This window comes from Tritonibacter scottomollicae, assembly GCF_032924845.1.
Taxonomy (GTDB): Bacteria; Pseudomonadota; Alphaproteobacteria; order Rhodobacterales; family Rhodobacteraceae; genus Epibacterium; species Epibacterium scottomollicae.
In genome coordinates, this window is sequence record NZ_CP136702.1 from 1 (window position 1) to 57,671 (window position 57,671).

38 protein-coding genes (1 of these 38 running past the window's edge) are annotated in these 57,671 nt (G+C 60.5%); 8 read left to right on the plus strand and 30 right to left on the minus strand.

The window, feature by feature from the left end; genetic code table 11:
- Positions 1 to 21: 21 nt before the first annotated feature.
- The 9 genes from R1T40_RS00005 to R1T40_RS00045 all read right to left on the minus strand — a co-directional run bounded on the left by R1T40_RS00005 (position 22) and on the right by R1T40_RS00045 (position 7,456).
- The gene (locus R1T40_RS00005) at positions 22 to 612 is read right to left on the minus strand and encodes an energy-coupling factor transporter transmembrane component T family protein (protein WP_106164623.1); all 591 of its coding nucleotides are present in this window, start codon (positions 610 to 612) and stop codon (positions 22 to 24) included.
- The gene (locus tag R1T40_RS00010; protein ID WP_317384035.1) at positions 605 to 1,285 is read right to left on the minus strand and encodes an energy-coupling factor ABC transporter ATP-binding protein; all 681 of its coding nucleotides are present in this window, start codon (positions 1,283 to 1,285) and stop codon (positions 605 to 607) included. The genes R1T40_RS00005 and R1T40_RS00010 overlap by 8 nt, the downstream gene beginning before the upstream one ends.
- Positions 1,286 to 1,374: 89 nt before the next feature.
- Positions 1,375 to 2,487 carry a molybdenum ABC transporter ATP-binding protein gene (modC, locus tag R1T40_RS00015; protein WP_317384036.1) on the minus strand — a complete coding sequence of 371 codons (1,113 nt, stop codon included), beginning with the start codon at positions 2,485 to 2,487 and terminating at the stop codon, positions 1,375 to 1,377.
- Positions 2,484 to 3,191 (minus strand): molybdate ABC transporter permease subunit, encoded by a 708-nt coding sequence (gene modB, locus R1T40_RS00020; protein ID WP_106164626.1) that lies wholly within the window; start codon positions 3,189 to 3,191, stop codon positions 2,484 to 2,486. Before modB ends, modC begins: the two co-directional genes overlap by 4 nt.
- Positions 3,188 to 3,964: a molybdate ABC transporter substrate-binding protein gene (gene modA, locus R1T40_RS00025; protein WP_317384037.1), complete on the minus strand. Its 777-nt coding sequence runs from the start codon at positions 3,962 to 3,964 to the stop codon at positions 3,188 to 3,190. Before modA ends, modB begins: the two co-directional genes overlap by 4 nt.
- A 531-nt stretch (positions 3,965 to 4,495) precedes the next feature.
- On the minus strand, positions 4,496 to 5,911 hold the full coding sequence (locus tag R1T40_RS00030; protein WP_317384038.1) for a hypothetical protein: 1,416 nt from the start codon (positions 5,909 to 5,911) through the stop codon (positions 4,496 to 4,498).
- Positions 5,908 to 6,327 (minus strand): ExbD/TolR family protein, encoded by a 420-nt coding sequence (locus R1T40_RS00035; RefSeq protein WP_317384039.1) that lies wholly within the window; start codon positions 6,325 to 6,327, stop codon positions 5,908 to 5,910. The genes R1T40_RS00030 and R1T40_RS00035 overlap by 4 nt, the downstream gene beginning before the upstream one ends.
- Positions 6,328 to 6,783, minus strand: a complete 456-nt coding sequence (locus R1T40_RS00040; protein ID WP_317384040.1) for an ExbD/TolR family protein — start codon at positions 6,781 to 6,783, stop codon at positions 6,328 to 6,330.
- A 13-nt stretch (positions 6,784 to 6,796) separates the two neighbouring features.
- Positions 6,797 to 7,456 carry a MotA/TolQ/ExbB proton channel family protein gene (locus tag R1T40_RS00045; RefSeq protein WP_317384041.1) on the minus strand — a complete coding sequence of 220 codons (660 nt, stop codon included), beginning with the start codon at positions 7,454 to 7,456 and terminating at the stop codon, positions 6,797 to 6,799.
- Between the two features lie 897 nt (positions 7,457 to 8,353).
- Between R1T40_RS00045 and R1T40_RS00050 the strand changes: the two genes are divergently transcribed.
- From R1T40_RS00050 to R1T40_RS00060, 3 genes are all read left to right on the plus strand, one after another.
- A complete protein-coding gene (locus R1T40_RS00050) occupies positions 8,354 to 8,821 on the plus strand; it encodes a DUF1036 domain-containing protein (protein WP_317384042.1) in 468 nt (155 codons plus the stop codon).
- Positions 8,811 to 10,106: a hypothetical protein gene (locus R1T40_RS00055; protein ID WP_317384043.1), complete on the plus strand. Its 1,296-nt coding sequence runs from the start codon at positions 8,811 to 8,813 to the stop codon at positions 10,104 to 10,106. Before R1T40_RS00050 ends, R1T40_RS00055 begins: the two co-directional genes overlap by 11 nt.
- Before the next feature lie 188 nt (positions 10,107 to 10,294).
- Positions 10,295 to 11,923, plus strand: coding sequence for a hypothetical protein (locus R1T40_RS00060; RefSeq protein WP_317384044.1), 1,629 nt, complete (start codon positions 10,295 to 10,297; stop codon positions 11,921 to 11,923).
- 41 nt (positions 11,924 to 11,964) lie between these two features.
- Here R1T40_RS00060 and R1T40_RS00065 read toward each other — a convergent pair whose 3' ends face one another.
- The 11 genes from R1T40_RS00065 to R1T40_RS00115 form a co-directional block, all read right to left on the minus strand.
- Complete coding sequence (locus tag R1T40_RS00065; RefSeq protein WP_317384045.1) at positions 11,965 to 13,035, minus strand: hypothetical protein; 1,071 nt, start codon at positions 13,033 to 13,035, stop codon at positions 11,965 to 11,967.
- Positions 13,032 to 15,689 carry a type VI secretion system ATPase TssH gene (gene tssH / locus R1T40_RS00070; protein ID WP_317384046.1) on the minus strand — a complete coding sequence of 886 codons (2,658 nt, stop codon included), beginning with the start codon at positions 15,687 to 15,689 and terminating at the stop codon, positions 13,032 to 13,034. Before tssH ends, R1T40_RS00065 begins: the two co-directional genes overlap by 4 nt.
- Before the next feature lie 27 nt (positions 15,690 to 15,716).
- A complete protein-coding gene (gene tssG / locus R1T40_RS00075) occupies positions 15,717 to 16,811 on the minus strand; it encodes a type VI secretion system baseplate subunit TssG (protein WP_317384047.1) in 1,095 nt (364 codons plus the stop codon).
- Positions 16,808 to 18,733 (minus strand): type VI secretion system baseplate subunit TssF, encoded by a 1,926-nt coding sequence (tssF, locus tag R1T40_RS00080; RefSeq protein WP_317384048.1) that lies wholly within the window; start codon positions 18,731 to 18,733, stop codon positions 16,808 to 16,810. The genes tssG and tssF overlap by 4 nt, the downstream gene beginning before the upstream one ends.
- A complete protein-coding gene (gene tssE / locus R1T40_RS00085) occupies positions 18,730 to 19,326 on the minus strand; it encodes a type VI secretion system baseplate subunit TssE (protein WP_317384049.1) in 597 nt (198 codons plus the stop codon). The genes tssF and tssE overlap by 4 nt, the downstream gene beginning before the upstream one ends.
- A gap of 116 nt (positions 19,327 to 19,442) precedes the next feature.
- Positions 19,443 to 19,940 carry an Hcp family type VI secretion system effector gene (locus R1T40_RS00090; protein WP_106164639.1) on the minus strand — a complete coding sequence of 166 codons (498 nt, stop codon included), beginning with the start codon at positions 19,938 to 19,940 and terminating at the stop codon, positions 19,443 to 19,445.
- A gap of 56 nt (positions 19,941 to 19,996) precedes the next feature.
- The gene (tssC, locus tag R1T40_RS00095) at positions 19,997 to 21,490 is read right to left on the minus strand and encodes a type VI secretion system contractile sheath large subunit (RefSeq protein ID WP_317384050.1); all 1,494 of its coding nucleotides are present in this window, start codon (positions 21,488 to 21,490) and stop codon (positions 19,997 to 19,999) included.
- A gap of 15 nt (positions 21,491 to 21,505) precedes the next feature.
- Complete coding sequence (gene tssB, locus R1T40_RS00100; RefSeq protein WP_106164641.1) at positions 21,506 to 22,030, minus strand: type VI secretion system contractile sheath small subunit; 525 nt, start codon at positions 22,028 to 22,030, stop codon at positions 21,506 to 21,508.
- A gap of 118 nt (positions 22,031 to 22,148) precedes the next feature.
- On the minus strand, positions 22,149 to 23,495 hold the full coding sequence (locus R1T40_RS00105) for a type VI secretion system protein TssA (protein ID WP_317384051.1): 1,347 nt from the start codon (positions 23,493 to 23,495) through the stop codon (positions 22,149 to 22,151).
- A gap of 18 nt (positions 23,496 to 23,513) precedes the next feature.
- Positions 23,514 to 24,848 carry a type VI secretion system-associated FHA domain protein TagH gene (gene tagH, locus R1T40_RS00110; RefSeq protein WP_317384052.1) on the minus strand — a complete coding sequence of 445 codons (1,335 nt, stop codon included), beginning with the start codon at positions 24,846 to 24,848 and terminating at the stop codon, positions 23,514 to 23,516.
- Between the two features lie 44 nt (positions 24,849 to 24,892).
- Positions 24,893 to 25,516: a DUF6931 family protein gene (locus tag R1T40_RS00115; protein ID WP_317384053.1), complete on the minus strand. Its 624-nt coding sequence runs from the start codon at positions 25,514 to 25,516 to the stop codon at positions 24,893 to 24,895.
- 229 nt (positions 25,517 to 25,745) lie between these two features.
- On the opposite strand from R1T40_RS00115, the gene R1T40_RS00120 reads away from it, so the two are divergent.
- Positions 25,746 to 26,318 carry an invasion associated locus B family protein gene (locus R1T40_RS00120; RefSeq protein ID WP_317384074.1) on the plus strand — a complete coding sequence of 191 codons (573 nt, stop codon included), beginning with the start codon at positions 25,746 to 25,748 and terminating at the stop codon, positions 26,316 to 26,318.
- 121 nt (positions 26,319 to 26,439) lie between these two features.
- Here the strand turns inward: R1T40_RS00120 and R1T40_RS00125 are convergent, their stop codons facing one another.
- The 8 genes from R1T40_RS00125 to R1T40_RS00160 all read right to left on the minus strand — a co-directional run bounded on the left by R1T40_RS00125 (position 26,440) and on the right by R1T40_RS00160 (position 50,779).
- The gene (locus R1T40_RS00125) at positions 26,440 to 28,341 is read right to left on the minus strand and encodes a serine/threonine protein kinase (protein ID WP_317384054.1); all 1,902 of its coding nucleotides are present in this window, start codon (positions 28,339 to 28,341) and stop codon (positions 26,440 to 26,442) included.
- Positions 28,338 to 29,123, minus strand: coding sequence for a PP2C family protein-serine/threonine phosphatase (locus tag R1T40_RS00130; RefSeq protein ID WP_317384055.1), 786 nt, complete (start codon positions 29,121 to 29,123; stop codon positions 28,338 to 28,340). Before R1T40_RS00130 ends, R1T40_RS00125 begins: the two co-directional genes overlap by 4 nt.
- Positions 29,120 to 29,848 (minus strand): type VI secretion system-associated protein TagF, encoded by a 729-nt coding sequence (tagF, locus tag R1T40_RS00135; RefSeq protein WP_317384056.1) that lies wholly within the window; start codon positions 29,846 to 29,848, stop codon positions 29,120 to 29,122. The genes R1T40_RS00130 and tagF overlap by 4 nt, the downstream gene beginning before the upstream one ends.
- 3 nt (positions 29,849 to 29,851) lie before the next feature.
- Positions 29,852 to 33,451: a type VI secretion system membrane subunit TssM gene (tssM, locus tag R1T40_RS00140; protein WP_317384057.1), complete on the minus strand. Its 3,600-nt coding sequence runs from the start codon at positions 33,449 to 33,451 to the stop codon at positions 29,852 to 29,854.
- 64 nt (positions 33,452 to 33,515) lie between these two features.
- Complete coding sequence (gene icmH / locus R1T40_RS00145; RefSeq protein ID WP_317384058.1) at positions 33,516 to 35,195, minus strand: type IVB secretion system protein IcmH/DotU; 1,680 nt, start codon at positions 35,193 to 35,195, stop codon at positions 33,516 to 33,518.
- Positions 35,195 to 36,526: a type VI secretion system baseplate subunit TssK gene (gene tssK, locus R1T40_RS00150; protein WP_106164650.1), complete on the minus strand. Its 1,332-nt coding sequence runs from the start codon at positions 36,524 to 36,526 to the stop codon at positions 35,195 to 35,197. The genes icmH and tssK overlap by 1 nt, the downstream gene beginning before the upstream one ends.
- Before the next feature lie 152 nt (positions 36,527 to 36,678).
- On the minus strand, positions 36,679 to 48,999 hold the full coding sequence (locus tag R1T40_RS00155) for a hypothetical protein (protein WP_317384059.1): 12,321 nt from the start codon (positions 48,997 to 48,999) through the stop codon (positions 36,679 to 36,681).
- A 718-nt stretch (positions 49,000 to 49,717) separates the two neighbouring features.
- On the minus strand, positions 49,718 to 50,779 hold the full coding sequence (locus R1T40_RS00160; RefSeq protein ID WP_317384060.1) for a zinc ABC transporter substrate-binding protein: 1,062 nt from the start codon (positions 50,777 to 50,779) through the stop codon (positions 49,718 to 49,720).
- 103 nt (positions 50,780 to 50,882) lie between these two features.
- Between R1T40_RS00160 and R1T40_RS00165 the strand changes: the two genes are divergently transcribed.
- Genes R1T40_RS00165 through R1T40_RS00175 form a run of 3 tightly spaced genes read left to right on the plus strand, consistent with a single transcriptional unit; the run spans position 50,883 to position 52,917 of the window.
- Entirely contained in the window at positions 50,883 to 51,353 is a 471-nt protein-coding gene (locus R1T40_RS00165; RefSeq protein WP_106164652.1) for a transcriptional repressor, read from the plus strand.
- Positions 51,354 to 51,358: 5 nt separating this feature from the next.
- Positions 51,359 to 52,105 carry a metal ABC transporter ATP-binding protein gene (locus R1T40_RS00170; protein WP_317384075.1) on the plus strand — a complete coding sequence of 249 codons (747 nt, stop codon included), beginning with the start codon at positions 51,359 to 51,361 and terminating at the stop codon, positions 52,103 to 52,105.
- A gap of 5 nt (positions 52,106 to 52,110) precedes the next feature.
- A complete protein-coding gene (locus R1T40_RS00175) occupies positions 52,111 to 52,917 on the plus strand; it encodes a metal ABC transporter permease (protein ID WP_317384061.1) in 807 nt (268 codons plus the stop codon).
- A 15-nt stretch (positions 52,918 to 52,932) separates the two neighbouring features.
- Here R1T40_RS00175 and R1T40_RS00180 read toward each other — a convergent pair whose 3' ends face one another.
- Together R1T40_RS00180 and R1T40_RS00185 are read right to left on the minus strand one after the other, a co-directional pair.
- Positions 52,933 to 55,251, minus strand: a complete 2,319-nt coding sequence (locus tag R1T40_RS00180) for a response regulator (protein WP_317384062.1) — start codon at positions 55,249 to 55,251, stop codon at positions 52,933 to 52,935.
- Positions 55,248 to 56,069, minus strand: coding sequence for a PhnD/SsuA/transferrin family substrate-binding protein (locus R1T40_RS00185; protein ID WP_317384076.1), 822 nt, complete (start codon positions 56,067 to 56,069; stop codon positions 55,248 to 55,250). The genes R1T40_RS00180 and R1T40_RS00185 overlap by 4 nt, the downstream gene beginning before the upstream one ends.
- 245 nt (positions 56,070 to 56,314) lie before the next feature.
- Between R1T40_RS00185 and R1T40_RS00190 the strand changes: the two genes are divergently transcribed.
- A protein-coding gene (locus tag R1T40_RS00190; protein WP_317384063.1) for a PEP/pyruvate-binding domain-containing protein crosses the window boundary here: on the plus strand, positions 56,315 to 57,671 show its 5' portion. Its footprint extends 2,702 nt past the window's final position; 1,357 of the gene's 4,059 nt are visible here — the first part of the coding sequence; it begins with the start codon at positions 56,315 to 56,317; its stop codon lies beyond the right edge, outside the window.

Below are 57,671 nucleotides of genomic sequence, written 5' to 3' on the forward strand. Positions count from 1 at the left end.
CATGATTAGACGTGTTTTTCGTCAGAACCCGCGCGCGTCGATGGCATCCGAAATGTCTTCGGACATCTTCAAAGTACGCACGATAGCGGGAATTGTGAGGGCGAGGATATTGCGCTCAAGGCCGCGTGCGTATTGCGCTTCGCGTACCTCTCGCACGACAGATGCTAGGACTGGAATAAACCGCAACGTCAGCGAAATCGCCAAGCTGATCCCGCGCGTCCGCAGGCCGAGGCGGCTGAGTGGACGCAGGCCAGCCTCTATGCCGTCTATCATCTCGCTGGATCGCGTCGTGAGCGTGAGCAGACCTGCCAACATCAGCAAGACTGCAAATCGTATGATGACGAACAGGCCCACCCACCAGCTGTTGAACAAGGCCTGCGCGATCATGATCAGCACAAAAATCCAAATCACAGGTCGGATTTGCGCCCACGCGCGTCTGAGCGGCAGGCCTGCGGCGGCGAAAAGGGCAAGTGTGACGGCAAGAAATGCTATCGAGAACAGTATGTTATCTACCGCAAAAAGAAGACTTCCGGATATGGCCAGGCCAAGAATTTTCCATCCAGGCTTCATGGTATGCAGGCGCGAGTTCCCCTCCGAATACAGGTCAAGCATCCAGCATTGCCTCGACATAGCGGTTCAGCGCCGCATTCGGGACGTCGTCTGCCAACACCCGACCGTTCTCGAATACAAGCACGCGATCAAAATCTTTCACGAGATCAAGGTCGTGCGTGACAACGATGGCGGCTTGCTCAAGCGCGTCGATGGCATTGCTGATGCGCAGCTTGTTGCGCAGGTCAAGCAATGTGGTCGGCTCGTCCAAGACAACATAGTCCGGGTTCATCACCAATACGCCAGCAATGGCGAGAAGCTGCTTCTGCCCTCCACTTAGATTATGCGCCGGGTGTTTGGAGTGCGCGCTCAACCCGTATCGCTGCAGAATATCACGCGCCATCTCGGTGCGTGTATCCAGCGGAATTCCGAGGTTCTTCAGGCCAAAGGCCACGTCTTCTTCAACGATCGGAAAGACGATCTGGTTGTCGGGGTTCTGAAAGACGAACCCAACCTTGCGGCGAATGTCTCGCGCCCGCTTTCGGGTGTCGAGCCCGTCGACGCGGACGCTCCCCTCTGTGGGTGTGCGCAGCCCATTCAGCAGGCGTGCAAAGCTGCTCTTGCCGCTGCCATTGCTACCGACGATCGCGATACGCTGTTCTGACAGCGACAGCGAAATATTCCGCAGCACCGGACGGTCATCCAAAGTCAGGCTAACGTTCTGAATTTCGATCATGTGGCGCGCGTCCCATTTGTCCCGGCACGATGCTCGGCTGCTGATCTGCGCTATACGGGATGGAGGCGGACTTGAAAAGTATAGATTATCTATGAAATATCATCTGGCGTGCGCTGTTGAGCTCCGCCGATATCCTGCTGGGCGATCGCGACAGACTTCATAATCGCATAGGCCTCTACGCCCGGTTGCAGGCCAAGCGCCGAGACGGAGCGCTGGGTGACACGTGCCAAAATCGGACCGGCGGCGGTTGCAAGCGTGACCAGTGCGCCGGGCCCGTCCCCAGCCCGGATTGCCGATATCGTTCCGGACAAGACGTTGAGCGCCGAAAGCCCGACTGGTGGCGTGACAGAAAGAATGATCTCATGCGCAGAGATCCGCAGCCGCAATGACGCACCAATTGGCTTATTCACTTTTGGCACGAACAGCTGAATTCCGTTGGACTGCAACTCGCTCAACCCGTCGGCGTGATGACTGACCAACTTGGCCACGATGATTGAGCCGACGCTGCGAACGCCTGTCGGGACCACGCGGGGGTCAGACAGAACCTCGGCGGCGGAACCAAGGTGGGTGACCTGACCGCTATCGAGAACCACAACGGTTGTCGCAAGCCGCGCGACCTCGGCTGCAGAGTGGCTGACATACAGGACAGGAAGTTTCAATTCATCTCGGATGCGCTCAAAATATGGGAGTATTTCGAGCTTTCGGGTCTGATCCAGGGCGGTGAGTGGTTCATCCGCAAGCAGAAGTTCAGGGGCTGCCAAGAGCGCGCGGCCAATGGACACACGCTGCTTCTCGCCACCGGATAGATATGCCGGCATGCGGTGCAGAAGCTTCTCCAGCCCGAGAAGATCGACGATCTGTTCGACCTCCCTGCCCTTGCGCAGCTTTGGCGCAAACCGTTGACCGTAAAGTAAATTCTTTTGCACGCTCATATGCGGAAAAAGGCGGGCGTCCTGAAATATATACCCCAGCCGCCGCTTGCGTGGCGGGAGCGCAATCTTGCGGTCAGAGTCAAACAGGACACGCTCGCCAATCTTGATACGTCCATGGTCTGGCCGGATCAGACCCGCCACGGCGTTGATGAGGGTTGATTTTCCAGAACCGGACCGCCCGAACAGCACTGTTAGCCCGTTTGGCGCCGCAAAGTTCGCATGTAGCTGGAATGCCCCCTGCCGGACAGAGAGATCAATTTCAAAACTCATGCATGTCTCAGTTTCTGTGCCAATCGGCGACTTAAGACTTCTGACACGATCAGGGCGGCGAAGGAAATCACGATGGAGATCACCACCAGCCGCAGGGCAGAGGCTTCACCGCCCGGCACCTGCAGGAAAGCATAGATGGCGGATGGCAGGGTCTGCGTCTCACCGGGAATATTGGCGACGAAGGTGATCGTGGCGCCGAACTCTCCCATCGCCTTGGCAAAGGCCAAGACGGCTCCGGCGATGACGCCAGGCAGGGCCAGCGGCAGCGTTACCGTAAGAAATACCATCACCGGATGGGCGCCGAGTGTCGCTGCCGCATGCTCTAGCCCGGGGTCGACAAGCTCGAAGGAAAGGCGCAGCGCGCGCACCATGAGCGGAAACCCCATAAGCCCTGCGGCAAGGGACGCGCCGGTCCAACGGAAGGCGACACTGAGACCGACAGGGTCCAGCAAGCGACCGATCGGCCCATACGGTCCAAAGGCCAAGAGCAGCAGATAGCCTGTAACCACTGGCGGTAGAATGAGCGGCAGATGCACAAGCCCATTCAGGAGGTGTTTGCCGGGAAATTGCCACCGCGCAAGGGCGTAAGCAACTGCGATGCCAAACGGCAAGCTGATCACCATCGCCCAAAACGCCACTTTGAGTGACAGGCGCACGGCCAGCCACTCCTCTGGCCCGAGCCAATAGGGGACGGTTCCACTCAACGGTATTCCACCGGGGTGAACCCTTGCGCCTCAAACACCTGGTCTGCGGTTTGGGATGTCAGAAACTCGATGAACGCACGGCTTCTATCATTGGTGTTGATTGCGGCAACGGGATAGATAATCGGCGGATGCATGCTGTCTGGTATGGGAAATGCGACGGTCACGCGGGTCTCGGCGCGGGCATCTGTTTGATAAACGATCCCGTATGGGGCGGCACCGCTGGCGACAAGTGCAAGTGCGGAACGCACATTGTCCGTTTGGGCGACTTGAGCTTGTAGATCTTGCCAAATATTGGCGGAATTCAGTGCAGCCTTGCCGTAAATTCCCGCGGGTACGGCGTTGGTCTGAGCCATCGCCAGTTTGCCGGTGCCGAGGGCCGTTTGCAGATCAGCCAAGCTGCTCAGCGCCGGTTTGCCCCGCGCCGCGATCACACTCAAACTGTTGCGTAGCAAATCCAGACGTGTCGTCTCGTCGATACGCCCTTGCCGCGCCAAGTCATCCATCCACCCGACGTTTGCCGAAATGAAGACGTCAGCCGGCGCGCCGGCGCCAATTTGGCGCGCAAGGAGCGATGAACCTCCATAAGAAATTGAAACTTCGGTCGCGGTGTCCGTTTCGTACGTCGCCGAGATCTCATCCAGTGCGGTCTTCAAACTCGCAGCCGCAAACACTCTTAGCGGTTCAGCTGTCGCGACACTGGGCAAAACAATCATCGGGATGAGGCATAAAACCCGCATCCAGCGCACCAAGTTTTTGGGTTTGAAAGGTGTCATACGCGCGACCGTTTAGTGTTTGCTCGCGAGACTCTAGGGAGAGGTTCCAGTCGGCGCAACACCCAGGCAGCACGCATTGTCCTGCCCCCCACTGATCCCGCATTCATAACGAGCACGGCCCATGAATACGTTAGTGGTAAGGCCAATGGAATGTGCGGAGGTCCAGCAGATTGCCACCGGTCGGCTGTGGTTCTATGAAGACTAACGCTCGGGAATGGGCAGCGGCGGGAGGACACCCGATCAAAAACTGAAGCGGGGTCCGTTAGAGTCTAAGACTAGGCACCGCAAGAACGGAACGATTACCCTTTGATCGCCTCGGGTGCAGCAAACACATAGATGCAATGGGATTTTCCGATGCCGATCTCAAGAGCACTACGCCTCTCATCATGGGGCAACTGTCAGCTTGTCTTCTGAGCGGTGAACTGGTGCCGAGGAGGCCTTGCGACATCATTCTGCGCTTCTGAGCTCCGCAGAAGATCGGGGCTTTTCCCAGTGGCCTAACCTGATTGGGCTGCATTGGAACGATGTCGCTCATTGCAGTACGAAACCTGTCAAGGCCATCGCAATATCCGGTCCGAGCTGGTCCTGGGCGCGCTGGAGTGTCTCATGGGCAAGTCCGCCGATGCCACTGCGCAGATCGTCAAAGGGGGTCGATGAGGCGAGCGCCAGAATCAACTGTGAAGTATCGCGCCTTGGGCCAGCACGGGTGACCGGCACTGCGAAATCCACGCGATTGTCGCCAAACCGGCTGAATCGCTGAAGGTCCTGAACAACGCCATTGTTATCAATGACCAGCAGCATGACATAACGCCCACCGGTGCCGCGCACACCTCCGCGCAGCCAGCCACTGGAGGCGGGCGCCGGGTTCTCAAGCCCCAGTCCGAGCCGGGTTGCAGGATAATTCGGCCCCTTGGCCACGAGATCAAGCCCGGCACATTGGCGTGGATCAATCAACTGGCGCGTCTGCACGAGATCCGCGTCTTCGGGTCCGAGAAGCGCTTTGGCGTAATCTTGCATCACCCGCTCAGACGCGCCGATCATCTCAAGCCCCAGGCCACCCGTGGACGTTCGGCGTGGCAAGGCCACGAGGCAGTCAGGATGAGCCTGCTCACGAATACGCCTGATCAAGTCGCCTGCTGCCAGATCAACCGCACGGGCCACGGTGGCGCGCGTCTCTGTGTCGTTGCCTTCGCCCTCGGGGAGGCTGGCTGTGTCACCTGCCTTTGATGTGTCGGTCGACGCATGGTCGCTTTCGCCGGCATTCGGTGTCGTGTCCCCGTCAAGGGAAGGGGCTTCGGGCGGTGGGGACGGCCAGTCAGGGCTTTGGTCTTCTGCCGCAGCACCTGGCGGTTGCAATATGGCGAGCTGTGGTCCGCTGCGTGGTGCGCCGCCTGTGCTTTGCCCTCGATCAAGCGGAATGATGGGGGAGCTCGCCTCTGGTGTTTGAGTGGACGCAAGCGGGGGCGGCGCCACACTCACCGGAGGTTGGGCAAGATCAAGGGAAGCGGGTGCGTCGGGAACAACCGGGGCGTCTGGAGGTGTTATCTCTGCAACGTCCCGTCCCAGCTGCGGAACCGACGCCAGGCGCGCGGGCCGCCTGTCCGGAGCGGGAAGCAATGGGGCCTGTTGGTCTGTATCCGATGGAAGGTCGGGCACTTCAGGGGATGAGGCCGACACCCCTTCGGGCTGGTCATCTGGCGCGTCGTTGCCGGGGGTGTCTGCCGCATTTGCGATGCCCTCTGACACTTGCGTCCCCGCGAGGCTATCGGTGTCAAGGCGCTGCAACGACACGGTAAAGCTGATTTCTGGCGGTGTGGGGGCTGGATCTGGATGCCAGACCATAACGCCAATGCCTGCCGCTGCGACCACGACGTGCGCAGAAAACGCAATGAGGGCAACGCCCCACCAATCTCGCGCAGACTCTTGGGCAAATGGAAGCGCGCTCATGGCATCGCATCCTGCGTATCGCGCTGACGGATCGTGACAAGCACAACTTCGATATCCTGGAACACCGGATCTGCCAGAAGCGACGTCAGCTGCCGTCCCGGCGCGGTGCGATCCATCAGGAGATACACCCGGTCAAGCTCTGCAAGTCGGACGCCAAGCTCTGCCTCTGGGAAGGGGTCCCCATCAAGGGACATCTTATCATCCAGATCAATTTGCAACATTGGCGTCGGCAGTTGGGATATCGGCAAATCTCGCGTTTGCGACAACCTGATTTCCGTCGGTGCAGACTGGTTCCACAATGCGTTCGTGGCCAGAAAGAACATGATCAGCAACAGGACGACATTGACGATGGCCAATGCCATATCGGGCCTGACGCGCTTTGGCGAAGGGGGCAGCAAAGAGTGTTGTTTGGTCACTCATCCCTCCTGCGGCGAAATGCCAAGCTGTACGGTCTCAACCCCGGCGGCATTCAGGGCGGCCATAACAGAGACAATGTCCTGAATGCGCGCAGCCGCTTCGGGTATCAGAACCACCGAGACCGGGTCCGCGCGGCTCGAAAGCCCCGCACTCAGTGCCTCAAGTTCTGAGAACTCAAAGTGCTGTGCGTTGAAACTCAACCCGCCTGCGGTGATCCGCCAGAGCACGCGATCTTCAAGTGACCCGGCAGCACTTGCGGGCTCTGAACCGTTCCCCGCGCCATGCGCTTCGGGGCCAGCCGGCACCTGTCCGAAGCCGAGAAGCGAATAGGGGGTCAATCCCGACGACAGCATGAAGAAGATCAGCAACTGAAACATCGTATCGGCGAGCGGGATTAACGAAAATCGCCGGGTTCGCCGAGCGGGCGGCAGAAGCGTGGCGCGATGGCGCGGCATTTCAAAGCTCCCGTTACGCCGCGTCTGCGATGCTGCCCGCGCGCCCGAAGATTGCCGCGGAAATCATGGTCTCGGCCAGGACACGTTCGCGTTCGATGCGCGCTTCGAACCAGGAGGTAATGAAATCGGCAACAAGCGCCAGGACAAGGCCGGCCGCTGTGGTTGTCAGGGCCGTCCAGATCCCTTGCGCGAGGCTGGCCGGATCAGCGGCGCCCTGTACGGCAGAGAGTTCGGCGAACGCGTCGATCATCCCCAAAACCGTGCCAAGAAGGCCGAGCATCGGGGCGGAGGAAACACAGATTTCAAGGAACCGCATATAGCGCCCCATCTGTGCAAGCTCGACGAGCGCGGTCTGCCGGCCCAACTCCTCTGCATATTCGCTTTCTCCGGGACGGGCCTGCACGCCTGACATCACGGCCGTGAGAATGCGTCCAAGAACGGAATTTTGCGCGCGGGCCCGTTCCATCGCGTCCTGCGAGTGTCCCGCTAGCCAAAGTTTGAGCGCAGCTTCGGCGCCATTCCGCCCCCCGGTGCGCAGTTTTCGAAACTGGCCGATCTTGCGCAAGGTCACTGCAATCATGGCAATCGACAGAAGGCCCAGAGAGATAAAGATTGGCAGCGAAATAGGAGAAATAATATCCGACATTGCAAAGTCACCGATCAGAAAATTCATAAAATCACCGTCCTGAAGTCCCTTGGACGATAAGGGCAACATATGCACCAATTCATGTATGGCGCATCGACTTTTTTACAGGAAATGCGTGCAAAGATGCATCTGCAGATCGCTCTACCGATAGACCCCGATCAGATAGTCCGTGGCATGTGTCTTGGGCTCTGCGTCGCCCACGACCCATTGCGGTTGAGCCGTGCTGGATGCATGAGAACCGGTCTCCAACGGCACAACCGGAAGCCTATCGCGCGCAATCGGACGCGGGTAAGTCATCGAGGCCGTGTGGTCGTCCGGTAACGGCACTGATAGCGGCACTGAGTCGCTGCGCACTGACATGGTGCCCGTGGGCAAGAGATCTTTGGTCGCCGGAGCCGGCGCAGTGTCTTGAACGGGGGCGATGCTGCTACGTGTGCTGCGCCTGAAGAGTGGTTTTGCCCCTTCAGAAACGGTTGCATCCGCTGGCTGCGGCGCCAGTTTCACAACGGAAGATCCATGGTAGGCAGCAAAACCCACCCCCCCTGCAACACAGAGGACGCAAAGACTGGCTGTGATAGCGAGGACCTTAAACATACCGCCAAGTATATCGCCTATGACGTGTAGGAGACAGGGGAAATCGCCTCTGTGAGCATCACCCGCGATTATTCGCGCAATGCTCACGCTATGCTTGGCATGCCGCCCGGCGTTCCGCTTTCGATGTTCTGAAACACCATCGCCTGCTGCATCCTTAGGTTTAACTCCCGTCCGGCATCACGACGTCTTTATTTTTGGTGGCGTCAGTATCTCAAACCTCTTATTTCATCAGGATATAAGGTCTTTGCGCCGCGTAGTTTGTTACTTTTGGCAAAAACAGGCGGTCACACTGAGATTTCAAACGCGCATTGTCCGAAGGAGGTGCCTGACATGTTCTCTGCCTTCGCAGCCCGGTTCGTTCTGGCCACCAGGGCCTTGTGTCTGGGCGCAATGGTTGTCTTCGCCGACGCGCAAGTAGTGGTTGCAGAGGAGAGCCCTGGGTTTCATCTGTGCAACAAGACGCCGGATGTGATCAACGTTGCCCTTGGCCGGTACAAAGATGGCACCTTTGTCAGCAACGGGTGGTGGGTTATCGCGCCCGAGCAATGCGCGGACCTGATCAACCGTGCGCTGAGTGCGCGATTCCTCTATGTGTTGGCGACGGACCCCTTTGGGCAGGTTATCCTTGATGGCGCCACTCCGATCTGCGTCAAGCCGGAGTATTTTGAGATCAGGGGCGATAGTGAGTGTCTGACCCGCGGCTACCTCCAAGGGAACTCCCGTGAAATTGACACCGGCACTGCCGATGGTTTCACGCTCTCAGTCTATCCCGACGGTGCTGTTCCCGATGAGATGTAGTCCTTTGCTTCAGGTGCTGACTTTTCTGCGTGCGCGGGGGGCGTCACCCTGTGGCGCGCTGCTTCTTCTGGCCTGCACTTTCTGGGCGGCACCCGCAGATGCGCAATGGAGCGGGCTTATCTATACGACAGAAGAGGGGACCGACACCCCAGAGAGCGCAGAAAGCGCCGCTGAAGACGTCGCACGCTTGGGGCTCTTGGAGGTGCGCTATGTGCAAGACATTGCGCCATCCGCACGTCGCCAGGCGCTCGAGGAGATGGCCGTGCGGGCACCGGGCGGGCTGGTCATCCTGCGTATCGGTGCGGCATCGGGTGCCGGGGAGGGCGATCTTGAAGACCTGATCGAACAGGCCGGGGCCGCTGGGATGTCCCCTGTGGTCGTTCTTCTGGCCCATTGTGCCTCGGCAGATCCGGGGCCGTTGCGCCAACCGGTCGCCGCCCCGTATTCGCTCGTCGCCTCCATATCGCCTTCAGAAACCTGTTCGCCCGGCCCCGATCCGGTGCTTCAGGCCTTGGCACGCGGGGCGGAGCGCGTCGAAGAGGGGCAAGTGCAACCCCTCTCTGATGTGTTGGCTGGCCTATGGCACCAGGGCTTGGCTCTGCCGGATCGCGCGGTTTCATCAGCGCGGTCTGCACAGCTGACAATTTCGGCGCCATCACGCGATGAAGGGTTTGAACAGATCTTGCCTGCAGTTTTTCGCTACGTTCCTCCACCAACAGCGGACCTGAGCGAGATTCCGAGTGAGACGCTCGTTGCCATTCCGCCTGCGCCGGGCGCGCCGCAGCCTTCCGTCATTCTTGGCCTAATCGGACCAGACTACAACAGCCCCGATGCCCAAGACGCTCCAGACGATTATAGAGATCTCGCGGCCAGAACCGCGCTCAGGCGGCAAAACCCGATCACGTTTGCCAGTTTGGTGTCCGAGGGCGCCTTTGACCCGCCAGCAGAAGAGACAGCCCGCGCGATTCAGACAGAACTTGCAAGAATGGGGTGTTACCGTGCTGGCATTGACGGCATCTGGGGCAATGGATCACGCGGTGCCGTAACCGCATATTTCAGCGAGCGCTCCGATGACGCGCGGGCCGTGACGACAGAGCCAGACACCGCACTCTATCGGCAGATCATCCTGGCCGCCGATGTTGCCTGCCCTGCCCCACGCGCCCGCGTGACCTCAACGCCGTCGGCTCCGGCTCCAACCCAGCGTGCGCCGTCAAGCCAGCCCTCTGCTCCTGCATCGGAGCGCCAGATCCGGACCATCACGCCATCGCTTGGAGTATTCAGGTGAGCAACGGAACGGATCCCGACCTTCGGATTGATCCGGCGTTCAGTGCAGCAGGGCGCCGTGCCCGCGCGCGGCGTCGGCGGCGTATTTTTCTCCGTGCGGGGGCGGCTCTTGGGCTTTTCGTAGGTATTGGACTTGCCGCCGGAGTGATATGGCAATGGCGCTCGCCCCCCCATGCTGGGCCAAGTCAGGTGACGCGCGCGCCGGAGCCTGCACCTGTTTCACCCTCCCAGATCGCGCCGCCACCGGATCCGTTTCGCGCCCTCGTCAACCTGCCTCGTGATCCGCTTCGGCTGAGGTTGGCGCAACCGGAGCTTCAGGAGGATCAGAGCCTTCCGGGGCCCGCCGATTTCGCTCCGGAGCGGGCGGGCCCACTGCGCCCGGATCGGCTGAGATTGATCAATGCGGACCTGTCACATCAGTCCTCAAAACTCGCGCTTCATGCCGCGTCGCGGCTTGAGGATTTTGCTCTCTACCAGGCTCAGCGCAGCCGTGCATTAAGCGGAGCGCAGGCCGCCACCCCGGCGCGCGACCACAAGATCTACACGCGGGCGCCGGGCCAGAGCTACGCCCTTGCCGAAGATCAGATCTTGTGGCTTGCCACGCCGCGTTCAGGGGTTGAGGTCCTGACCGAAAACGGGGTGTCCCAAGAAGAGGCACAAGCGGCAATCCGGGCCCTGCAACCGCTGCTGCCAGAGCCAACGGAGGACAACGACACAGCCCCCCTGATGCTGCCGCAAAACAGCATCCTGGCCTTGCGGTTTGCGAGAGGATCAGAACACGCCTCCGCTCTTGCACAGCTCACGCTTTATACGGATGACCTGTACTGTTGCAGTCTTGCCCTCGGCGCTGCTGGGCAGTGGGTGCGCGCTGCCGACCCCTGGGGGCAAGAGGACCTTGCCGTGCGGGCGCGCGCCGCAAGGCGCGATTTGCCGCCGCCCCAAAGCTATCTTGATGCGCTATACACAAGCGCCCTTCAAAGTGGCCTTTCGGACCATGCGGCGGGTAATCTTGTGGTGATGGTCGCACAGCGTTTCGCGCTTGATCGCAAAGTTGGGGCCGGCGATCACATCACTCTGCTCTTGGCGGGACATGGCGCCACAGAGGAAGAAGATGACCTGGCACAAGTGCTTTTTGTTGGCCTTGGCGGATCCGCCGGACGAGAGCAAAGCTGCTATGTCATGGCAGGGCCAGACGGCAAGTATCTTTGCGCGGGCACGATGTTTACTCCGCGCGCTTCAGCGGATGATAGCGCCACCGACGACGAGGCGGTCCGCAACCTGGTGTCCAGGATTGTCCACGTTGAAAGTGGCGGAAGATCTGATGCGAAGAACCCGCTCTCAAGCGCGCTGGGGCCGGGTCAATTCATTATCTCCACCTGGCTGCACATGATCAAAACCTACCACCCGGAGCTGATGCAAAACCTGAGTCGGCAGGAGGTCCTGGACCTGCGCATGGACCCTGCCCTGTCGGTCGAGATGGTGTTCAACCTAACACGGCAGAACCGAGCCTATCTGGTGAAGAACGGATTTGGCGTGACCAGTGGGCGTCTGTATCTGGCGCATTTCTTGGGCCCGGAGGGTGCGGTGCGCGCATTGGGAACAGATCCCGACCTGTCGGTCGAGGCGACGCTCGGCTCCCAAGTGGTTGATGCAAATCCATTTCTAAGGGGTAAATCCGTTGCCGACCTTATCGCTTGGGCAGAAACCAAGATGACCGGCAAGGCCCCGACCCAAGCAGCGATTTCGCTGCCCGGAAGCGCGGCCTATACGCGGGACGTTGATCAGATACTCGACACTGCCGGGCTGACGGATGGCTAGGTTCAGGACCTATCCATCCTAGATCTTCAGCTGCGCGCCTTTCAGATCTGGCTCAACACATGCCGCATGATATAGGCCTCGGCTTCGTCACGCGGGCTGCGCAGGGCACCGACGGGACTGTCATTTGCCATCCCGCGGCCCGCCATTCTCACCCCACCGGCAGCCATGGCGTTTGCACGTTGCGACGCGGGAGAGACTTTGAGGCTTTCCCCCACAAGCTTGCCGCCCATCTGCGAGATCAACGGCCAGGCGCGGTTTGACATCTGCTGCCCATGACTATCGACGATGCGTATCGCACCGCGCAACCGTTGCCCCATCCAGCGTGTATTGGCCGCTGCGACATTGCCGATCCCGAAGCCCATCAACTGATTGGTCAATGCCGCGCCAAAGGCTTTGTCGAGATCGGCATCATTCACATAGACCCCTTCAAACGTCTCAGCTCCGGTGTCGATGGCAAGGCTCATTGCGGTTGTGACGGTGGTGCTTGCGCCAGCAGCGCCGGCCGCGAGCGAGATCTGTTTGGTGCCAAGGGGCAGCATGAACAGGGCGCCTTTGACGGCGGCTTTGCTGACCGACCCGGTGTCCTGATAGGTCGCTGTCGCCTGAAGCCCAACGCCGGTCCCCGAAGCCACGGCGAGCGTCAGGCCACCGGTCGAAACCGTGGCAATGACACCCAGCGTCAAGATGGATCCATCACGCACGCCCTTGGTGATCTTGATCGCGGTTTCCGCATGGTCGATCGCAGCCTGATTGATATCCTGTGCGCGGCGATAGACCGATTGGTTGGCCGTCATCAGCCGATTGACATCACGACGCAGGCCAAAAAGATAGGACTGCGCGTCATCGGCAGCACCGAGCATCAGCGTGGCAAAACGCCGGCCCGTGACGGCTTCGACCTCAGCTTTGCGTTGCAACATCCGGTTCACGTCGGTGTCGACCTGCGCCAGCTCGTTTGCCAGATATAGCTTTTGTATCAGGCTCTCGCGCGTGGTCACCACGCGGGTTGTCTCGTTCATCGCCTTGAGACGCGCGTAATGACCGATCAGCCGCAGCGCGGCGCCCTCATCATAACTCCAACGTTGCCCGGAATCGTCTGTAAATTGCTTTCTCATTGTTCGGCCTCGTCAAACCAATAGGTGAAATTACGTTCCTCGACCCCGATGCGTACGCGTGAAAACTGGTCGCCTGCGACCATGCGTGCGAGGATCTCTCGTGAAAGGCGGGGTAGAATTGTGTTGGTGATAATATTGTCGATCATGCGCCCCCCGGAATCCGGATCATGACACTGCGAGACAATATGATCGATCACCGCCTCATCATAGGTCAGCCCCGCATCATGGGCCGACGCGATACGTGTGGCCACCGCACCAAGTTTCAGCTTTGCGATGCCACCGAGCACATCCGCGGCCAGCGGCAGGTAGGGAATGGTCACGATCCGTCCCAGAAGAGCGGGCGGGAAGACGTCAAGCTGGAACGGCCGCAGCGCATGCGTCACCTCGTCAAGATCCGGCACCTGCCTGCCCTGATCCGCCATATCCATAATGACGTCGGTGCCGACGTTTGATGTCATCAGAATGAGCGTGTTGCGGAAATTGATCTCACGCCCGTTGCCGTCCTCCATGACGCCCTTGTCAAACACTTGGAAAAACAGCTCGTGCACATCCGGATGTGCCTTTTCGATCTCGTCCAGCAGTACGACCGAATAGGGCTTGCGCCGCACAGCCTCGGTCAGTCGGCCGCCCTCGCCGTAACCCACGTATCCCGGGGGCGCGCCCTTCAGCAGGCTGACCGTATGGGCTTCCTGAAACTCAGACATGTTGATGGTGATCATATTCTGAGCACCGCCATAGAGCACCTCTGCGAGCGCAAGCGCGGTCTCGGTCTTGCCCACGCCAGAGGGACCGGCGAGCATAAAGACGCCCAGCGGTTTGTCGGGGTTCGCCAGCCCGGCCCGCGCGGTCTCGATCCGTCGTGCGATCGCCGAAAGCGCATGATCCTGACCGATGACCCGCTCTGAAAGAGCCTCCGACAGACCCAGCACCGCCTCGAGCTGATCCCGCACCATCCGACCGGTCGGAATGCCCGTCCAATCGGACACCACCTGCGCCACCGTCTGCGCATCAACATGCGCAAACACCATGCGGTTTTCCGTTTCGCCGTTTTCAAGCGTGGCGAGCTTGGTGAGCATGGCCTCGCGCATCTCGTCGCGCGAGATTTCATCGTCTTCTTCCCCGTTGTCCGAGGCAAGTGATGCGCGCAAGTCTATGATCTGATCGACCAGCCCTTTTTGAACCTCATATTCACTTTGCAACGCGACGCGTTCGGCCTCGGCGGCCTCCTGCTCCGCCGTGGCTTCCTGGATGCGTGCATCCGCGTCTTCGCCGAGATCGCCCGAGGCCACTTTGGCGGCAATCTCGGTCGTCAGGGCGGCGATCTTCGCTTCAAGATTGGCAATGCGCGCCGGGAGAGAAGATTGCGATACCGCCACCCGCGCGCAGGCCGTATCCAGAAGCGACACCGCCTTGTCAGGCAATTGGCGCGACGGGATATAGCGTTGAGACAGCTCGACCGCCGCGACAAGTGCCTCGTCGGAGATACGCACAGTGTGATGGCTTTGCATCGGCCCAAGGATCCCGCGCAACATGGTGCAACAGGTCGCAACATCAGGCTCCTCGACGCTGACCGGCTGGAAACGCCGTGTCAGCGCGGGATCTTTTTCGAAGTACTGACGATATTCCGACCAAGTGGTTGCAGCGATCGTACGCAATGTGCCCCGTGCCAAGGCAGGTTTCAGCAGATTTGCGGCGTCGCCCGTCCCGGCCTGACCGCCCGCACCGATGAGCGTATGGGCCTCATCAATGAAGAGAATGATCGGGTCCGGGGAGGATTGAACCTCGTCAATCACCGATTTGAGGCGCTGTTCGAACTCACCCTTCATCGACGCCCCTGCCTGCATCGCCTGGATATCAAGCATATAGAGCACGGTTCCCTCAAGCGCGGGCGGCACGTCTCCCGCCGCAAGCGCCTGCGCAAACCCTTCGACCACAGCGGTTTTGCCAACCCCTGCCTCGCCCGTCAGGATCGGGTTGTTCTGACGCCGCCGCAAAAGCGTATCAATGATCTGGCGGATTTCCTCATCCCGCCCGACAACCGGGTCGAGCCGCCCGGCCTTTGCCTCTGCGGTCAGATCCTGAGCGAAACGGCCAAGCGCGGTTTGACCTGTTGCGCCGGGGGCCGTGCTGTCGCGCGCCGCACCAAGCCCTGCGCCATCCATCGGGCGCATATCGTCCTCATCGGACCCGGCCCAGAGGGTACGGGCATCCTGTGCAAGCTGATCGGCGCTGATTTTTCCGAAAACCGCCGAAAGGGCGCATAGTTGCCGACGCAACCCCGCGTCCGACACCAAGGCCGTCAACACATGGCCAGTGCGGATCTGCGCTTCGCCATAAAACAGCGTTGCATAGGTCCAGGCGTGATTAAGCGCATCGGCAAGATATTCCGAAATCCCGGGAATGGTGGTGACATTGCGATCCATCCCACTCACGGCCTGATCGAGATCCTTGAGAACGCGCCCGCGATCAAGATCAAGCGCCGTCAGAGTAAGCGAGACATCGCTTTTCTGCTCCGACAGCAGCGCAAACAACCAATGCGCCAAATCTACATGGCGATGGCCTTCGGAACGGGCATGACGCATGCCTTGCAAGAACGCCTCATAGCCAAGGCGATTCATCTTTCCAGCGTAGGACTCAATTGTGATCTCGGTCATAAAAAGGCTTTCGGTTAAACGTCGTATTCAGTGTGGGCGCGGTGTTTGCACCATGTCGTCGTCATCGGATAAAAGCGCGAAGCGGCAGCCCCGCACCATCTGCCCCCGCTTCTCCGCATCGGGGGCGATACAGGCCATCCAACCAAGCTGCGTTGTCTCGCCCAGCACGGCGGGTGCCAGCTTTGGCTCTGGCAACCAAAGCGCTACATCGACTTCAAATGTCCGGCCAAGATACCAAAGACAGAGATCCGACAGCTCCTGGTGGCCCTCCGCCCCTGGCAAGAAACGATGATACTGTTCCATGTCCGGCAGATGCAGGTGAATGCAGATCTTCGACGTGATCGTACGCACTTGCGCGCCCAGATGAATATCCGCGCCCAAGCGAGAACAGCCCAATCCCATCCGAGTTTGCGCGCCGTCCTCCAAGCGTAGCCAAGTCGGCACCATTTCCTCGATTTGAACGCCAATACCTGCGCCGAAGCAAAGCTCCAGCATCTGCCGCAGTTTGACCGGGCTCTTGACCCGCCCCGCCGACAGCGGCGCCAGCCACGCCCGGGTGAGCGCAGGCACGTCGCTGGTCTTGGCCCCCTCCGGGGTGCCGGTGCCACTAAAGGCCTGCAACCAGATGCTAAATCGGTCATCCCTATGGTCAAACTGCGTTATCGGGCGCGCATTCGACCAGACGCGAAAGAACAGCTCTTGAAAGCGCGCTGCAAAAATATCGGCAAAGGCGGTGAAACTGTCATCTCCACTCTCAAACCACCGGGCGACCTCTTCGGTCCAACTGAGCGGTAGCGCCCCAAAAGCCCCGAAGAACCCCATAAACTGCGCGCGCACCGAGGGGATCGACCCCGCGCCTCTGGTTTTCCGCAGGCCCACCCGCGCCAGATCTTGCAGCGGAAAGGAGAGGAACGGATCCTGCCCGAGCCGCACCAGTGATTGCGCGAGCCGGGCATTACGTCCGATGCGCGGGCTCCCGTCTGGCGCCTCACGTTCAATGCGGCGCAAAAGCGCAAGAAACCCATGCCCTTGCGCCGCTGCGGCTTCCCGCTCGCGGATGTCAGACCAGCCCGGCTCTGCAGAGGCCTTCGGGGGTGAGCGATCAGCCGTCTCGACAGTCATAACAGGGGTCCCTGCCCCGTTCGTGCCGGCCAGGTCTTGATATGGCCGCGCTGGCGGGTTTCGATCACCACCTGCGTAAAGCTGTTTACGGCCGCATATTCGGACAGGAACCGATCTAGGACCGCGCCGATGACAATCACGCCTGAGCTTTCATAATCCTCCTCGTTAAACGTCAACGTCACTTCCAGCCCGCGCGCCGCGTGAAAGCCATCTGCCATCTCGATCGTGCGGGTGATCGGACGGCTTCGGACGCCAATCAGCCCCCCAACGGCTGCGCGGGCCATAGAATCGCTGTGATCCGCAAACAACGACAACATCTCGCGCAGCGCACCGGCGGAGTTGTCGCCGCCGCGTCCTTCAAGCCCGAGCTGATTGAGCGACAGATAAGAGATCAATCTCCAATAGGCGTGCCCCTCCTGCCCACGCGGGCCAACGGCGGTTGTGTCTTGGCCCATCGGATAGCGAGGGGGCGTCGGAGCCACCCGCACCGCAAAGCCAATACCCTGATCGTCGTTGAGGTAGAAATCATTCCTGTCTTCGGAAAGCGGCAGCTGTTCTGGCAAGTGGCGGTTTGACGCCAGCGTACGGAGGTGCAGCCGCTGGATCTCTTCCCCTCCGGGCGGCTCGTACAGCGAAAGATAGGTCTCCGTTCCGCGATATTGCGAGCGCGGCACGCCGTACCGGCGTTCGCGCGCACTCAAGCGCCGTAGCCGATGTCTTGCCGTGTAAAAATAGCTCTGGCGCGGATCGGGGCCATCCTTGGCGAGCGCATAGAGTGGACGGACTTCAGCCCGAGTCTGAAGCGAGGAAAAATGCGCCTGCACATCCAGAATATCATGGATCTCATAGTGGGTGACTGGTGTCGAATTGGGCATCACCACGAACTCGGAATGCTTGTGATCGACACGTACGGTCGCGGCGCTTTCCTCAAACAGATTGATCGCAGGCACGCAGCGCAAGGCCATGTGGTCCGACCCCAGACGCGTTGCGAGGGTCTCGTCCGCTTGCGCGAACTCAAACACAACCTGGAACTCCGAGCCGGGCATCGCCTTGATGTAGCGTTGCAGCCCTTCAAGCCGTACCGCCAGGAACTTGCGCGGAAAAATGAAAAACTCCCGCAGCAACGCGTAACCGTCAAACAGCCGCGTATGATTGGGCAAGAGCCGCTCGTCCCTGTCAAACCCGCCTTGTGTCAGTGCTGCCGGGGGCAGATGAACAAAAACGGGGTCCCCTTGCGGCGACAACCAACGCAAGGAAATGCGAGTGGTGCCCGCAATGAGTTGTTCATAGAGCGCGGTCGCCTCTGCCATTGGCCCGGTCAGATGGATATCCAGCCGGTCCAGAGCGAGGTCACGGATGCGCGCGCCATCCATCTTGCCCGACGGGCCGACGCGCGCAAAATCCACCGCCAGCCCTGCGCGCGTGCCCGGTGCCACATCCTGACCAAGCGCCCCCAAAGGACCCGGCGCGGCAAAATATTGCAGTCCTGTCAACTCAAGCGGCCAGATCGTAAGCGGACCGGCAAGCGAAAAGCGGCAAGAAATCCTCTTGTCTGCATCCCGAAAGCGCGCGTCCATATAGGCTCCGCGCGGGATCGCCAAACCGTCGACAATTGCGTCGGTATCATCTGGTATCTCCGCCTGCGCGAGCATGACCGACGGAATAGGTGCCAAGGCCTGCGGCAGGAGTTGATCAATCAACGCCTCGGTAAAGGTCGAGAATTCCTCATCAATTTTGAGCTGGACGCGCGCCGCCATAAAGGCGGTGCCCTCCAGAAGGCCGGCGACGGCAGGATCGAGATTGTCGGCCAAAAGCCCACCCAAACGGTCGGCGAGCCCGGGGTAGTCCGCCGCGAATTCCGCCGTGCGCTCTCTGAGCAAAGCAAGCTCGCGATTGTAGCTATCGCGGAAGGCGCGTTTCATGCGTTCACCCTCAGCGTTGACATGCGCATCTTGCCCGCACCGAAATCAACCTCAGCGTCGAAATCAACGGGTACATCAACCGGATCCCCTGCGATCTCGGCCTCAACTGCGATCTTGATGCGACGATGGCTATTGGCCTCAGCCTCCAGCACACTGACATGCAGTGTTTCCGGGACGATGCGCGGTTCATGTCGAAGAAGACTTTTCTGAATAGAGGAGATGAGATCTTGACGTTGGAGCTGCGTCAACGAAACGCTTGAAAGATCACGAAAGCCGTAGTTGATGACAGATCCCGCCACATGTGGCGCGTCCGAGAGATCACACACCGCATCGAGGCGGATCGTGTTCAAAAGCGCATCGAGATCAATGGCAAGATGAGCACGGAGCTGGTCAGCCGTCACGCCTTCGCGGCGCGGGCGCGAACGCCTCGTAATCGCCACTTCGTCGTTTGGATCGGAAAAGTTGCGGCGCCGCGCATCGTGTTCTTCGAACGAAGAGCGAAAGACCTGGAATATCGACACCTTCGCACGGTCATGGGCGTTAGCGTGCTGAAGCTCGGATGCGCCATTTGCCGGGGTCCTGGTCGCCATCATTCTCTTCTGGTCAATATGCTGAATTGGGGACGCGCACATCGACGCGACCAAATCATGTGAATACCGAAGCCGGGAACCGGCTTCGGTAAAATTTCATTCTGGAAAAAAGACCGAGGTCACGCAGACCATTCGATGTTTTCAGCGATTTCCCAGCCAGCGGAGCTTTCGGGACCGGCGCCACCATCTTCTTCCTGCAGCGTGTACGTCACTTGGAACGCGCGGAAGTTCAGGGTCAGGGTTTCCTGAACACGGTCGAGACCGTCTTTCATGCCGCCCGTGGTATAGCTGGAGATCATGACGTCTTTGATGTCGATTTTCAGGTAATCGACAGGTGCAACGCCACCCGATTTACGGACCACAAGCTGACCGCCGGTGATGTGCTCACCCGAGCAGCAGCGCTTGACGAGGTCGTGCGTGGCCGCATCAACATACTTGGTGATGGTGATGTCTTGAACATCTACCTTACCGCCACCACCACCATGGCCCTGATGGGTCGTGCCGGATTGGCTCAGCCCCCAGTTCCAGGAAAGGACATCAATCCAATCTTTGTGTTTATCATCATGGGATTCACCCCGGATGTTGTTTTCAAGTTTCAAAAAGCAATCAATTGCCATCGCGCGGTCTCCTGATTTTCAGCGCTTTAATACTCCTCCTGCTTTACGCAAGGAGGTTACTTACCAGTCGGCAAACGGGACACCAGTGACATACCAATATCCACACCTTCCAACTGGAAATGAGGTTGAAGGTAGAACTTACCCTGATAATATCCAGGGTTGAGTTCATCTTCAACAATCTCAACTCTAGCGGCAGCCAAAGGTTTGCGGGCTTTTTCCATTTCGCTCGCGCTTTCGGCGTTCCCGGCAACGTATTTGTTGATCCAGGTTTGCAACTGCTTTTGCAGCTGTTGCCGATCCGGGCTTTGCCCAATCTTGTCGCGAACCATTACTTTCAAATAATGGCTGAAGCGCGACACAGCAAAGATGTAGGGAATGCGCGACGAAAGATTATCCGACTGAGTCGCCTGATCATCGACGTATTTCTTTGGCCGATAGAGCGATTGAGCCCCGATAAATGCCGCTTTATCCGTATGTTGACGATGGATGAGGCCCATAAGCCCGGCCTTTGACAACTCCCCTTCGCGGCGGTCGGTAACCGACACCTCGGTGGGGCACTTCATGTCTTTCATCCCGTCTCCGGTATCAAAGAGATGCGTTGGCAGGTTGGCCACTTCGCCGCCGGACGTGACACCACGAATGCGCACCGTCCAGCCATGCTCTTTGAAGGCGCGGTTGACGTTGGTCGCCATCGCGTGGGCCGCGTTCATCCATGCATATTTCTGGCCATCATGGCCGTCGGTCTCTTCAACGAAGTTGAACTCTTCGACAACCGAATTGGAATTCGGACCATAAGGTTCACGGGCCAAAACGCGCGGCGCCACCAAACCAACAAACCGAGAGGTTTCACTGTCACGCAGGCTATTCCATTGCGCATATTCCGGCGTTTCGAAAATTTCCGACAGATCTGGCGGAATTGAGATCTCATTCCAGCTGTCGAGACCCAGAAGCTCCGGAGATGTGCCCGAAATGAAAGGCGCCAGAGCCGCTTCGGATATTTTCCCCATTCCCTTAAGCAGATTCACGTCAGGTGAGGAATGGTCAAAATAGTAATCGCCAATCAAAACGCCAAATGGCTTTCCGCCCAGCGTACCGAGATTTTGCTCGTAAACGATATTGAACAGGGGCGACTTGTCCCATTTCGCACCGGAATAGCGACGCATCATCGCCTGCAATTCGGATTTCGAAATGTTGAGAACTTTCACCTGAAGCGATGCGTCGGTTTCGGAATTATTGACGGTATGCGCCAATCCGCGCCAGCTCGCCTCAAGTTTCTGAAACTCGTCAGCATGCATGATTTCATTGACCTGATCGCTGAGCTTTTCATCAAGCTTTGCAATCATCGCATCAAGCGTATCAATTACGTCTTCAGAGACAAGATCCTGAGAAATGAGAGCTTCACGCGCGAGCGCCCCCACGGCGCTGTCCACCTCTTTGGCGGCAACATCGCTGCGTGGTTTGATTGTCTGCTTCAGGATATCGGAAAATTCAGATAATTCGTCTAGCCCCGCCGGAGCTTGATCTGTCTGAGTTTGCGCTTGATCATTCATGGGTTCAATCGCCTCTTACTCTTCATCGCTATTTTCAGATACACGCTCAGCGCGATCTGCCAGAGCAGCAAGCAGCTCTGGATCCTCAAGCAGGCGTTTAATATGTTCTTGCGCTTTGGGCTTGGTGCTCATGTAGCGCTGCAAGTTCGCCAGCTGCTCGCGCGCCTCCAAAAGCTTGCGCAACGCAGGCACTTGGCGGGCAATCGCAGCCGGTTCGAGATCGTCCATAGACCGAAGCTGGAGGTCGACCCCAATTCGCGCATCAGAACTGTCGTCGAGTTTGTTTGCAACCATAAAGGTCGTGCCAGGTTGAACCGAGGCCATATACTTGTCAAGTGTTGCGCTCGTGACATCACTGAACGTCCGGTCCTCGACTTCCGGTTTCTCAACACCCGGATTATTGCCTGAGAGATCAGACATCACACCTGCGACAAAAGGCAACTCGACCATTTTCTCGCTGTCATATGGATCTTCATATTGGATCTGCACGCGTGGCGGGCGATTTCGCTTGATGAACCCGGATCCCGAATCTGATGCCATGGAAAATCAACTCCTGATAAATCTTCATTCGCCTATAGAAGCAACGCTTTCACACGGGATATGTCAATTCATGACCGCGCACGCGAGGGGAACATTCGGTGAAATTTCCCGAATTTTTTCATAGGGCGCTCTTGTCGGCGTCGCCCAAGAGGTCCGTCAATATGGATTCGAACTCCTGGTCGACATAACGCCTTGCCCGCGAAAGCAAAAGCGGCACCGGGCTTGATTTCTCGGTATGGCGAAAATACGCCTCTACACCCAAAAGCACATCGGCGGCTTCTTGCCCACTTGGAATGGGTGAAACTTTAGGCGGGCGGGATCGTGAGTCCCGTGTTGGATCAGTTGGCTGCGTGGTGCTGAGAGTTTCCAGCCGATTGTAGTCAATGACAAAGCCGCTGGCGGGTCCAAAATCGATCTTTGCCTCTGCTGCGCGCCCCGGCAGAAGCGTTGTGATCGCCTCAACCAGAGTCTTACCGATCAAGAGCCGGGCCTGAGTAACAAGCAACAGCGCTGCCGAAGACGGCTCTTCGCGCCGATAGTAATGCTCTACTTGCTCCAACAATGCGCGCGCGTGGTCATGGCTTTCCACCTTGGGGGCATTTACGGCAGCAGGCATCATGGGCGCGCCCGCTTCCGATGGCGCTGTCGCCGAGGGGTCTGCCGCGCCTCCAGCTGCCCCGCCGCCCTGTGGGGCGTCCTTGACAAGATCGGGCCTCGCCTTCTTCACGGCGGCGATCATTTCAGTCAGCACATCGTTCAGGGGATCAAGCTTTGGGCTCTGCCCCCCAGTGCTGCGCTGCGACGCGACATGGATACGCTCAAGCCCCGCCTGAATGCGGCCAATCGCCTCGAGTACGAATGAAATCCGCGCCCCGTTGGCAGGATCACGCAAAAGCCCGTAGAGCGTGTCCGCCTCCAGATCCTGCTCCTTTTGAAGCGGCTTTAGGTGCCCCTCGGCAACCTTGATCCGGCGCAGGCTGACATCTCCCGAAGCGCTCAGCGGCAAAAAGGTCAGCGGTTGCAGCAAGGCCATCTGCGAAGCCAAGTCATTGATCGCCTCGCGCCGCTCGCGTGCGGCGCTTTCAATTTGGGGGTGCAAATCCGGGCCAAAAACTTCCAGACACCCAGCAATCATTTCGAAAGTATCGGCCAGATCACCGATCTCGCCTGCGAGCGCCTGCCATTTTGCGCGCAGCACCAGAAGGCGGAGATCCCTCGACCGCGCCAAAAGCGAATCGATCTGAGTGATCTCGGCCTGGAGATTCACATCTGCGACGGGGTCAAATACCTTGTCAGGCTGTTGTTCGCTGCCCGGAAGTTCCGTGCCGGGCGTAAAATAACGCTCGGGCAAACGCCCTTCGGCATCAAAGTAATATTCGCCGTAGGTGTCATCCCAACTTGCATCGAGGTCGGGGCCGCATGGGGCATCCGCGCTGATTGGGATCAGAATATCATCAACTATCATCGTACCGTCTTGTCCTAATCAGGTTGCGCTGTTCTCATCATCGCCATGTGCCTGCTGATAGGCCCGTGCAAAGGCCTCCAGAAAGACGCTGAGCATTCCGTTGTCGCCACGGGCCACGCGGGCGTCCCAAAGGGCGACATAGGCCTCCCAGGCGCGGCCGCGTTTGGATCCGGGCATCAGTTTTCCGGTCGGCAGTTGCTCTTCGATCTCCTCGGGCGATAGCCCTTCCAGCACCGCCGCGAGCGCAGGCTGGAGCGCGGCAAAGATCGCCTGCTGATGCTGCTGGATATCCCGCAGCGCGGCTTCGAAGCCATCTGCCCCGGTCTGGAAGCCGTCTCGGGGCTTCAGATACATGGCCTCCAACGCAGAGCTTGTATCCTGCATGAATTTCAAGGGGTTGTTCCCATCGGCGTTTCGCATCGTGCGCTCACCCGCGCGCGTGAACTGTTTCATATGCGAGCGTTCGCGCAAGATCGCCATGACGAGGTCAGCATTGACCCGACTGCTTTCCCCCAGCATCCGTGCGAGCGCCACAGGATCCACATCCGACACATTTTCAGGGTCAAGCCCCGCCCCCTCGCAAAAGGCGCGCAAGACCGCCACCCCCTGCCCGTCCTCCGCCTCCCGCGCAGGCGGCGCTTCTGGGGCAAAGGGGCGCGGTTCGGCAGGCATTGCGCTGCTGGTCAGGACGGGCTGTCCGGTGTCGGCTCCGCCTCCCGGAATGGGCAGAGGCGGTATCGCGTTGGCGCCAGCAGGCAACTGATCCTGCGGCGCCTCCTCAGGCGTCAGGTTTGGCCAGTCCACTGGCGCAGGCGCGGGCACATCCGTCACGAATTGTGGCGGGAGCGGCGCAGGCGCGGGATCTGGCATCGCGACAAAGCCATCCAAAGGTGGGGCGACATTCGATTGATATGCTGGCGGGCTCGCATTTGGTACGGCAGGCGCCACCCCGCCAAGCGCAGAAAATCCCCAAGGGTCATCCTCTTCGTCTTCGACAGGAACTGGAATGGGTTGTGCACCAGCTGATGGAGCGCTGTGCGCCGCGTCCTCAACAACAATCACATAGGGGCCAACCAGAATTCGCTCTCCTGGCTGCAACGGGTGCGGCGCGGACAAACGATGCGGAACACCCTGTAGATAGGTCCCGTTCGTTGACATGTCGATCAACCAGTAGCGCCCCTGGTCAGGACGCACCGTGAAATGATGGCCTGAAATATGCAGCGCCGGATCCGGCAGCATCCAATCCATCGTGCTGCGCCGCCCCACGGTGAACTCGCGCCCATCAAGCAACAGCGAGATCGGCCCGCCATTTTCCAGGCGATCCGTGTTTTCGATGCGCAACATCAGATGCATGAGTTAATTCGCTTCATCCCAGTCATTAAAAGACAGCCCGCCATTCATTCCGGCACGAAGAGGCGTGCAGCCAGATCAATTGTCCGCGCAAGCAACATGGGGCGCGCACTCAGGTCATGGATCGCAAGCGCCGACAGAACCGCTGTATTGAGCGCTTGCGGCATACGATGCGGAGCAACCGGAGCCGGGTCGTTTGGGGCGATCGGCCCTCCGGACCATCCCACCGCAAGCCCCAGGTAGACAGCCGGGCCACGTACCGGGGCGTACAACGCCGCTTGCATGGCCCGATAGCGGTTGGCGTTGTCAGGCGAGCGGATCCAGTCAGCCGAAAGACCAAGCATGGCGCGCGTTGTTGCATCAGCATCTACGAGCGTCAACCGCAGCACTTCATAGGCCCACCAGATTGCAACCTGGGGGACGGCAGCAAAGGCCGCGAAGGCAACGGCATCTTCAGGCGTCGTAGACCCGCGCAACCGGTGTAGAAAGGCCAGCCCTGATTCCTCATCGAGAGGACGAAGCCGGGTCAGCCGCGCCAAATACAGATCGTTTTGATACAACTCTGACGGGCTTTCATACCGCAGGCGCCGAACGGGCGGGCGGGTCTTTTCCGACAGCTGCCCTGGCTCCATCCGAATGTCCTCCATGGCAAAATTACTTTTGGCACGCATGCCTCAATCCACGATCAGAAATAGAAGCTGGCTCAAGGGGACGCAAGAGGCGCTGCGTTCCTGCGCAAGAGCGCGCCGCGGGAAAAAAGCTCTGCCAATCGGCGTTGTGGTGGGGTCGTGCGCAGTCAACACCTGCAAAATATGTGTTCTTGGGGCTGCGTCCAATTCAATTTTAGGATGCAGAGCTGCCCACAACTTTGTAAGTGAAGTCAGAGGTCCTTCCGTGCAAATGGAGGAGGCCAATTCATATAGACCGACAGGATTCGCCATGAATATTTTACATAGAACACTTCCCAGTCTGGCGCTTGTGATGGCGTTGGCAGCTCCTGCGGCCGCGCAGGACGTCGCGGCATCGGACACCAGCAACGATGGCCCGGATATGACGACTTCGGTCTATCGGGATTGGACCTTGCGCTGCCAAAAAGCGGAAACGGGTCCGGCGCCCCTTTGCGAAATCACGCAGTCGCTTCAGCAGCAGGAAAACAAACAATTTATCGCACGTCTCGTCGTGGGAACCCCTCAGGAAACCGATGAAACCCACTTGCTCGCTCAGCTTCCTGCCGGTGTCTGGTTGCAAGAGGCCCCAAAGCTGCGCCTCGAAGGCGGGTTGGACATTGATTTGACCTATACGCGATGCCAACAGGTTTGCGCGGCAACCACATCTCTGAGCGAAGCTGAACTTGACGCGTTGCGTGCATCGACCTCCCCTGCGACGCTTGTCTTCCGTATTCAGGCCGAGCAGGATCTGGAATTCCCGATTTCGCTGCAGGGTTTTGATCAGGCGCTTGCCGCGACGCATTGACCACAGCGAAAAAACACGTTCCCGCCGAAGGCCAGAGCACCGGCTGGTGCTTTTTTCGGCGGGGACGGCAACCTGGATGTGACACCTGACATTCAGGAAGACACATCTGCCATCACGGCTTCTATTCGTTGTTCTCAGGCGCGGTCTCGCTCCGGGGCGGCTGCGAGACGATACCGGCGACACGCACTGCCGCTTCGCCGCCGGTCTCGCGGATTTCTCGTTCGATCTGCTCCAGCGCCGCGCCGAGATCGCTGCCATCCTGCAAAAGCGCCGTTCCAACAAGCGCCTTGGGCGTCGCGATCGACAACACCAGCTGCGTCTGTGTTGTTGCACCGCGCGGCGACGACAGCCCGAAGGCCAGAGCGCGCTGCTGGATCTGCTCGCCAAGATTATACACGCGCCCCTCGGCGTCGATAAGAGCGGTCCAGATCTGTGCGTCGCGCGCACCCGCAAGCCGGCCCTTCACGGTTTGGCCAGAAACGATCTCCGTCGTGGCGACCATCAGATCGAGGTCCGGACCGGGTCGCGCCTGGAAAAGCTTTGCGAAATCAAGCGCGGCGCATTGTGCCGGACTGACCTGAAAATCCAATATCCCTGGCACGACACCGAACTCAGCCTCGTATGCGGAACTTAACTCTGGCATGGCGTCCGGCTCCTGGGTCATGACCGAAATCATGCCAGCCCGCGGTCCGGTTGCGATGCGGTGGGCATAGGAACACCCCGCCTCAGCATAGCGCGCCAGAAACGCCTCTCGCCCCACCTCGTGGCGCGGCGGCAAGCTGTCCACGTTCGCGCCGACAGCCGGACGTTTGGCAGACGGCGCAATCCAACCCTCCTGCCAACCATACCAGCCCGCGCCGCCAAGGATCACGACAAACACCAGAACCATTGCGAACAACAACCGGACGGGCATCGGATCTCGGGGCGCCAGGTCGGCAGGTGCGACTGGTGTCGCAGCCGCCGGGCCGGGCGGCAACACGCCGTCCAACCCCGGTGGACGCGTGAGCCCAGGCACCGCGGGCGCAGGGCGACGCGGGCGCGGCTTCTCGGCAATCATCTCTCGCAAGGCCACCATATCCGCCGGGCGATCTGCGGGATCGGGTGCCAACATTTGCGCAAGAATGGGACGCATCTTCTGCGGCAGGTCATGAAGGTCGGGCACCCTTGCCCGAGCGTCGATCGCCTCCTCGATCGATGCGCCCATGGAGAGCGGTTTTCCTCGAAGTGCCGCGATGATCAGGAGCGCAAGACCATAGATATCAGCCCGAGGTCCCGCCTCGCCACCGAACAGCCCCAATTGCTCGGGCGCCACATACTTCAACTTGCCGGCAAACTGGTTATCAATCCGCGGACTCGCGAGAATATCAGAGCGCGCGATACCGAAATCGATCAGCTGCGCATCACTTATGCGCCCTGCCGGCAACATGACATTGTCCGGCGAGAGATCCCGGTGCACCACCCCCAGATCATGCGCAGCCCCGAGACCCTCCGCCAGGCGGTACATAAGCTCATACGCGGCGCTGACACTGAGGCCACGGTCCGTACTCACGTAATCCGCCAGGGTCAGCCCGTCGATGAACTCCATCACTAGGAAATAGCGATCAAGCTGCACATCGCGCACATAATTATAATATCGCACAATGGCCGGGTGGGTCAGTTGGCGCAGGGTGCGCGCTTCGCGCTTGAACAGCAGCGAAGTCTGCGGGTCACGCATGAGATCTGGCAGCACCACCTTGATCGCAACCGGATCGCCAGTGCCGATTTCCACGCCTCGATAAACTGAGCCCATCCCCCCGGACTTGAGCACCCCCGTCACACGGTAGTTGTTGTTGATGAGCGTTCCGACGGGGAGATCGGTGTCCTCTTCTGTCGTCTTAGACGCTGCGACGGGTGCGAATTGGGTCGCCTCGTGCTCCTGGTCGGCGGAAGAGAGATCTATGCGCGTGCGGTCCTCATCCTGGGCCCCTTCAGGGTTCGCCTCTTCGGGGCTGTAGAGACGCGTTTTATCACCCTCGTCGCTCATTCCGACCGCACCGAAGGACGGGTGACTTCGTCAAAAAAGTCCGGCGAGCAGGCCACCACGATGACGGTGACGTTGTCGCGCGCGCCGCGCGCCAGAACCTCGGCGATCAAGGCGTCACAAGCGTCCTGTGGCGGGCGCTCTGCCAAAATCGCAGCAATCTCCGCATCTTCGAGATGTTCGCACAACCCGTCCGAGCACAGCAAGAACCGATCCCCCGGCAACAGCTCCCCCGACACAATATCGCATTGCGGTCGAGGCGTCACACCAATGGCTCGGGTGATAACATTCTTGCGCGGGAAGTCCTTCGCCTCATCCTCGGAAATCTGGCCCGCATCAATCAGCGCCCGCAGCTCACTATGGTCACGGCTTTGCTGCACAAGTTGGCCGCCCCGCATCAGGTAGGCCCGACTATCGCCTGACCAAACGACGGACCACTCCGCCTCCTGCGCGAGAAGCGCGACAACGGTGGACCCGATGGTCGCCCGGGAGTCCTGCGCCTCGGCGCGGCGACGTATCGCATCATTTGCGCGGATCAAGCGATCCATCAAGCGGGCCTGAAGATCCGCATGCGACACGGGCACGCCGATCGAGTCGAGTTCCTCTGCAATCGCGGCAGAGGCAAAATCCCCCGCCGCGTGGCCCCCCATGCCATCTGCGACCGCCCAAATTCCAAAATCCGGCCGCGCAATCAGGCTGTCTTCGTTGATCTCCCGGCGACACCCGCGATCTGTGGCAAGGCCGGTCTCAAACGCGAAGACTCCATTTCGGAAGTGTGCAATCATCTGCTTTCCGCCTCCGTTGCGTCGTTGCCCGCAGCACCGTCATCCTCCACGGCGTTCGCGGGCTCAGCCGCCATGCCGCCAAGGAGCCAACCCAGCGCTGCCGCATCCGGCAACCCAGGACCGGCGAGCCATTGTGCGGCATAGCCCGGCCCGCCCGCGACCCAGAAATGGCTGCGCAGCAGCGTGGCGCGATCCGCTTCGACGGGGCATGCAGCATGCAACAGCGCATCGAGCTTGCCTTCGGGGTGATGCGCTGAAACCCACGGACCTTGGCTCACTTTGGCGCTTTCGCCCGGCACGGCGACCTCAAGCCCCTCCAACAGCGCTTGCCCCCCTGCTCCCGGGGTGGCCCGGTCCAAATGGCTGGAAAACGCAACAAGAAGGTCCTGATCCTCCTGCTGCGTCGGCGGGGCGACATCTGCACCTTCGGCCAGCAACAAGAGGGGATACCGCCGCCCGACCTGATCACGTGAGGGGCGCAAGACCCCCGCGAGCGTGGCGCCGAATACGCCACGACCGATCCAGAACCGAAGCTCACGCGCCTGATCCCAGAAGGCCGGCCAGTCATTGCCTAGCTCATCGCGCAAATCAGGCAGGACCTGATCGAGCCAGCCGCTCAGCCCATCGGCAACAGCCTCACCAAGCCCGGCACGGAGAAAATCCCCATACCCAGGGTGTTTTCCAATCAAACCGATACGCGCCGCGTCAAGAGGGTCCTGATCCATGGCTCACTCCACTGAAACGGGGCAGGAGAACTGCGAAAGCTCGGGCATCAGGAAAGGCACTGTCGTGCTGTCAAATTCCATACGATAGGTGATCGAGCGCCCCCCCACCTCTTGGGTGACATTCGCAACATTCCCGTTCGTCCGAACCCGCGCCGACCGCAAGAAGCTCATGATATCCCAGCGGCCCTGCGAAAAGCGCAGTGTTGACTCGCGGTTGCGCTCCTCCGGGAACAGGCTCAGCGACACGCCAGAGGCCGGCCCCGGCCAGACCATCTGCGCCGCCGTTGAATTCGGCTGCGTGCGCAATGCGTTGCCATTGAGCGACAAGACCGCAAGTTCCACCGAGGGGGAGGAGCTTTCATGGGTCACGGATATCTCCACCTCCGGCTCCGGTGCACCCGAGGCGAAGAAGGCCAGGCGGATGGCTTCTGCCGCGCTGAAGGAGCGCAACAAGGCCGGCGACAAACGCTGCCCGATCGCGCTTTCTGGCGCCGGTTCAAGCCCGTTCGGCCCGCGCACCACATGCGGTTGCAAATAGGTGCTGAAGTAGTGATCCATACGCCCGCCCGGACCAAAGAACTGGCCAAAGATCTTGGGCGCGACCTGACGACCGTTCCGCCCGAACGGAAAGTAAGGCCCGATATTCTGCTGGCAGAAGGCGGCCACATCATCGTTCAACGCGCGTTGGATCTCGCCGAGTGTGGCATCCTGGGCCACGACCGAGAACTCACTTTGCACCTTGTTGAGCATTGCCGCCAAGGGCGTTGGAAGCCCCGAGTTATTCGACGTCAGGGTGGCCAATGTCTGCCGCAGTATCGTTTCATCCGCGGGCGTAGGCGCCATGGCAGCCGTGCGACGATTTTCACGCAGCGCCTGAAGGTTCGAGAGAATCCCATCGATCGGCCGTTTACTCACGTCGCCTTCCAGAAGCCGATGCCAAATCGCGAAATCGCTCGTGATACGGTCCACCTGCGCGCGTTGCGAGATATCGTCGGGCGCTGGTGAGCCGCCTCCTGTGGCAGCCTCGGGACGCTCCTGTTCCTTGCCCTTGGCACGCAGCTGATCCATCACGACACGTTGGAACACGCCGGATCCGGCATAGACGCGCGAGAACGCCGCATCACCAAGAGCATTGCCGATACCATCCCCGCCACCGGCAAGTGCGGCAGCGGCCGCCGAGGCATCCATATTGTCGATTTCTTCATACAGACGGCTGAGCCGGGTCTGACGATCCACCTCCTGGACGAGACGCAGCAGCGGTGAATCCACGGACGATGACGCTACGCCGAGCGTATCATAGCGCGGCGGGTCCGCAGACATGCGCGCCATGGTGAGGCGCGAAAGTACAGTGTTCCACGCGTCGGCGAACGCCTGACGGTACATCCGGTGGAGATCCCGCAGCAAAGACCCCAACTGGCGATCATAATCCACCCTGTTGGCCGCATCTCCCAGGACCCAGCGGTCCTCTTCCAGGCGGGTGCGGGCGCTGCTCAGCTCTTCAAGGAAGAAGCCCCAGTAGCCCTCAAATGTATAGAGCCCCGAAACGCCCAAATCGTTGAGATCACTGCCGTCATTTGTCGCAAGGACCTGATCCACTTGACCACCAATTGCCGAGGCCAGCTCTACCCTTGCCAGACCCGCGTTGAGTGCCCGGTCCTGGATCGCCGCCCAGGCTTGCTCATCAAGCGGGAGTGTCACAATGGCATCCCGCGCCTGACGCACGATTGCCGGGTCGATGCCGATGATATCTGTGCGCGTGTCGTCCAGCTCAAGCATCGCGCTGAGGTGTTCATTCAACTGGTCTCGAGTCGCGGTTTCACCAAGCGCACGATACTGGCGCCGCCAGAGCGCATCGAAATACCCCTCGATCGCGCCACCATCCGCCGCGCGCGCAGGCCCCTGACCGCCAAGCAGCAGATAGACCTTGAGCGCACGATAAACGCCAGCCGTATCATCATCCGCAATCAGCTGCGGAATGGTGTTTTCCATCCACAGCACCAGACGCGGGCGCAGCATGCGTTCCAACCCGTCCGAATAGGTTCGCCGCGCAGCCTGATGCAGCTCCTCATACCGCGAAAGGCCCATGTCCGCGATATATTCCGGCGCATCTGTGCCCTCAAACCCGGCAGTCACGTTCCGCAATCGCGCAAGCTCTGACAGCACGGTGGACGGGTCCGGATCCGCAATAACCGTCCGCGACAGCTCTTCCCGCGCGATGTCGGAATAGGCCGCAATGTCTTCCTCTGCGTCCTTCATCAGATCCGCGTTCTTCCAAAACGCGTAGCCAAAGCTTGTCATCAAAGAGAGCGCGACCACCGCGATCACGCTCAGACCACCCGTATGCAAAATCTGACGCCGCCGCACAGCACGCCGGTCAAACCCAACCCAGTCGCGCTCTGCAAAGATCACCTTGCGCAGGAGATCATGCAGAAAATAGCTTTTGCCCTTGCCAGACATGAAGGCGGGACGGAAGCTGGCAGCGGCATCGCTATCCCGTGCCATCGCGCCCAGAACCTGATCAATCGGCGTCCCTTCTTGGGTGCCCGACGTGAAATAGAAGCCACGCAAGATGGCATTGGACTTATAGCGGGTCGGCTCAAAGACATGCCGCAGGAACTCCGCCATGTTTTCCCGCATCAAGGCGATCTGCCCCGGAAAGCCGAAGATAGCGATCCGTGCCGCCGGGTCCGGCTCTGCCGTCATCCGGTCGACCAGCGCATCGGACAGCTGCGTCATCAGCCCGTCAAAGGCCTCGGGCACCTGCTCGTGCGTCCGCGTCTTGCGATCACGCGTGGGGAAGGTGTGTCCCCAGACCAGACGCCGCCGTGACTGGCTAAAGGCGCCAAAGTACTCCCGAAATCCCGAGATCAGATCGGCTTTGGTAAAGATGGCATAGACCGGAACGTCAATACGCAGGGTCTCGTGCAGCTCCGCCAGCCGCGCGCGCACAGTTTCGGCGTGGCGCTGGATACTTTCATCCGTGCCGCGCATGATGTCCTCGATCGAAAAGGCCAGAATGACGCCGTTCACCGGCTGATCCGGGCGGCCTTTTTTCAGAATATCAAGGAACGCCGCCCAGGACGCCTTGTCTGCGGCACCGTCGCTGTCATGGGTCGTGTACCGCCCTGCGGTATCAATCAGAACCGCGTCTTCCGCGAACCACCAATCGCAATTTCGGGTCCCGCCAAACTCGGCTGCACGATCAGTCGCGCCATCCTGACCCGGAAACTCAATGCCGGCGTTCGCCAGGGCCGTCGTCTTGCCCGCGCCGGGTGGGCCGATGATGATATACCAGGGCAAATCATAGAGAAAATTGCGTCCCCCGCTCTGGCGCAGTTTCGCCAGGGCGTCCTGCATCCCTTCCGACAGAACCTTCCCGTCGCTGACCGGCGCTGCGACCAGACTGTCCTCGAGGGCCTGCGCTTTCTTGCGACGCGCCCGCACACGCAAATACCAGATCAGCCCGATCAATGCATAAAGCACCACGATCACGGAGCCACGCAAGACCGGCCCCGAGATCGCAGCGATCCCTGTCAGCGGGAACCCGAACCAGATCAAAGGCGCCAGGACGATCAGCGCAAAGGCGATCAAAAACCAACGCATCCAGACAGAGCTGAGGGCTTTGCCAATGAGTGCAAAGAATCTTCTTAAACGGCTAAACACTGTCTTATTCCTCTCGCGGGATCAAAATTTCGACCCGACGATTTTGTGCACGCCCCTGCGCAGTGGCGTTGTCTGCCACTGGTTCTGACGCGCCTTTGCCTTCAACGTCGATCCGTTCGGGGTCTGAAATCATCTGTGACAGCCACGTCGCAACGGTTTGCGCGCGCGCTTCCGAGAGCTCCTGATTGGTTTTGAACCGCCCCGCTCCCGACATCGGCACGGTGTCCGTATGCCCCACCACGCGGACCTGCCCTTGTTCGCGATCAAGCATTTGCGCGACTGGCGTCAAAAGCTCATCCGCCGCGTCCTGTTCCGCCAATGCTTCACGCCCGGAGGAGAAGCGCAGGGCTTCGCCGACCCGCACCAAAACCCAGTCCGTGCTTTGATCGACGACCACTTGGCCGGCCTCGATCGGCAGTGCAAGAGAGGTGCGGATACGCTCCATCTGCGACGTCTCCGGCGCCTTGTAGGGCTCCAGCACGGGCTCGGTGCGTTCGATCGTGATCGCGGGCAGCTGTTGGTGCAGCGCGAGAAACAGATCGCCGATGTCTGCGGACCGGCGGGTCAGAAGCACCGAGAACGTGCCAAACAGGACCACCACCATTGATACCGCGATCAGCCCCACCACCCAGACCGGTGTCACGGTCCGGCGGCGCCGCGGGTTCATCGGCATCGCCTCCCATTGGGGCGAGACATCATCATCGGGGCGGGGGTTGACCCGGCGCAGGGTTTCATAGATCGCCCTGCGGATCCGTGCGATCTCAACTCCGCCATTGGGCAGAGTGCGATATTGCCCCTCGAACCCCAGCTCCAGGCAGCACAACATCAGCTCTAGGAGCGGATAGCTCTGTCCGGGCGCTTTCATGGCGTGATCCACCTTCTGGAAAAAGCCAACACCAGAGGAGCGCTCTCCGAAGAAACGAGCGACCATGGAATACTGCAGCCACATCCCGCGATCCGCGCCGGGCAGGTTTTGAACAATGTCATCCGCCGTGGCCGAGAGCGCATACTTCGCGTCTCTCACCTGCTCTTGCGGTAGATTCAGCGCCAATGCGCGGGCTTCAAAGTCATTGATCGCGCGCGCGACGTGGTCAAGCAGGGGACCGGACTCCATTTCCACCAGCCCCGTCCGCAGCCGCCCAAGCAGGATCAACAACCCCGTTGATTCCGCGAGCAGCGGGTTTGACGCGGCACCGCCCTTGCTCGCATCCGCGGCACGCAAGGCATCGGCAAGGGCGATCTTTGGCGCCGCCTCGCGGCCCTGCGGATCCGGCGCGGGCCGGTTCAGCTCGGGGAAGATCCCTTCCTCAGGGCTGGATGCACCGGTTTGCGGTTGATACCAGCCCGCAGGCTGACCCGACGGATACCCCTGCCCCGCGCCATGGCCCGACGGCCCCTGCTGCGGCAAGAATGGGTTCGGCCCAGGCGGATGTTGCCCCGGATAGCCCGCCGCAGACGGCGCCTGAGGTCCGGGCTGAGCGGCGGGAGGTGTGCCCTGCCCCGAAGCCGGATTAAGCGCGCCCCCGAGCCATGTATCCTCGTCATTTGGCGGATGTCGCGGCGCTTGACCTACAGGCGCAGGGCTGGCGGGCGCTTGCCCCGCCGGTTTGCCCTCGCCGCTGGACTTGCGCGGCGGAAAGGCAGGCATCGGTTGGCCAAAAACGGTCTTGTCATCATCCGACATCAAGCACTCTCCGGCACCGCCCACAGCTCAAGCTTCATATCGGGCCAATTGCCCGCAAAATGCAGCCCAATCGCGGGGGCTGAGGAAAAATCACCCCAGAGCTGCGTCGATTTATCGAGTAGGAAATAGACATTGGTCGAAACCACACGGATTTGACGTGGCGGGTTCGGCAGATGGACCAGCCCGACACCCGGTAGGTTGTTGTTGATGATCGTTTTCATCTGCGTGGAGGGGCCGACCTTGCAAAGCTGCGGAAACTGGGTTTGCACCTGGCCGAGTGGCAAGCCCGAGCTGACCTCCAACACAAAGGTCGCCTGTGAAAAGAGGGAGCGGTCATTGACAAGCGCCGCATAGGAGTTGGCGCGCACCTCCTGCAAAGGCAGACGAATGGCGCGTCCGACCTCTCGCGCCAGAAGCCGCTGAATGGTTGCGACCACCGGCTGGAAACTGGCCTGAGGGTCGCTGTGCGAATAGTCCTCATACGCGCGCGTATGGCGCTCCCCCTGGTCAAACGTCGAAAGCTCCCCGGCGAGGCCAATGAGTTTCTCATAGAGACGCTCGGGGTGCACGTTGGCCATGGATTGAAGATGACGCAACACTGGCAGTTCGCGGTTGAGCACCATTAGCATCAGGTAGTCGCTGGACTGCATCCCCCCGCCCGAACTCGGATCCGAGGCATAGCGAGAAAGCGTCTCGAGCTTGGCTTCCATCCAGCCGACCACACGGCTGAGATAGCCATCAAACGCCGGGTGAACCGGCAACCGCAACGCGGCAGGCGGGACCCGGTCGTCCAGGGTCACGATCCCGTCGCGCAGATCGAGAATGCGCCCGATCTTCAGATTCTGATATCCCGGCCGCGGCGTCTTACGCAGGCTGAGTTCGAGACGGGGGTCGGCAATTTCCACAACCTGCTCGGAGCGGCTGGCAGAGATGTTGCTGGCCACCGTGTCCGAGGCCAGCACATAGCGGGTCGCGCTGTCTTGCGCGGCAGGTGCGATGTCCTGCCCGTTTATCGTCGCATCTGGAAGCGTCAGCCAAATGTCCAAACCCGCGCCATCATCCGGGACCTCGACCGGTAGCGGCAACGGGGCCACTGACGGCGCATCGAAGGGCGTGCCATCCGGCATAATTCCGCTCACTTCGTTCAGTCCGATCTGGCCCAGCTGCGCCTTGTCGCGATCAAAGCGCAGGCTGGACAGCCCCCAGGGGTATGGGCTCAGCACCGCAGTGCGGGTGCGAGACAGATATTCATGATACCGATCGGCCTGCTGTAGGTGATGGGGCTGCAGGAAAAGCCCTTCTTTCCAGGCAACTTTACTGAAGAGTGACATGAATGGATCTTCGCTCCGAGCAATATGTGCAACTGACGCGTGCATAAATCCGACAGGCGCGCGCCCTAATTCATCCTGTTGTAAGAGGTGACCTCGTTGGGTCAACCCCTCCCCATTGTGCAACGCGCGCCCTCAAAAGAGCGCGCGTGTTTTCAGAACTGTAGCCGCATCTGCGCGGTGACACCCCAACCATCGAGTTGATCTCCAAAGCGGCCATCAACACGAATGGAGGTATCCAGCTGACGCGCGGACAAGAAGGCCGAGCCCGGGTCCAAGATACGGGTGTAGTTCAACCCAAGGCTAAGTTCGCCATACTCGCTCAGCAGGTCGTTGCTTGCATCAAGCGGCGCGCCAAGCTTGTTGCCCGCTGCATCAAGCTGATAATAGCTCGCACCGGCAACATCGGCGAAATCGCGATAATAGCTCAGCGTGCCGAAGTAATTGAGCGCGGCAAGACCCGACGGGCGCACAGTGCTCCGGGACAGGGTCAACGAGGCAAAGCCAACCTTGTTGGTGATCGGATCAAACTCCAGCACGCCGTCGTCATCAGGATCAGACTTGTCATTGGAGAAATAGACACTGTCGGCCGTTGTCCGACTATAGGCAAAGCCAAGCGTGGGGATGAAATTGATGCCCTCGCCAAGACCCGTCAGCGGGATGGCATAGCCAAGCGAGCCGGAGATCGTTGAGCCCGAGCTGTCATAGCTTTGGTCGTCGGCACCGAGGCGCTCTCCGAACGGACCTGCGGCGGCGCGGTTTTGCAGATCATAGCTGGTGCGGTCCGTCCGCGCCTGCAGATCCGCCACCCAACGCCCTTTGGACGCGCCGAGATAGACACCGCCATAGATCTGGTCGAATTCGATATCGTTGCGGCTGGTCACAATGGACTCGTTTAGCGTGGCCGTCTGAGTATCGAAGAAAAAGACGGGCTGCGTGATTTTACCGCGGTTGACGCCGCCAATCACACCGTAGCTCAGGTTCCAACCGCCGATAACGCCCTTAAAACAGCTATTGTCAAAGCCGAACTGCAAACCGCCATAGGTGGCATCCACAACGGATTCAAACTGTCCGAGCTGAGTTTCAGCCGACCCGGAGGCAGAAACCCGCCCCCCGGTCGCCCTTGCCCAAGCGCCATTGCCGCACAGATCGTCCCCTTCACCGGCGGCAGCAAGGCCCGAAATATACGGACTTGTGGGTCGGTTGATCACGGACCCCATCAAGGATTGCGCCACCGTCAGACCGCTCGCCAGACCTGCAAAGGCCGGATTGGCACCGGACACCAGAGAGACCTGCCCTCCTGACGTATCATTGGTCAACGCATATAGAATGGCGCCTGTCGACGGGAGGCCGGTGGAGCTGACACTCAGCCCTCCATTGGATCCATAGCTCAACACCGAAAGCGGCGCGTCCAGCGCTGGCTGATCCGCGCCAGAAAGGTTGTTGAACGCAAAGACCACATTCCCCGAGACCGCGCCCGAGACAGAAATCTGGTCCACACCCTGCGCCCCGGTTGTCGCCAAATCGATATCCACCGCAACCACACCTGAAAGGTCCGCGTTGCCATCAATTGTTAGCCGGGTCGAGATGTCATCATCCGCCAGGGACAGCACGCCATCGGAGGTGTTGGTGAAGTTCCCGCTGATCGAAGAGGTGCCCAGGGCCTGCATCTGGCCCATGTTGCGCAGCGTGCCAGCAGCCACACCCGCATCCGTCAAGGCGAGGGTTCCAAAATTCTCCACATCCGCGGCAGCAAACGTCCCACCAACAATGCCAAACGCGGCATCCGTTGCATTGGCACTGCCATTGCGGAACGTGTCGCCAACAGTCAAATCGCCCGCAACGCTGAATGTACCGAAGTTTGCGGTCTCACCCGCAATCCCAGCCGCAGCGCCCGAAGCCACAGCGACAACACCGCCCTCGGCATTGTTGAGACCGCCGGAAATCTGGCCAGCAAGCGCCGCATTGCCACTGTTGTCGAGATCCCCCGCAAGCGTTCCGGAGCGAAGCTCCAACATCGCTGTATTCTCCAGGTCCGCTGCAAGCGTCCCACCGTCAAACAAGAGGTTGGCAGTGTTCTCATAGAGACCCGACGCAAGCGTGAAGGTGCCGTCTTGCAAGGTGACCAACACGTCGGAGCTCTCCTGGCTGACAGCGCCGCCGAGTGAAAGATCGCCAGACACCGTCAGCGCCGCCCTATCGCCGAGTGTGAGGTTCCCCGAGATATCCCCCGATGCCGATGACACCGAAGCTCCGGCAAGAGCCAGGGTTCCAAGAGACGCGCCCTCGGCAACAAAGGTCCCATCCGTAATCGAGACCTGATCCGCCGTGCCGCTCAGGCTGAGCGTGCCAGCGCTCGTCACATCGGCCGCAGTTCCCGCGATGCCCAATGTACCGTCGCTTTCAACCGTGCTGGACCCGGTGACCGTCGCATCTTCGCCCACCACAACAACGGCGTTCGAAATCGAGAGCGCCCCAGAGACAGAGCCACCCTCCAAACTTCCGGTCCCCCCGTCGAAGGTCAGCGCAGCGCTCGCCCCCGCGGTTTGGGTGAAGCTCCCCCCGGACTGCGTGACATTGCCGAGGGTGCCGCTGTTGATTGTGCTGCCTGCGGTTTGGGTCAGGTCGGCTGTGAGGGTGCCTGTGTTCTCAAAGCTGCCCGTGTTTGCCAGACCACCGGCGACGCTCAGCGTGCCGGCGTTGGACAGGCTGCCGCTGTTGCTCAGCTCGTCCAGCCCCAGGCGCGCGCCGGAGTTGATCTCGACCGTGCCCGCGTTGCGCAGATCCGTCTGCGTGGCAGACACAACGGTCCCCGCGCCGAGGATAAACTCACCGTCTTGCAGGTTGTTGAAAACATTGGCCGAACCGTCACCGATGGTGACCGTGTCACTGCTGGCGCCTGCCGTCACGATCTGCCCGGCGTTGTTGATCGCCGTATCCGTATCGCCAAGGTTCGCCGCGATCGTGCCCGATCCGTCAAACCGGATCAGCCCACCGTCGGCATTGTTGATGGCGCCCGCATCCAGAACCGAAGCCCCGTCCGCCAGCGTGAGTGTTCCGCTGTTATCAAGCGTGTTGCCCAGCCCCTCCAGCGTCCCGCCGGCGCCAATGGCCAGCGTACCGCTGTTGTCAATGCTCTGCGCCGTCAGCTCAGCACCTGCGCCGATAATCATCGCATTGCTGTTGCGCAGCACGCCAAGCCCCGTCAACCCGGCGCCAGCCTCGATCTCAAAGCTGCCCGCGTTGGTGATATCAACGCCATTGCCCGCGATCTGAGCTGTCACCCGCGTGGTGGAACCCGCCAGAGTCGTCACGTCCTGTGCCGCCGTAAGATCACGGCCAAGCTCGAGCGTGCCTGCGTTCTCGACCTCTGCGTCAAAAATCACATCGCTCACCACCGCATCTGCTGCAAGCCGGACCACGTCAGCCCCAACGCTGAACGATCCGACGCTGCCGTCGATGGTGCCGTTGATCGTCAGCACCCCGGTGACCGAAAGCGCAGCCCCGCTCTGGGTCGCGATGATCACGCCATCATTGGTCACGTCTCCCGCAACCGAAGTGGTGCCCGAGAGCTCGAGCCGGCCCTCCTCCGCGATCAGCACATCATCGCTGAAGCTGCCGCCCTGCGAGACCAGAACCGCATCCGCGCCCACCGAGGTCACACCGCTGATCGTGCCCGAGGTCGTCACCGTGCCCCCGGTCAGTGTCACATCCCCGGTCACCGTCCCACTGTTTGTCAATGCGCCACCCGAGACCGCAACCGCCCCCGAAATCGCGCCCGTGTTCGTCACAGATCCGCCCGACAGGTCCAGACCACCGCTCAGCTGCTCTGTGTTCAGGCTGCCCCCGGTCACGGTCGCGCCCCCGGTGATGGTGCCCGTATTTGTGACAGTGCCGCCAGATAGATCCAGGCCGGCAAGGCTTCCTGCGGTGTTCAACACCCCGTCCGATACCGCGGTCTGGCCAAGCACCGCGCCGCTATTGGTCACCCAACCTTGCGCGTCTGACAGAGTCAGCGTGCCGCTGATCGCGCCGGCATTGGTCAGCGTCCCCCCCGTTACCGACACCTGGCCAATCACCCCGGTGCCCCCATTCGTGAAGGTCCCGCCGGACAGTGCCAGCGCCCCGGTCACCGTCCCGCTGTTCGATCCGGTCCCCCCGGACTGCGTGATATTGCCGAGGGTGCCGCTGTTGATTGTGCTGCCTGCGGTTTGGGTCAGGTCGGCTGTGAGGGTGCCAGTGTTCTCAAAGCTGCCCGTGTTTGCCAGACCACCGGCAACGCTCAGCGTGCCGGCGTTGGACAGGCTGCCGCTGTTGCTCAGCTCGTCCAGCCCCAGGCGCGCGCCGGAGTTGATCTCGACCGTGCCCGCGTTGCGCAGATCCGTCTGCGTGGCTGACACAACGGTCCCCGCGCCGAGGATAAACTCACCGTCTTGCAGGTTGTTGAAAACATTGGCCGAACCGTCACCGATGGTGACCGTGTCACCGCTGGCGCCTGCCGTCACGATCTGCCCGGCGTTGTTGATCGCCGTATCCGTATCGCCAAGGTTCGCCGCGATCGTGCCCGATCCGTCAAACCGGATCAGCCCGCCGTCGGCATTGTTGATGGCGCCCGCATCCAGAACCGAAGCCCCGTCCGCCAGCGTGAGTGTTCCGCTGTTATCAAGCGTGTTGCCCAGCCCCTCCAGCGTCCCGCCGGCGCCAATGGCCAGCGTACCGCTGTTGTCAATGCTCTGCGCCGTCAGTTCAGCACCCGCGCCGATGATGATCGCATTGCTGCTGCGCAGCACCCCAAGCCCCGTCAACCCGGCACCAGCCTCGATCTCAAAGCTGCCCGCGTTGGTGATATCAACGCCATTGCCCACGATCTGAGCCGTCACGCGCGTGGTGGAACCCACCAGAGTCGTCACGTCCTGTGCCGCCGTAAAATCACGGCCCAGCTCGAGCGTGCCCGCGTTCTCGACCTCCGCGTCGAAAATCACATCGCTCACCACCGCATCGGCCGCAAGCCGGACCACGTCAGCCCCAACGCTGAACGACCCGACGCTGCCGTCGATGGTGCCGTTGATCGTCAGCACCCCGGTGACCGAAAGCGCAGCCCCACTCTGGGTCGCGATGATCACGCCATCATTCGTCACGTCTCCCGCAACCGAAGTGGTGCCCGAGAGCTCGAGCCGGCCCTCCTCCGCGATCAGCACATCATCGCTAAAGCTGCCGCCCTGCGAGACCAGAACCGCATCCGCGCCCACCGAGGTCGCACCGCTGATCGTGCCCGAGGTCGTCACCGTGCCCCCGGTCAGTGTCACATCCCCGGTCACCGTCCCACTGTTTGTCAACGCACCACCCGAGACCGCCACCGCCCCCGAAATCGCGCCCGTGTTCGTCACAGATCCACCCGACAGCGTGATCGAGTCTGCCACGGTCAATGTGCCACTATTGGTCACCTCGCCATCGGACTGAAGCGACGCCAGCGTCAGCGCCGCACCCGTGCCAATGTTGACACCGCCCGAATTTGACAGATCGAGACCGGTACCAGAAAGCGTATCGCCCGCCGCAACATCCAGCACACCCTCGGCCTCGATGTTCAGACCGCTTGCGGCCGAAATCAAAACCGTGCCGCCGCCCGCCGCGGTCTGCAGCCTGCCGTCTTCGGCAATCACGAACCGGTCCGCTCCGGTCAGGGAGGCGCCGGCGGCAAGTGTGGCGGTTCCGCCAATGCTCAAGTCCGCCGCGCTAAAGGCCGCATTTTGCCCCAAGTCCAGACGACCAGCACCCGCGTACTGAGCCAGGCCAGTCAAACCCGTGTCATCTGCGAGCACGAGCGTCCCGTCATTGCTCAGGCTTTGATCTGTGCCGGAAATCTCCGCCGTAACGGTAACCTCGCCCGTATCAACGATAGTCAGGCTGTGGGTCAGATCGCTCGAAAGCTCCAGCGACCCTGCGACCCGCAGCGCCGCATCAAGGCTCACATTGCCGGTGATACTGGACCCGGTCACGACCTCGATCTCATCGGCGGTGATCACCAGCCCCGAGGTTCCGCCGACCAAATCACCGACGTTGACAAAACGCCCGCCCGTCACCGTCAATGTTGTCGCAACACTGTCGGAGGAGGCAAGACGGCCCAGGTTGGTCACGTCACCGCTGCTGGTGATTGCCCCTGACAGCGTCGCGCTGGCATTCTCGGAAATCATCAACCCCGCGAAACTGCCGCCATTTGTGGTGAGGCTGGCCGTATCAGACAGGGTGACAAGACCGCTTGTCGTCCCGTTCTGGATCAGCGAACCGTCCCCGGACATCGTCAGCGCATTGACGATTGTACCGGAGTTGGTGACACGCCCCGCACTGGTGAACGCGCCGGTCACGGTCAACGTCCCGTCATTGGTCAGGTTGCCGGCGTTCTGCAGATCGCCAGTGATCGATGTCATCCCAGAGAAATTTGCCTCCGCAGCAGCAGCAGGCAAATCTTCACCGTTGATGGTCACATCGCCGTCAAATGTCCCATTGTTGGCACTCAGCACCGTGCCCGCCTCGGCGAGGGTCATGCCTCGGATGGTCGCGGTGTTGCTGAACGTACCATCGCGCACTGTCACATCACCGGTGATCGTGCCGGCGTTGCTGAGGGTGCCGCCATCAACCGTGATGGAGGAGTTCGCATCCATCGTTGTGCTCAGCGTCAGCGTCCCGGAGGAGACCGTCACCCGCTCAAGCCCGTCAAAGGCACCGCCAAAGGTCACATCACCAGTGGTCTCAAGCGCAAGCGCCTCCTCCGTCCCATCAAAGGTTCCGTTGAATCCGCCCGCCCCGGTCGAGGCGATCACAAGATCCGTCGTGCCATCTAGCCCGTCCAGCTCAGAGGTGAAAATGCGCCCGTCACCCGACAGGGCTGAAATGGTCGTATCTTCCCCGGCCAGATCAAGCGCGGCGCCAGCCGCAATGCTAAGCGGCGCATCCGCAAGCAGCGCAACCGCCCCGCTTGACCCCAACGCCACCGTGCCCGCGTCAATCGACAGGGTCGCGCCCGCGCCGCTTGTCACATCACTCGACGCCAGCGTCAGAACTCCGGAGCTTGCCGAGAGCGACAGATCGCCGTCCAGCGACAGATCGCCGGTCAGCTGTGTCGTGCCGTCGCTACTGATCTGCGCGCTCACCCCCGTCGCAACCGAGAGATCATTGCCCAGTACGGCAACATCCGCGAGGCTCAGCACAGGTGCCGCATTCGCCACGCCTGCATCCGCCACAAAGGCAATGCCGCCAGACGACAGCGTGGTCGTCTGCGTCAGCCCAAGCGTGCCATCGGCGATCTCCAACCTGCCGCCAAAGCCGCTGAGATCCCCGCTCAGGATCAAGGCATCGCCAGAGGTTTCCGTCCGCAGCACCGACACCGCGTCGCCGGTCAGCGCACCGGAATAGGCAAAGCCCTCACCCGCCACGCCAGAGCCGACAGCCAGCGTATGGCCCGCAAGCGCAACTGTTCCGCCGCCCGCAAGCGTCGCAATCGTCTCGTCGCCCGCAAGGGTGAAGCTCCCGTCCACGTCAAGCGCCGTCGCATCCGTCAGCGCCCCGCCTGCGGTCGACAAGCTGGCCGCATTTGCAATCGTCACCGCCGCATCGCCCAGGGTCGCGCCAGATTGCAGATCCAACGCCACCGTGCCCGCGTCAATCGACAGGGTCGCGCCCGCGCCGCTTGTCACATCCCCCGATGCCAGCGTCAGAACACCCGAGCTTGCCGAGAGCGACAGATCGCCGTCCAGCGACAGATCGCCGGTCAGCTGTGTCGTGCCGTCGCTACTGATCTGCGCGCTTACCCCCGTCGCAACCGAGAGATCATTGCCCAGTACGGCAACATCCGCGAGGCTCAGCACAGGTGCCGCATTCGCCACGCCTGCATCCGCCACAAAGGCAATGCCGCCAGACGACAGCGTGGTCGTCTGCGTCAGCCCAAGCGTGCCATGGGCGATCTCCAACCTGCCGCCAAAGCCGCTGAGATCCCCGCTCAGGATCAAGGCATCGCCAGAGGTTTCCGTCCGCAGCACCGACACCGCGTCGCCGGTCAGCGCACCGGAATAGGCAAAGCCCTCACCCGCCACGCCAGAGCCGACAGCCAGCGTATGGCCCGCAAGCGCAACCGTCCCTTCGCCCGCAAGCGTCGCAATCGTCTCGTCGCCCGCAAGGGTGAAGCTCCCGTCCACGTCAAGCGCCGTCGCATCCGTCAGCGCACCGCCCGCCGTCGACAGGCTGGCCGCATTTGCAATCGTCACCGCCGCATCGCCCAGGGTCGCGCCAGATTGCAGATCCAGCGCCACCGCGCCCGCGTCAATCGACAGGGTCGCGCCCGCGCCGCTTGTCACATTACCCGACGCCAGCGTCAGAACTCCGGAGCTTGCCGAGAGCGACAAATCGCCGTCCAGCGCCAGATCACCGGTCAGCTGTGTCGTGCCGTCGCTGCTGATCTGCGCACTCACCCCCGTCGCAACCGAGAGATCATTGCCCAGCACCGCAACATCCGCGAGGCTCAGCACAGGTGCCGCATTCGCCACGCCTGCATCCGCCACAAAGGCAATGCCGCCAGACGACAGCGTGGTCGTCTGCGTCAGCCCAAGCGTGCCATGGGCGATCTCCAACCTGCCGCCAAAGCCGCTGAGGTCGCCGCTCAGGATCAAGGCATCGCCAGAGGTTTCCGTGCGCAGCACCGACACCGCGTCGCCGGTCAGCGCACCGGAATAGGCAAAGCCCTCACCGACCACGCCAGAGCCGACAGCCAGCGTATGGCCCGCAAGCGCAACTGTTCCTTCGCCCGCAAGCGTCGCAATCGTCTCGTCGCCCGCAAGGGTGAAGGTCCCGTCCACGTCAAGCGCCGTCGCATCCGTCAGCGCCCCGCCCGCAGTCGACAGGCTGGCCGCATTTGCAATCGTCACCGCCGCATCGCCCAGGGTCGCGCCAGATTGCAGATCCAGCGCCACCGCGCCCGCGTCAATCGACAGGCTCGCGCCCGCGCCGCTTGTCACATTACCCGACGCCAGCGTCAGAACACCCGAGCTTGCCGACAGCGACAGATCGCCGTCCAGCGACAGATCGCCGGTCAGCTGTGTCGTGCCGTCGCTACTGATCTGCGCGCTCACCCCCGTCGCAACCGAGAGGTCATTGTCCAGCACCGCAACATCCGCGAGGCTCAGCACAGGTGCCGCATTCGCCACGCTTGCATCCGCCACAAAGGCAATGCCGCCAGACGACAGCGTGGTCGTCTGCGTCAGCCCAAGCGTGCCATGGGCGATCTCCAACCTGCCGCCAAAGCCGCTGAGATCACCGCTCAGGATCAAGGCATCGCCAGAGGTTTCCGTGCGCAGCACCGACACCGCGTCGCCGGTCAGCGCACCGGAATAGGCAAAGCCCTCACCGGCCACGCCAGAGCCAACAGCCAGCGTATGGCCCGCAAGCGCAACCGTCCCTTCGCCCGCAAGCGTCGCAATCGTCTCGTCGCCCGCAAGGGTGAAGGTCCCGTCCACATCAAGCGCCGTCGCATCCGTCAGCGCACCGCCCGCAGTCGACAGGCTGGCCGCATTTGCAATCGTCACCGCCGCATCGCCCAGGGTCGCGCCCGATTGCAGATCCAGCGCCACCGCGCCCGCGTCAATCGACAGGGCCGCGCCCGCACCGCTTGTCACATCCCCCGATGCCAGCGTCAGAACACCCGAGCTTGCCGAGAGCGACAGATCGCCGTCCAGCGCCAGATCGCCAGTCAGCTGTGTCGTGCCGTCGCTGCTGATCTGCGCGCTCACGCCCGTCGCAACCGAGAGGTCATTACTCAGCACGGCAACATCCGCGAGGCTCAGCACAGGTGCCGCATTCGCCACGCCTGCATCCGCCACAAAGGCAATGCCGCCAGACGACAGCGTGGTCGTTTGCGTCAGCCCAAGCGTGCCATGGGCGATCTCCAACCTGCCGCCAAAGCCGCTGAGGTCGCCGCTCAGGATCAAGGCGTCGCCAGAGGTTTCCGTCCGCAGCACCGACACCGCGTCGCCGGTCAGCGCGCCGGAATAGGCAAAGCCCTCACCGGCCACGCCAGAGCCGACAGCCAGCGTATGGCCCGCAAGCGCAACCGTCCCTTCGCCCGCGAGCGTCGCAATCGTCTCGTCGCCCGCAAGGGTAAAGGTCCCGTCCACATCAAGCGCCGTCGCATCCGTCAGCGCCCCGCCCGCAGTCGACAGGCTCGCCGCATTTGCAATCGTCACCGCCGCATCGCCCAGGGTCGCGCCCGATTGCAGATCCAACGCCACTGTGCCCGCGTCAATCGACAGGGCCGCGCCCGCGCCGCTTGTCACATCCCCCGACGCCAGCGTCAGAACACCGGAGCTTGCCGAGAGCGACAGATCGCCGTCCAGCGCCAGATCGCCGGTCAGCTGTGTCGTGCCGTCGCTACTGATCTGCGCGCTCACCCCCGTCGCAACCGAGAGATCATTGCCCAGCACGGCAACATCCGCGAGGCTCAGCACAGGTGCCGCATTCGCCACGCCTGCATCCGCCACAAAGGCAATGCCGCCAGACGACAGCGTGGTCGTCTGCGTCAGCCCAAGCGTGCCATGGGCGATCTCCAACCTGCCGCCAAAGCCGCTGAGGTCCCCGCTCAGGATCAAGGCGTCGCCAGAGGTTTCCGTCCGCAGCACCGACACCGCGTCGCCGGTCAGCGCACCGGAATAGGCAAAGCCCTCACCCGCCACGCCAGAGCCGACAGCCAGCGTATGGCCCGCAAGCGCAACCGTCCCTTCGCCCGCAAGCGTCGCAATCGTCTCGTCGCCCGCAAGGGTGAAGGTCCCGTCCACATCAAGCGCCGTCGCATCCGTCAGCGCCCCGCCCGCAGTCGACAGGCTGGCATTGCCACCAATTGCAATCTCCGTACTGGCCAGGCTTGCCCCCGCTTGCAGGTCAAGCACACCTGTCCCGGTCAGGTTTGTGGCACCGGTATAGCTCAGCTGATTGGCACCGGTCAGGCTGCCGTCTGCGATCACCAGCGCGCCATCACCTGAAATATCCCCAGTGAAGGCGGTTGTTGCCCCGGTCAGCGTCAGACTTGCATCAGACGCGTCCAGCGCGACAGTTCCGGCACCGCTCAATTGACCCGCAGACAGGCCCTGCCCGGTCAGGGACAATGTGCTGTTGGCCGCAAGGGAAACCATGTCGGAAACCGTAGAATTGTCCGACGCGAGGGTCAGCGCTCCGGCATTTAGCGTCAGATTTGAGAGGGTTACATCCCCATTCAGCAGCTGATCGCCCCCGGCAATAGCCAGAGTGCCTGCCGGCCCATTTATGGTTCCGTCAAAACCGGCGAGTGGCGTGGTCGCCCCCGAAAGCAGCGTCAGTGTAGTGTCCCCATCCAACACAACGGCACCGGTCCCGCTCAGGGTGTCGAGAGAGACATCCTCGTCAAGGTGCAGCGTGCCGTTGTCGCGAATCGTCGCGCCAAAAGTCGGGTCGCTGGTTGCGGCAAATGTCGCGGTGACACTGCCAATGCCGCCGGTTTCGCCGATGTCGATGGCCCCACCAAAATCGCCCTCCACCAAGAGAGCCCCCGAGACAACCCGCAGCGCGCCCACACCGACATTGCCCAAAAGCGCGACATCGGCACCATTGATCGCCAGGGTGCCATTTGCACCTTCGATGGCGCCGCTTACGGTCTGCAGCCCAAGCGCCGCAGCCGTCGTTCCCTGGGCAACGGTCAGGGTTTGCCCATCCGCGATGGTGAGAAGGGTTGACGCGTCAGCCAAGGCGAGCCCCCCCACGGTCTCGCTTGCACTGACCAGAACACCGGCGCCCGTCTCGACCGCCAACTGCCCGGCATCGGACAGCGCGTCCCCGCCCGTAACCTCCAGCGTGCCGCTCAGGACGCTTGTGTCCGCGCTACGACTGTCGGTCCCAGAGAGGGTCAGCGTGTTTCCTGCGCCTGCATCAATTTCCAGGTCGCCGGTGCCAGTCAGATCCGCAGTGATTTCAGATCCGTCTATCTCATTGGTGACACGAAGAGTGGAGGCGAGATCGAAGGTAATCTCGCCATCATCATTCTCACCGTCAAAATCGCTCGCGACAGACCCGGTCAGAGTCAACTCCGCAGGGAGACCGGGGTCAGTACTCTCGAAACGAAGTGTCGCCCCGCCGTTTGGGGTGGCGAACACGAAAGCGTTACTCTCACTGTTGATGCTGAGAGAGTTCACAACATAAGTGTCGCCCTCAAGCGAGGACGCAAACTGCCCAGGCGACAGCGCGTCATCGAAGATCAGATCATAAGGCGTATCGCCGGGCGCCGTATTCCCCACAGGCAACGACACGTCCAAGTCGTTGATATCAAGCCAGTTTTGGCTGCTCCAATCAGAACTTCCGACAGCACCACCCTGCCATGAGAACGTATCCGCAGTGCCGGAGTGCGGCAAAGACGCAAAGATCAGTGCCAGCGCGGTGCTTCGCAACGAAAGGCCAATGCTCGGCATGCGACGCGCCGGCTCACGCAAGAAAAATACAAGCTCGCGATAAATCAAAACAGTCTCCGGCAAAAATCAGAATAAAAGAAACACCGAAATTTCGGTCAGTCCTAAGGGCGGCATCAACACGCGGCAAAAATCAGAAACACATTCCGAATTAGAGATGCATGAGCACCAATACCGCTAGCAGTCTAAATTTCGAGTGCAACCTAGAGGCGTGACGTTGGAGAGGCAAGCTTACTTTAACAAATGCTGAACGCTGCGATAGCACCGAGCGCCGTCCGCTAGCCGTCACAGGATCGACATCAAGAAGTCAGGCCGCTCTACCACGTGGGTTCTGGCGGTAGGGTTCCAGACTTTCGCACTGGCTTGGCCGATCTTACACCTCGTCACCCGACACGCATGATCCGGCGGACGCTGTGATCGTCTTCAAGCTCACCCAGCTTCCAAACGACGTGATTTTGTCTGCCGCCTGATCTTACGTGCCTTTCGGGCATCCTATCGCGATCCCGAAGCAAACATGGATGATGAGAAAAAGGGCTGTGCCATGGTGTCGATCTGTTCGTGGGCCTATGAGGCATCCATGAAGAGCCAGACAGGTGCCCCGATGGCGGGCCGCTCCCCGGCGCACCGAGCCAATCGCCCGGAATGTGATCCGCCTTAGTGCTTGTTGCAGCGGCCACGAGGCCGCTGCAACAAGGCGAGGTCGTGAATAACGTTAAATCTCTCAGTTCGACAGACACTCCACAAAGCGTGCGCCGGTGTCCGCCAGAAGGTCTGTGTAAAAGGACGCCCCCGCTTCAATCTTTGTTCCAAGCGGGTCGATGACCACAGATGCGACCTCTGCGCCTTCGGTAACAGTGCGTACCAAACCGGGGTTGAATTGAGGCTCGGAGAAAACGCAGGAGACGTCCGCCGCAAGAATTGCATCACGGATTTCTCCGACACGCGCAACACTGGGGTCCGAAGCATCACCAAGAGAAATCGCGCCCAGAGACTTCAGTCCAAAGCTGGTTTCAAAATACTGATATGCGTCGTGAAATACCACGAACTGCCCATCTGTTTGCTCCAGCTCCGCCCCCAGGCTCTGGACCAATTCATCAATTTCGGCCTGACCAGCAAGCGCATTGCTCTGATAGATCTCGGCATTGGCCGGATCGATCTTTGCCAGCTCTTCGGCGATCAACGCAAGCCACTGCTTGCCATTCTGCGGAGCAAGCCAGGCATGCGGATCCAGGCCTTCGTGACTGTGCCCACTATGATCATGGCCGTGATCTCCGTGATCGTGATCATCGTGGTCGTGGCCATGATCCTCGTGAGCATGCTCATCTTCGGCGTGATCGTGGTCATGGCCATCCTCGTGATCGTGGTCATCCTCATGATCATGTCCGTGGTCGTGGTCGTGGTCGTGGTCGTGGTCGCTTTGAGCGAACACGACGCCCTCGCGAAAGTCCAGCCGGGTTGTGCCCGGTGCGTCGAGCAACGAAACGATCGTTGCCTCTGCCGCCAATTCGCTGAGGGAATCAGCAAGCCAGGGCTCCAGCTCATCACCAATCCAGAACACCGCATCAGACGAAGACAACGCGCGCGCATCCGACGGGCGCAGACTGTACCCATGCGGCGAGGCACCCGGCGGCACCAAAACGTCGGGCTCTCCAACACCCGCCATGACACGCGCCACCAGCCCCTGCACCGGAGCGATGTCAGTCACAACACGCGGCGCGTCGGCAAAGGTTGGCAATGCAGAAACGCCCAGCAGGACGGCGGGCAAGAGGGATCGAGTGAACATGAGAGCTCCAGAATGGGTTGTTATATCATAACGTTCATTTGGCTTGATAAACGTCATGTTGTAACATATCAATCCAAAATCACGCCAACCCCGAGGAGCTCTCATGGACAGTATTGGCTTTGCCTCTCACGACCATACCCGCTGCATTTCGGGAGGGCTGGAAACGGTTGAGACCTTCTGCAAGGCGAACCGCCTGCAGTTCACGCCGGTTCGCCGCCGGGTTCTGGAGATTTTGCTTCAGCAACATCGCGCACTCGGCGCATATGAAATCCTCGATTATCTTCGACGCGAAGGCCTTGGCTCACAGCCCCCAGTCGCCTATCGCGCATTGGATTTTCTGGTGAAACATGGGTTCGTCCACAAGATCGAACGCCTCAATGCGTTCATTGCATGTATGCATCCCGGCGAAACCCATACCCCGGTTTTCATGATCTGCCGCGAATGCGACAGCGTCGCCGAAGCACACCGCGAGCCGATGCAGGGGCAGTTGGGCGATGCTGCGCGGGCCGCCGGGTTCCTGATCGAACGCACCGTGGTCGAAGCGGAAGGGCTATGTCCCAAATGCCAGGGCTGAGCGATATGCGACTGGTCACTCTGACGAACGCGACAATCCGTCATAGCGGCACACCGGCGCTCGACAATATCGCCTTTCACATCGACAAGGGTGAGATCGTCACCATTCTGGGGCCCAATGGATCGGGGAAGTCGACCTTGCTGCGTGCCATCATTGGCGCCCTACCCCTGAGCGACGGCACCCTTGAGCGGGCCGAGGGCCTTCGTATTGGCTACGTGCCGCAAAAGTTGCATATCGACCCCACCTTGCCGTTGACGGTAAAACGCTTTCTCAACCTGCCCGTGCGGATCAGCGATAGCGCCGCAAAGGCCGCCCTCACAGACGCCGGTGTTCCGGGGCTGATCAATCGCCAGATGACCGGGCTTTCGGGAGGTCAGATGCAACGCGTTCTGCTCGCGCGCGCATTGCTATCCAAACCAGACCTGCTCATCCTGGACGAGGCAACGCAGGGGCTGGACCAACCCGGCTCCGCTGCCTTCTACCAAAAGATCGAAACCGTACGCACAGAACTCGGGTGCGCGATATTGATGGTCAGCCACGAATTGCATGTGGTCATGGCAGCCTCGGATCGCGTGATCTGTCTGAATGGGCATATCTGCTGTGAAGGGGAACCCGCACAGGTCGCCAGCGCGCCCGAATACCAAGCGCTGTTCGGGACCGGAACCCATGGCACTTTGGCACTTTATCGACACGAGCATGACCATAGCCATGATTGCGCGCATGATCATGCTGAACCGGAACACAGGCACTGATATTCATGACTATTCTGGATGACTTCATGGTGCGTGCCGCGCTCGCCGGTATTGGTGTTGCACTTGCGGCCGCGCCTCTGGGCTGCTTCGTCGTCTGGCGGCGCATGGCCTATTTCGGCGACGCGACCGCGCATGCCTCCATTCTCGGCGTCGCCCTCGCCCTGAGCTTTGATGTTTCGATCTTCGGGGGCGTTCTGGTCACGGCCCTGCTGATGGCCGGAACGATCTCAGTTCTCAGCGGACGCGGCTATGCCATGGATACGTTGCTGGGTGTTCTAGCCCACAGTGCGCTGGCCTTTGGCCTGGTGGCCGTGTCTTTCCTGCAGGGCGTCCGCGTGGACCTGATGGGCTATCTGTTTGGAGACATCCTCGCCGTGTCGCGGGGGGACCTTGCCGTTGTGTGGTCGGGCGCCGTTTTGGTGCTGGTTTTGCTGTGGTGGCGTTGGTCATCGCTGCTGACTGCGACACTGAACCCCGAACTTGCACGCGCGTCAGGCGTTTCACCGCAGCGGGAACAGCTGGTACTGACTCTTGCCCTTGCCATCGTCGTTGCCGTCGCCATCAAAGTTGTGGGCGTGCTGTTGATTGCGGCGATGTTGCTTATACCAGCGGCGACCGCACGCGCCTTTTCGACAACCCCGGAGCGCATGGCCTGCCTCGCCACACTGATCGGATGCGCGTCAGTGATCGCAGGTATGTATCTTTCGTTCAACATGGACACCCCAACCGGTCCGACCATCGTCAGCACGGGCACTGGGTTTTTCATTGGTGCAAGCCTCCTCGCGCTCCTCGCCAAGGCGTGGCGTAGCTGACAGGCGTAGGAGGCCTCAGGCGTTCTTCTGTTTGGGCGACGTATCAGTCGCGACCAGATCCTCGTCCGCCCATTTATGCAACGCCTCCAGCAACGCATGCTTACGGATGGGTTTGCTCAGGAAGTCATCCATGCCAACCTCCAGGCAAGCCGTCTCATGACTCTGCAGTGCATTTGCAGTCAAGGCAACGATCGGCACTCTTTTCAACTGGTTATCAGCTTCATGGCGCCGGATTTCCAGGGTCGCCTCAAGGCCATCCTTTACCGGCATCATCATGTCCATAAGAACAAGATCGGGCCCGGTTTCACGATATAGGTCTACCGCCTCTTGGCCATTCACCGCGATGATAATTTCGACATTCTCAGCTCTCAGCATCCGGCTGACAACCACTTGATTGATACGGTTGTCCTCGGCCATCAGAAGCTTCAGCCTCCGCCGGAAGGCAACAGCATCATCCTTGCGCGGCGCGTGGGTGCTGTCGGCCTCCTCCGCACCGAGCGCTCCGCTTACAACCGTCCGCAACTGATCCGCGCGTACAGGTTTCAGCACCTGCCAGCATGACCCGATATCCGCCAACATGGCTTGCGACAATGCCGGGTCGACCGAGGAAATGACGATAATCGGCACCTGACTGAAGTGAGGCAGGTCCCGAATGCGCAGGGCAAGCTCATACCCATCGCTGTCGGGCATATTGAAATCGAGAAAGATAAGATCGCAGGCTTCCGCCGCATCGCGCATGTCGTCGAGACGTAGCATCGTCTCCATAGCCGAGGCCGCTTCGGTCACCCGCATTCCCCAGGACCGTAGCCGTTCCCCTAGAATTCTGCGGTTCAATTCAAGGTCATCAACAACAAGGGCCTGCAGTCCGGACACCGGCTGTTCCGAAAGGAATGCAACCGGAGCGTCATCGCTGGTTGGCAGGCGAATATCGATGGCGAACACCGAGCCCCGGCCCTCGCTCGACGTGACATGGATACGCCCCTGCATGAGTTGTAGCAGGCGCGTGGAAATCGCAAGGCCCAGACCCGTACCCTCGAAATTCCGCGTGGCGGCACCGTCAGCTTGCTCGAAGGCATGGAAAATCCGGTCAAGCTTTTCCGCAGGAATGCCAATTCCGGTGTCCACGACAGAAATACGCAGGTCCATGTCCTGCTCCCGCATCGTGCCCGTCACATCTATATGTACGGTTCCTTGGGATGTGAACTTTACAGCATTGCCAACCACATTTGTGATGATCTGACGAATGCGCCCTGCATCTCCTTCATAGAACTCAGCAAGATCGGGATCAAACCGCAGGGTAAGTTGAACCCATTTTTCCGCAGCCTTCGGCGCGAGCAGCGTCACGACGTCTTCAATCACGGTCCGCAAGTTGAAGGTGGCTGTGTTCAGTTCCAGCTTGCCCGCCTCAATTTTAGAAAAATTGAGGATATCGTTGATGATCGTCAGAAGCGCGTTCCCCGACTTCACGATCGTATCGGTATACATCTCCTGATCTGGCGTTAGATCCGTCTCTCGCAGGACCTCGGCCATGCCGATCACGCCATTCATCGGGGTCCGGATCTCATGGCTCATATTAGCAAGGAATTCTGACTTGGCCCGGCTGGCAATCTCGGCCTCTTCACGCGCCACTTCAAGCGCCTCTTCCCGTTCATCGCGTTCGGCAAAACTGTCTTCCAAGACCGCGACAGAGACATTCAACGCCTGAAATTCCCGGCTTGCGTACCACGGCAATAGCACATGCCCCGTCTTCGCCCCGGCAACCGCGTTCGACATCCGCGCATGCACCACATGCAAAGGATTAAGCGCAAGCCGGTACACCAAATAGAGCATCAGCATGGACATCGTGACAACCGCCAGAACGGTCCAGGTAATCGTCTGGCGCACCTTGTCCAACACGATTTCCTGCCCCTCTTCGGTCGACCACTGAACAATCATGGTGCCAAATACGAAGCCCTCGAACTCCACCGGGCGTCGATACATCACGTAGTCTTCGGCGCGGTCCACGACGCCATTCGAGGCCTCTGCAATGGTCTCCCCTTCGCCATTCTCGATCCGGATCGACATGATCTTGGGGTAGCGCGTGATCGCTTCGACCAGCCCGGTTTCCAACACCGGCACATCCTCGACGATGATCGCTTCGAGCATCAAACCACTCAGCAAAGACACGGTCAGATTGGCTTGATCGCCCAATTGCTCGCTGACGCGCTGCACCTCATAGCGACGGGCCACCCCTCCCACCGCCACCACAACAAGCAGCGCGGCGAGAGCCATGGACACGACGATCTGGGACAGAATTCCGGTCCGTTGCAGGAGTTTTCGAAGGGCTGCCTTCAAAAGTCACGACTCCGCTTCATGGCGCGCCGCACAAAATCGTAGTCCGCATCGACGCCCGCCAAAAATCCGTTCTTCGCCACACGCTTTACAATTTCCTCGTTGTCCGCCGAAAGCATGACACGCTGCATTGCCTCAAACACCCGCGGGTCCAGGTCAGACCGCGCGAGCCAAGGCTTGGTCACATTATCAAAAGACGCGAGCGCGCGAATGGGGACACCCTTGGCCACCAGCTCCTTGAAAGTGCTTTCCTTAAGAGCACCGGCACTGAACTTCCCGGCACCCACAGCTTCGCCGACCAAGTCATGACGGCCCAAATAGGCGTAGCCGTGCAGATCATTGGCCGAAATACCCGCGTCCAGCAGATAGGACTGAGACAGGTATCGACCAATCGTCGACAGCTCATCCCCGAACGCAAAAGACAGTCCAACCAAATCTTCGACGTTCTCGATTGCGCTATCCTTGTGGACCGCGATGACACCCTTGAAGCGTTTTTCGCCCTTCTTTGACTCCATCGCGATGATCGAGATGCCAGAGTTGCGATCCATCGCGTGGACATAAGAGGCGGGCCCGAACCGGGCAAAGTCCACGCGGCCGCTCGCCAGATCATCAATGCTGGCCTCGTAGTCCTTCGATATCCGCAGATTGATCGTCACCTCTTCGTCGAGCAAAGCCTCCATCCGCGTTTCCAGAAACGTCAGGAAGGGGCGGTATTTCCGCACCGTCGCAGAGGGTTTGTCCGCCGCATAGGTTCCGAACACCAGCTCAATTCCCGCGCGAGCAGGCACAGTGGTCACGATCCCGGTCACCAAGGCAACCATGATGACCAGCAGCAGCTTTACCAAACCGCAACGGGCAGGCGCACCAGTCGGGAACGGTCTGCCGATTGTGTCTACGGAAGGCATGCAATTCTCCTTTTTCAGCGCATTGAATCTCATCTCAAGCTCAATACGCCCGCTTCCCACCAACTCTATGACAAAGTTACGCCGAAAACTTATTGAAAATTAACCGTTAATTGCCCTCAGCGCGCAAAAATTAACCATCTGGAAAGGAATGCGACGTTTCTATGACGCATCTCAAAACCGCTAGAGGGTTCCCGTTCCGTTCAGAAGGATTACTCGTGACTACACCAAACTCGCAACCTTGTATCGCCCGGTCGCTTAAAATTTGTTTTTGTTTATCTGTAATCACGGTGATTTATATCATCAGCGCCCGTGCCGCCCATGCGATCCCCTCCCCCGAGCTTGTCTTGGGGTCCGTCTCTTCGCTGTCGCAAATTCTTGCCGTGGTTGTGGCCACAGTCTCGGGTTTCGGGGCGATCATCGCCTCTCGACTTGGTTTGAAATCGCGAAACGGCAACCGCAGATATCCCGCCAAAACGATCACGGCGCTCGTCCTGGTGGCCGCCGGGCTTGGATTTGCCAATCACTGGCAATGGCAACAGCACAAATCCGACGAGCTGCAGCGCTTGCAGGCGACACTTGTCCGCCCCGCGCAATTTGATGGCACGGAGATCAAGGACGCAACCCTCAAAGAAACCAGCTACACGGCGCAGGAAACCCATCCGCAGGGTATCACCACAACAGATGCGGCCAGACTTCTGGGCCAAGGGCGCGTAAAGTTCTACGACATCCGCGAAACGGCGGAAAATGCCATGGGCACCCTGCCAGGGGCAACGCATGTGCGCTTTCCAGATTTCCGCCAATCGCCACCCGTCGCGCCCGGAGATCAGGTGGTTTTGTTTTGCCACAATGGCAATCGAAGCTCAGAGACATGCGCTGAACTCGCCAAGCTGGGCATAGATTGCCGCTTCATTTCCGGTGGCATCGAAAAGTGGATCGTCGAGGGGCGCCCCTTCTCTGACAGTCGCGTCCAAAGCCTGTCGGATCTGCGTGCAATTCCGGAATACCCGAACAAATCGCGGCTGCTCAGCACGGCTGACTTCACATCGCTCATCAACGCTGATGCGCTTCAGATCGTGGACACGCGCTATCCCGGTGACTTCGAAACGGGTCACTTGCCGGGAGCGATCAATATCCCCCTCCGCGCGCTGACAACCGAGGATCTGGAACACCGCATTGCCCAATTGCGCGACGTGCCGACGGTTGCGGCATGCTATGATCGACGCAGCTGCTTTATGAGCCAGGTTCTGGGGCTAGAGCTCACCCAGGCCGGGATCCCCTTTGAAGGTCGCTATACCGTGCCGTGGGAGTATTTCGTCGCCCCTGCCCCCAAACCCCATGTGGCAAACTGGCTGTCCGAACAGCAAACCGGCCTCTGGGATCGGACGGTTCAGGCCCTTAGCGATGCGCTTCTGTGGGGGCATAACAGGGCGCATATCCTTGTGAGCCTTTTGGTTCTGGCACTGATGTCGCGGGTTCTGGTCCTTCCCATCGCGCTCAAATCCGAACGGGATCAAATCA

What these genes read in the sequence shown, in the direction of transcription:
- R1T40_RS00050 (WP_317384042.1), top strand. Translation starts at nt 8,354, where the DNA reads ATGTTCTCTGCCTTCGCAGCCCGGTTCGTTCTGGCCACCAGGGCCTTG.
- tssM (WP_317384057.1), bottom strand. Translation starts at nt 33,451, where the DNA reads ATGCGTTGGTTTTTGATCGCCTTTGCGCTGATCGTCCTGGCGCCTTTG.
- icmH (WP_317384058.1), bottom strand. Translation starts at nt 35,195, where the DNA reads ATGTCGGATGATGACAAGACCGTTTTTGGCCAACCGATGCCTGCCTTT.
- R1T40_RS00105 (WP_317384051.1), bottom strand. Translation starts at nt 23,495, where the DNA reads ATGATAGTTGATGATATTCTGATCCCAATCAGCGCGGATGCCCCATGC.
- R1T40_RS00160 (WP_317384060.1), bottom strand. Translation starts at nt 50,779, where the DNA reads ATGTTCACTCGATCCCTCTTGCCCGCCGTCCTGCTGGGCGTTTCTGCA.
- R1T40_RS00040 (WP_317384040.1), bottom strand. Translation starts at nt 6,783, where the DNA reads ATGCCGCGCCATCGCGCCACGCTTCTGCCGCCCGCTCGGCGAACCCGG.
- R1T40_RS00165 (WP_106164652.1), top strand. Translation starts at nt 50,883, where the DNA reads ATGGACAGTATTGGCTTTGCCTCTCACGACCATACCCGCTGCATTTCG.
- R1T40_RS00090 (WP_106164639.1), bottom strand. Translation starts at nt 19,940, where the DNA reads ATGGCAATTGATTGCTTTTTGAAACTTGAAAACAACATCCGGGGTGAA.
- modA (WP_317384037.1), bottom strand. Translation starts at nt 3,964, where the DNA reads ATGACACCTTTCAAACCCAAAAACTTGGTGCGCTGGATGCGGGTTTTA.
- R1T40_RS00130 (WP_317384055.1), bottom strand. Translation starts at nt 29,123, where the DNA reads ATGATTGCACACTTCCGAAATGGAGTCTTCGCGTTTGAGACCGGCCTT.
- R1T40_RS00045 (WP_317384041.1), bottom strand. Translation starts at nt 7,456, where the DNA reads ATGAATTTTCTGATCGGTGACTTTGCAATGTCGGATATTATTTCTCCT.
- R1T40_RS00125 (WP_317384054.1), bottom strand. Translation starts at nt 28,341, where the DNA reads ATGAGCGACGAGGGTGATAAAACGCGTCTCTACAGCCCCGAAGAGGCG.
- R1T40_RS00005 (WP_106164623.1), bottom strand. Translation starts at nt 612, where the DNA reads ATGCTTGACCTGTATTCGGAGGGGAACTCGCGCCTGCATACCATGAAG.
- tssB (WP_106164641.1), bottom strand. Translation starts at nt 22,030, where the DNA reads ATGGCATCAGATTCGGGATCCGGGTTCATCAAGCGAAATCGCCCGCCA.
- R1T40_RS00185 (WP_317384076.1), bottom strand. Translation starts at nt 56,069, where the DNA reads ATGGTTGCCTTGGTGACCGGGATCGTGACCACTGTGCCTGCTCGCGCG.
- tssG (WP_317384047.1), bottom strand. Translation starts at nt 16,811, where the DNA reads ATGACTGTCGAGACGGCTGATCGCTCACCCCCGAAGGCCTCTGCAGAG.
- R1T40_RS00030 (WP_317384038.1), bottom strand. Translation starts at nt 5,911, where the DNA reads ATGAGCGCGCTTCCATTTGCCCAAGAGTCTGCGCGAGATTGGTGGGGC.
- R1T40_RS00170 (WP_317384075.1), top strand. Translation starts at nt 51,359, where the DNA reads ATGCGACTGGTCACTCTGACGAACGCGACAATCCGTCATAGCGGCACA.
- R1T40_RS00120 (WP_317384074.1), top strand. Translation starts at nt 25,746, where the DNA reads ATGGAGGAGGCCAATTCATATAGACCGACAGGATTCGCCATGAATATT.
- modC (WP_317384036.1), bottom strand. Translation starts at nt 2,487, where the DNA reads ATGAGTTTTGAAATTGATCTCTCTGTCCGGCAGGGGGCATTCCAGCTA.
- R1T40_RS00175 (WP_317384061.1), top strand. Translation starts at nt 52,111, where the DNA reads ATGACTATTCTGGATGACTTCATGGTGCGTGCCGCGCTCGCCGGTATT.
- R1T40_RS00065 (WP_317384045.1), bottom strand. Translation starts at nt 13,035, where the DNA reads ATGAGAAAGCAATTTACAGACGATTCCGGGCAACGTTGGAGTTATGAT.
- tssK (WP_106164650.1), bottom strand. Translation starts at nt 36,526, where the DNA reads ATGTCACTCTTCAGTAAAGTTGCCTGGAAAGAAGGGCTTTTCCTGCAG.
- R1T40_RS00055 (WP_317384043.1), top strand. Translation starts at nt 8,811, where the DNA reads ATGAGATGTAGTCCTTTGCTTCAGGTGCTGACTTTTCTGCGTGCGCGG.
- R1T40_RS00010 (WP_317384035.1), bottom strand. Translation starts at nt 1,285, where the DNA reads ATGATCGAAATTCAGAACGTTAGCCTGACTTTGGATGACCGTCCGGTG.
- R1T40_RS00155 (WP_317384059.1), bottom strand. Translation starts at nt 48,999, where the DNA reads ATGCCGAGCATTGGCCTTTCGTTGCGAAGCACCGCGCTGGCACTGATC.
- R1T40_RS00115 (WP_317384053.1), bottom strand. Translation starts at nt 25,516, where the DNA reads ATGCGTGCCAAAAGTAATTTTGCCATGGAGGACATTCGGATGGAGCCA.
- tssF (WP_317384048.1), bottom strand. Translation starts at nt 18,733, where the DNA reads ATGAAACGCGCCTTCCGCGATAGCTACAATCGCGAGCTTGCTTTGCTC.
- tagF (WP_317384056.1), bottom strand. Translation starts at nt 29,848, where the DNA reads ATGGATCAGGACCCTCTTGACGCGGCGCGTATCGGTTTGATTGGAAAA.
- tssH (WP_317384046.1), bottom strand. Translation starts at nt 15,689, where the DNA reads ATGACCGAGATCACAATTGAGTCCTACGCTGGAAAGATGAATCGCCTT.
- tagH (WP_317384052.1), bottom strand. Translation starts at nt 24,848, where the DNA reads ATGCATCTGATGTTGCGCATCGAAAACACGGATCGCCTGGAAAATGGC.
- tssC (WP_317384050.1), bottom strand. Translation starts at nt 21,490, where the DNA reads ATGAATGATCAAGCGCAAACTCAGACAGATCAAGCTCCGGCGGGGCTA.
- tssE (WP_317384049.1), bottom strand. Translation starts at nt 19,326, where the DNA reads ATGATGGCGACCAGGACCCCGGCAAATGGCGCATCCGAGCTTCAGCAC.